This is a genomic window from Ramlibacter sp. AN1133, from assembly GCF_037890035.1.
Lineage (GTDB): Bacteria > Pseudomonadota > Gammaproteobacteria > Burkholderiales > Burkholderiaceae_C > Ramlibacter.
Genome location: NZ_JBBKTQ010000025.1, coordinates 1 through 57,671, shown reverse-complemented (window position 1 = coordinate 57,671; position 57,671 = coordinate 1). Strand labels below are relative to the sequence as shown.

The window sequence follows — 57,671 nt, the reverse complement described above, 5'->3', positions numbered from 1 at the left end:
AGCACGTCCGGATGGTCGATGCGCATCACGCCCATCTGCGCGCCGCGCCGCGCGCCCGCGCTTTCCACCGTGGAGCACGAGTGGTCGAACACGTCCATGTAGCTGCAGGGGCCGGAGGCGAGCGAGCCGGTGCCCTTGACCTCGGCACCGCGCGGGCGGATGCGCGAGAAGTCGTAGCCCACGCCGCCGCCGCGGCGCATCGTCTCCGCCGCTTCGCGCAGCGCTTCGTAGATGCCGGGGTTGCCTTCGTCGTCCACGCCCTGGATGGCGTCGCCCACGGGCTGCACGAAGCAGTTGATCAGGGTGGCCTGCAGGTCGGTGCCGGCGGCGCTCATGATGCGGCCGGCGCCGATCGCACCGGCCTGCATGTTCTCGAAGAAGCGCTGCTCCCATTGCGCGCGCAGGGGCTCGGCCTCGACGCTGGCCAGCGCCTTCGCCACGCGCTTGAGCAGGTCGGTTTCGCTGGTTTCGCCTTCTTTCAGGTACTTCTCCCGCACCACATCGACGCTGATGGGTTGCGGGGGCAATGCGGGGACTTCGTAGGGTGCGGGATCGCGCTTCATGCTTCCTGGAGTTCGGCGTTGTTCACGGCGAGGGTGGTGGGAGGGACCAGGTTGCCGACCAGGTGGTTCAGCAGGTCCTGGACCGGGCGGATCTGCGTGCCGAAGGGCAGCTTGCCCGCGCCCCGGAAGAATAGCCCTTTGCGAACGTCCCCGGCGAGCGCGTAGCCAAGCACCTTGTCGATGCAGAACTGGCCCCAGTTGGCATTGCCGTCGCGCAGGCCGCACTGGGCCAGGCAGTCGAACCACATCGTGCAGTGGGGCTTCTGGTGCGCGGCCTTCTGCATGCGTTCCTGGATGCGCAGGTACTTGTCGAGCCAGGGCGTGCGCACGGCGCGCGCGGGCAGGCCGGCCACGCTGGTGAACTCGACCAGGTCCTCGGGCTTCGCGCCGGCCAGCACCTGCTTGAAGGCCAGGCTGGCATCGCTTTCGCAGGTGACGGCAAAGGCGGTGCCGAGTTGCACCGCGGCGGCGCCCAGGCCCTGCAGGCGCTTGATGTCCTCGCGGCAGGAGATGCCGCCGGCGGCGATGAGGGGAATCTCCTTCTCGTAGCCGCTCTTCCTGAAGAATTCGCGGACTTCGGGCAGCACCACGTCGAATTCGAAGCGCCCGTCCTTCAGGTCGCTCACCCGGGCGGCGCCCAGGTGGCCGCCGGCCAGGCGCGGATGCTCGATCACGATCGCGTCCGGCAGGCGCCCCTTCTTCTCCCACTTGCGCACCAGCAGCTGCACGCCGCGGGCGTCCGACAGGATGGGGACCAGCGTCGCCTTGGGGAAGTCCTTGGCCAGGTCCGGCAGGTCCAGCGGCAGGCCCGCGCCCACCACCAGGGCGTCGGCGCCGCTTTCCAGCGCCTGCCGCACATAGGTTTCGTACTGGTCCAGCGCCCGCATCACGTTCACGGCGATCAGGCCGCGCCCGCGCGCGAGTTCGCGCGCGCGCTTGATTTCGCGGTGCAGGCCTTCCTTGTTGGCCGCATCGATCTGCGCCTTGGCTTCGGGGCCGGTGAGTTCGCCGGTCGCTTCCATCAGGTCGGGGTGCAGGCGGCGCAGGTCGACGGAGGAGATGGTGCCGACGGCATCGAACGATGCGACCGTGCCGGCGAGCTGCCCCGCCGAGATGCCGACGCCCATACCGCCCTGGACGACCGGCAGCAGCGGGCGGCCCCGGAAGGTCCAGAGATTCAGGCCGGCGGCGCGGGCCAGTTCAGTCGCAGAGGATTTGTCCATGTGTTCCACGTGTTTTCCGGTGAAAACCGGTACGGGAGCGGAGGCTACAGGGGTGAGCAGCCGCTCACATTGTGTTTTGTCAATTGGGGCCGATTCCGGGCGCGCTGGCTGGCAGCGGCAGGAAAACCGGACAGCCGGACGCAGAGGACGCAAAGGGTACGCAAAGGACGCGAAAAAGACATCAATCCTCTTCTTCTGTCTTCTTTTGCGTCCTCTGCGTACCCTTCGCGTCCTCTGCGTCCGGATGTCCGCCTTCCGGCTGTTCTTGCCTCCTACTGCACCAGCGGCGACTCGGCCGCCTCCAGCTCCACGCCCTCGATGCGGGCGCGGCCGGCCAGCACGCGGATGTACTGGTGCAGGGCCGTGCGGCGCGACTGCTGGGCCAGCAGGGCGGCGATGCGTTCGCGCGCCTGCTCGTACGGCACCGGCCGGCCCGGCTCGCGATCGACGATGTCCACGATGTGCAGGCCGAAACGGCTCTGGACCAGCCGCGGCTGCAGTCCCGCCAGCTTCTCGTCGAAGAACACCGCGCCCAGCTCCGGCGCGCAATCCGGCGGCGCCAGCCAGCCCAGGTCGCCGCCGTCCGCGCCGCTCGGGCAGTTGGAGAGTTCGCGCGCCCGCTGGGCGAAGCGCTCGGGAGGCGCCTCGCGGTGGGCCAGCTCCAGCAGCACCTCCTCGGCGCGCTGCGCCAGGGCGCGCACGTCCACGCCGGGTGTCACGGCGAACAGGATGTGGCGCACGTGCACCTTGCTGCCCAGGGCGAAGAGCTGCGGCTGCAGGCGGTGGAAGCGGGCGCATTCCTCCTCGTCCGGCGTGCGCAGGGGCACCTCCTGCTGCAGCATGCGGTGGATCGCCGCCTCGCCATCGGCGTCAAGCCGGGGCGCCTGCGTCACCTGCTGCGGCGGCAGCCATCCGCCGCGCACCGCTTCCTGCCGCAGCAGCTCGCTCCAGGCGCGCTCGCGCAGCTCCCCGGGCGAGACCTCCTCGCCGGGCTGCTGCAGCGCCACGCCGTTGACCGCTGCGAGGGCTGCGCTCATGCGGCCCTCCGCGGCTCGAAGTCGGGCACCGGTTGCGCCATCGGGCCGGCCGGTTCGCCGGCGCGCGCGGGCTGCGCCTTGACGATCCTGCGCTTCGTGCGCACCACCTGGTAGGGCCGCCACACGTAGGCCACGCTGGCGAAACCGCTCCACACGTGCACGAGCCGCGTGAACGGGAAGACGAGGAAGATCGTCATGCCCAGGAACATGTGCAGCTTGAACACGAGGCCCGCCTCGGCCAGCTGTTCGACCGCGCCGCCGCGGAAGGTGACGATGCGCTGCGCCCACTCGCCGAACCGCATCATCAGCCCGCCATCCAGGTGCTGCGCCGACGAATGGATGGTCACCAGGCCCAGCGCGAACTGCAGCCACAGCAGCACCAGCAGCGCGATGTCGGCCGCGCGCGAGTTGATGCGGATGCGCGGCTCGGTCAGGCGCCGGTGCAGCAGGATGGTGACGCCGGCGAACCCGAGCAGGCCCGCGATGCCGCCGCTCGCCATGGCCATGAGCTGCTTGGATCCGGGCGAAACGAAGGGCTCGTAGACGAAGTGCGGCGTGAGCAGCCCCACCGTGTGGCCGAAGAACAGGAACAGGATGCCGACGTGGAACAGGTTGCTGCCCCAGCGCAGCTGGCCGGCGCGCAGCAGCTGCGACGAGTCGCTCTTCCACGTGTACTGCTCGCGGTCGAAGCGCACCAGGCTGCCCAGGAAGAACACCACGAGGCAGATGTAGGGGTAGGTGCCGAAGAGGAAGGCGTCGAGGGCTTTCATGCGGGCTCTCCTTGCGGCGACTTGCGCCGCACGATCTGGATCGGTTGGGGCTGGCCCGGGGCGGCCTGGCCCTGCGTGCTGCAGCCGCCGAAGGCGACCGGCTCGGCCCAGGTGGCGTCGAGGCTCTCCTCGGGCGCCACGGGCACCGCCTCCACCTTCTGGCCGGCGAGTTCCAGCACCGCGGCGAGGAGCGTCGCGTAGGCGCTGTCACGCTGGCGCAGCGCGCTGAAGATCGCCTGCAGGATGTGCGTCATCTCGCCGAGGAAGGCCTTCGCCACCTTGGGCGGCTGGGTGGAGGCGAACTCCAGCACCACGCACAGGTGGTCCGGCAGCTCGCGGCCTTCCAGGTGCAGGCCGGCGGACTCGTAGGTCTTCACCAGGTCCACCATCGCCGGGCCGCGGTCGCGCGAGTCGCCGTGCACGTGCTCGAACAGGTGCAGCGAGGTGCTGCGGCCGCGGTCGAACAGTTCCACGTAGCGCGCTTCCGCCTCCAGCGGGTCGGCGCGCAGCAGCTCGGACGCCAGGGACTGGATCTCAGCCCGGCGCAGCCCGGGCAGCGCGCGCTCGACGTCGATGGCCGTGACCAGCTCCGGCAGGATCGCGCGCAACTGCTCGCCGGGATAGGACAGCAGGAGCGCCAGCGCCCGCAAGGTGTAGTGCATGGAGTGCGTCATACCTTCTCCACCGCGATCGGGATGGTGCGCTTCTTCCTGCCGCCGAACAGGCTGGCGTCGCTGGCGCCGTCGGAGCAGCCGTTGCCGAAGGAGAAGCCGCAGCCGCCCTTCATGTCGAACGTGTTCTCGGCGTACTCGCGGTGCGAGGACGGGATCACGAAGCGGTCCTCGTAGTTGGCGATGGCCATGGTGCGGTACATCTCCTCGACCTGGCGCTCCGTCAGGCCCGCTTGCTGCAGCACGCGGGTGTTGACCACGCCGTCGACATGCTTGCCGCGCTGGTACGCGCGCATGGCCAGCATGCGCTCGAGGGCGCGCACTACGGGACCGGTCTGGCCGGCAGTGAGCAGGTTCGCCAGGTACTGCAGCGGGATGCGCAGTTCCGACACATCCGGCAGCTCGCCGTTGATGCCGATCTCGCCGGCGTTGGCGGCGGAGGTGATCGGCGACAGCGGCGGCACGTACCACACCATGGGCAGCGTGCGGTACTCGGGGTGCAGCGGCAGGGCGACCTTCCAGTCCATCGCCATCTTCCACACCGGGCTCGCCTTGGCCGCTTCCAGCCACGCGTCAGGGATGCCGTCGCGCCGGGCCTGCTCGATGACGTACGGGTCGTTGGGATCGAGGAACAGGCTCAGTTGCGCCTCGTACAGGTCCTGCTCGTTGGCGGTGCTGGCCGCGTGCTCGATGCGGTCGGCGTCATAGAGCACCACGCCGAGGTAGCGGATGCGGCCCACGCAGGTTTCGGAGCAGACCGTGGGCTGGCCGGCCTCGATGCGCGGATAGCAGAACACGCACTTCTCGGCCTTGCCGCTTTGCCAGTTGTAGTAGATCTTCTTGTACGGGCAGCCGGAGACGCACATGCGCCAGCCGCGGCACTTGTCCTGGTCGATCAGGACGATGCCGTCCTCCTCGCGCTTGTAGATCGAGCCGGAGGGGCACGACGCCACGCAGGCCGGGTTGAGGCAGTGCTCGCACAGGCGCGGCAGGTACATCAGGAAGGTGTTCTCGAACTGGCCCACCATGTCCTTCTGCACCTGCTCGAAGCCGGCGAGGTTCTGGTCCTTGCTGCGCTTGGAGAATTCGCCGCCCAGGATCTCCTCCCAGTTCGGGCCCCACTCGATCTTCTCCATGCGCTGGCCGGTGATCAGGCTGCGCGGGCGCGCCGTGGGCGCGGCCTTCATCTCGGGCGCCGTCTGCAGGTGCTCGTAGTCGTAGGTGAAGGGTTCGTAGTAGTCGTCGATCTGCGGCAGGTTCGGGTTGGCGAAGATGCGCATCAGCAGCTTGAGCTTGCCGCCCTGGCGCGGCTCGATGGAGCCGTCGGCGTTGCGCGTCCAGCCGCCCTGCCACTTGCCCTGGTTCTCCCATTCCTTGGGGTAACCGATGCCGGGCTTGCTCTCGACGTTGTTGAACCAGGCGTACTCCATGCCCGGGCGGGAGGTCCAGACGTTCTTGCACGTGACCGAACAGGTGTGGCAGCCGATGCACTTGTCCAGGTTCAGGACCATCGCGATCTGTGCGCGGACTTTCATGCGTGCGCTCCTTCCTGCGTCGTGGCAGCGGCTTCGTCGTCCAGCCAGTCCACCTTGTTCATCTTGCGCACCACCACGAACTCGTCGCGGTTGGTGCCGATGGTCCCGTAGTAGTTGAAGCCGTAGCTGAACTGCGCGTAGCCGCCGATCATGTGCGTGGGCTTGACCACGATGCGGGTCACCGAGTTGTGGATGCCGCCGCGGGCACCGGTGATCTCCGAGCCGGGCGTGTTGATGATCTTTTCCTGCGCGTGGTACATCAGCACCATGCCGGGGTTCACGCGCTGGCTCACCACCGCGCGGGCCGTGATCGCGCCGTTCACGTTGAACAGCTCCACCCAGTCGTTGTCGACGATGCCGGCGCGTTTCGCGTCGTCCTCCGACAGCCACACCACCGGCCCGCCGCGATTGAGCGTGAGCATGATCAGGTTGTCGCTGTACGTGGAGTGGATGCCCCACTTCTGGTGCGGCGTGATGAAGTTCAGCTGGATCTCGGGGTTGCCGTTCGGCTGGATGCCCGCGATCTCGCCCGTGGTCTTCAGGTCCACCGGCGGCCGGTAGCTGGAGAACTGCTCGCCGAAGGCCGTCATCCACGGGTGGTCCAGGAAGAACTGCTGGCGCCCGGTGAGCGTGCGCCACGGGATCAGCTCGTGCACGTTGGTGTAGCCGGCGTTGTACGAGACCTTCTCGCTTTCCAGCCCGCTCCAGGTGGGCGAGGAGATGATCTTGCGCGGCTGCGCCTGCACGTCGCGGAAGCGGATCTTCTCGTCCTCGCGGTGCAGCGCCAGGTGCGTGTGCTCGCGGCCGGTCGCCTTGCCCAGCGCCTCCCAGGCCTTGACGGCGACGTGGCCGTTGGTCTCGGGCGCGAGCTGCAGGATCACCTCGCAGGCGTCGATGTCGGTCTGGATCTTCGGCAGGCCCTCGGTGGCGCCCGGCTCCTTGACCGTGCCATTGAGCTGCCCGAGCTGCTCCACCTCGTCCTGCGTGTTCCAGGTGATGCCCTTGCCGCCGTTGCCGGCCTTGGCCATCAGGGGGCCCAGCGCCGTGAAGCGCTTGTACACGTTGGGGTAGTCGCGCTCGACCACCGCGATGTTGGGCGCCGTCTTGCCGGGGATCAGCTCGCACTCGCCTCGCTTCCAGTCGGCCACGCCCAGCGGCTGGGCGAGTTCGGCCGGCGTGTCGTGCATCAGCGGCGACAGCACCACCTCCTTTTCCACGCCGAGGTGGCCGTCGGCCAGTTCGCTGAACTTCTTCGCGAAGCCCTTGTAGATCTCCCAGTCGCTGCGCGCTTCCCAGGCCGGATCCACCGCGGTGGACAGCGGGTGGATGAAGGGATGCATGTCGCTGGTGTTGAGGTCGTTCTTCTCGTACCAGGTGGCCGTGGGCAGCACGATGTCGGAGTACAGGCAGGTGGTGGACATGCGGAAGTCCAGCGTGACCACCAGGTCCAGCTTGCCTTCCGGCGCCTGCGCGTGCCACACCACTTCCTCGGGCTTCGCCTGGTCGCGCCCGAGGTCCTTGCCCTGCACGCCGTGCGAGGTGCCCAGCAGGTGCTTGAGGAAGTACTCGTGGCCCTTGCCCGAGGAGCCCAGGATGTTGGAGCGCCACACGAACAGGTTGCGCGGCCAGTTGGCGGGGTTGTCCGGGTCCTCGCAGGACATCTTCAGCGCCCCGGACTTCAGCGACTTGACGACGTACTCCTTGACGTCGCCGCCCGCGGCGTCCTTCACCACCTGCAGCGGGTTGGTCTGCAGTTGCGGCGCCGACGGCAGCCAGCCCATGCGCTCCGCGCGCACGTTGTAGTCGATCAGGCTGCCGCCGAACTTCGAGGCGTCGGCCAGCGGCGACAGCACTTCCTCCACGCCCAGCTTCTCGTAGCGCCACTGGTCGGTGTGGGCGTAGAAGAAGGAGGTGGAGTTCATCTGCCGCGGCGGGCGGATCCAGTCCAGCGCGAAGGCCAGCGCCGTCCAGCCGGTCTGCGGCCGCAGCTTCTCCTGGCCCACGTAGTGCGCCCAGCCGCCGCCGGACTGGCCGATGCAGCCGCACAGCATCAGCATGTTGATCACGCCGCGGTAGTTCATGTCGGCGTGGTACCAGTGGTTCATCGCCGCGCCGATGATCACCATCGAGCGGCCGTTGGTCTTGTCGGCGTTCTCGGCGAACTGGCGCGCCACGGTGATGACCTGCTGGCGCGGCACGCCGGTGATCTTCTCGGCCCACGCCGGCGTATACGGCGCGACCACGTCATACCCGCTTTCACTCCCTCCCCCTCCGGGGGAGGGCTGGGGTGGGGGCACTTCCCCGCGCAATGCCCTTGGTACGCCATACTGCGCCGCCTGCAAATCGAACACAGTCGCGACCGTCGCAAACCTCTCCTCCCCCGCCTTCCCCAACTTGATCCGCTGCACCGGCACATCGCGCACCAGCACATCCCCATGCTCGCTCGACGCGAAGTGCTCGTGCGCAATCCCACCGAAGTACGGGAACGCCACCTTCGCGTTGCCCGCCTCCGCTTTCTCCCCTTCCAGCACCGACAGCTTCAGCTTCACGTCGCCGTTGCCGCGCGCCTCCTTCGCCTCCAGGTTCCACTGGCCCGCATCCGGCCGCCCGTCCGGCCCCCAGCGGAAACCGATGGCGCCCTTGGGGCAAACCACCTTGCCCGCCTCGTCGAAGGCAAGGGTCTTCCATTCGGGGTTGTTCGCCTGCCCCAGCTTGCCGTTGAAGTCCGAGGCGCGGAGATACCGGTCCGGCACCAGCGCCGTCTCGCCGGAGGGCAGCTGCTGCTCCTTCATCAGCACCAGCATCGGCAGGTCCGTGTAGCGGCGCGCGTAGTCGTCGAAGTACGCGCTGCGCCTGTCGAAGTAGAACTCCTTGAGGATCACGTGGCCCATGGCCATCGCCAGCGCCGCGTCCGTGCCCTGCTTGGGATGCATCCACAGGTCGGCCAGCTTGGCGACCTCGGAGTAGTCCGGCGTGACGGCCACCGTCTTGGTGCCCTTGTAGCGGACCTCGGTGAAGAAATGGGCGTCCGGCGTGCGGGTCTGCGGGACGTTGGAGCCCCAGGCGATGATGTAGCTGCTGTTGTACCAGTCGGCCGATTCGGGCACGTCGGTCTGCTCGCCCCAGATCTGCGGCGAGGCGGGCGGCAGGTCGCAGTACCAGTCGTAGAACGACATGCACACGCCACCGATCAGCGACAGGTAGCGCGAACCGGCGGCGTAGCTGACCATCGACATGGCCGGGATCGGCGAGAAGCCGATCACGCGGTCGGGCCCGTGGCGGCGGATGGTGTGGATGTTGGCCGCCGCGACGATCTCGTTGACCTCGTCCCAGCTCGAACGCACGAAGCCGCCGAGGCCGCGCACCTGCTGCCAGCTGCGCCGGGTGGTCTCGTCACCGACGATGCGGGCCCAGGCCGCCACCGGCGGCAGCGTGCGGCGCGCCTCGCGCCACAGCTTGAGCAGCCGGCCGCGCACCAGAGGGTATTTCACGCGGTTGGCGGAATACAGGTACCAGCTGTAGCTGGCGCCGCGGGCGCAGCCGCGCGGCTCGTGGTTGGGCATGTCCCAGCGCGTGCGCGGGTAGTCCGTCTGCTGGGTTTCCCAGGTGACGATGCCGCCCTTGACGTAGATCTTCCACGAGCAGGAGCCCGTGCAGTTCACGCCGTGGGTGCTGCGCACGACCTTGTCGTGGGCCCACCGGTCGCGGTAGGCGTGCTCCCAGGAGCGGTCTTCGTTGGTGGTCTGGCCGTGGCCCTCCGAGAACGATTCGCGCGGCTGCGCGAACCAGGTGAGGCGGTCGAGGAAGTGACTCATTGTTCTCTCCGGTATTGCTCCCTCCCCCGCTGGGGGAGGCCTTCGGGGTCCCCGAGAAAAGTGCTTGCACTTTTCTTGGGGTGGAGGTGGGGATGGGGGCGCTCAGCAAGGCATCTCCGCGTTCTTGCGCGCGTAGAACCACCATGTCACTGCAATGCACAGCAGGTAGAAGGAAATGAAGATGTACAGCGCCGCTTCCGGGCCGCCCGTCATCGTGATCGACGTGCCGTAGCTCTTGGGAATGAAGAAGCCGCCGTAGGCCGCGAAGGCGGCGGTGAAGCCGAGCGTCGCCGCGCCTTCGGTGTTGCCTTCCTTGGTGGCGCGGGCCATCGCATCGGTGTCGAACTTGTTGACGCCCTGCAGCGCCTGGTTCAGGAAGATCACCGGGATCATGCGGAAGGTGGAGCCGTTGCCGATGCCCGTGGTGAGGAACAGCACCAGGAACATGAGGAAGAAGCCGGTGAAGTTGCCGCCCTGGCCGTGCAGGGGCAGGAAGTACAGCACGCCGGCCACGGCGCCGGCCATCACCACGAAGTTCCAGAAGGTGACGCGGGCACCACCGAGCTTGTCGGACAGCCAGCCGCCGAAGGGCCGGATCACGGCGCCGACCAGCGGGCCCATCCACGCGTAGGCGAGCGGGTTCACATTCGGGAACTGGCTCTTGATCAGGAGCGGGAAGCCCGCCGCGTAGCCGATGAAGGAGCCGAAGGTTCCAAGGTACAGCAGGCACATCAGCCACGTGTGCTTGCGGCCGAAGATGGTGGCCTGCGTGGCGAAGGAGGCCTTGGCGTCCGCGATGTCGTTCATGCCGAACCAGGCCGCGAAGGAGGCCAGCGCGATCCACGGCACCCAGATGAAGGCGGCGTTCTGCGTCCACACCTTGACGGCCTGGCCGTCCTTGATGATGGTCTGCGCGTCACCCCCGAGCACGCCGAACACGCCGGCGGTGATCACGAGCGGGCTGAGGAACTGCACCACCGAGACGCCCAGGTTGCCCAGGCCGGCATTCACGCCCAGCGCCGAGCCCTTGCGCTCCTTCGGGAAGAAGAAGCTGATGTTGGCCATGCTGGAGGAGAAGTTGCCGCCCCCCAGGCCGCACAGCAGCGCGAGCATCAGCATGGTCGGATAGCTGGTGGTGTTGTCCTGCACCGCCATGCCGATGCCGATGGCGGGCAACAGCAGCGAGGCGGTGGAGATCGCCGTCCAGCGCCGGCCGCCCACCAGCGGCACGATGAAGGAATAGAAGATGCGCAGCGTCGCACCCGAAAGCGCGGGCGCCGCGGCGAGCCAGAACAGCTGGTTGGTGGAGTACTTGAAGCCCAGGGCCGGCAGGCCCACGGCCACCACGCTCCACACCTGCCAGACCGCGAAGGCGAGGAACAGCGCCGGCACGCTGATCCAGAGGTTGATCTTGGCGATGGCCTCGCCTTCCCGTTCCCAGAAGGCCTTGTCCTCCGGCGTCCAGATGGTCAGCGTGCGTCCGGGCCTCGCGGCGGGGACATGGGTGGTGCTCAATGCCATGGCGAATCTCCTTGGCTCAATGCGAGAACGAGGGGGAAGCGGGGGCGTGCTCGCCCATCACCTCGGTGCGCCGCACCTCGGTGAAGTACATCCAGATCAGGGACACCCAGACCACGCCGTACATCAGCCAGAAGGCGCTGGAGCGCACGCCGGTGAGGTCCATCAGGATGCCGAACATGATCGGCAGGAAGAAGCCGCCGAGGCCGCCGGCCAGGCCGACGATGCCGGAGATGGTGCCGATGTTCTTCGGGTAGTCGTCGCTGATGTACTTGAAGACGCTCGCCTTGCCGAAGGCCCAGGCGATGCCCAGCACGAACATCAGCGCGGTGAACGCGTACACATTGAGCCCGATGTGGAAGCTCTGCGGCCCGTTGACGGTGGCGACCGTGAGGTCGGTCTGCGGGTACGAGAGCAGGAACAGGCAGATCCAGCTCACCCACATCACCCACCACGTCATCTGGTGTGCGCCGTACTTGTCGGAGAGCCAGCCGCCGATGGCGCGCAGCACGCCGCCGGGCAGCGAGAAGCAGGCGGCCAGCAGGGCGGCCACGCGGATGTCGAGGCCGAACTCGCCGACGTAGTACTGCACCATCCACAGCGACAGCGCCACGTAGCCGCCGAACACGATGCTGTAGTACTGGCAGTAGCGCAGCACCTTCGGGTCCTTCAGCGCCTTGAGCTGGTCGCGGAAGGTGACGGTGCTGGGCACCAGGTGGTGCGGGTTGCTGTGGCTGAAGAACAGGAACAGGATCACGGTGCCGAGCATCACGGCCGCATACACGTGCGGCACGGCCTGCCAGCCGAACGCCACCAGCAGCACGGGGGCGACGAACTTGTTGACGGCCGCGCCGGAGTTGCCCGCGCCGTACACGCCCATCGCGAAGCCCTGGCGGTTCTTCGGGAACCAGCGGGCGACGTAGGGCGTGCCGACGGAGAACGAGCCGCCGGCCAGGCCGACGAACAGGCCGATGACGAGGAAGTGCCAGTACTGCGTGGCGTAGGCCATGAGCCAGATGGCCGGCACCGTGATGGCCATCAGCGTCGCCAGCACGACGCGGCCGCCGAAGCGGTCCGTCCAGATGCCCAGGGGCACGCGGATCAGCGAGCCGGTGAGCACGGGCGTGGCGGTGAGCAGGCCGAACTCGGTGGCGTTGAGGTTCAGCGCCTTCTTGATCGGGATGCCGATCACGCCGAACATCATCCACACCATGAAGCACACCGTGAACGACAGGGTGCTGACGACGAGGACCGACCACGCGCGGCGCGCGGAGGACGGCGCGACGCCGGCCACGGAGGCGCGGCCGGCGGCGGGGAGGGTTGCGGTGGACACGATGGTTCGATTCCTTGTGCTGGGTCGACGCAAGGAACTGTGGGCGCGCGGGGCCGCCGCGAACATCCCTCCGTGGACGAGCCGGGCGCGGCGGAAGAACGAGGAGGGATAGTTCGGTGGGACTAGTCCCGGCGCGAAGTTGATCTGGGGCAAGGAATCCCGGCCGGGTCGCCTTAACCTGTCGTCACTCGCCGCTGGTTACGGCGAGCCTCCTGGCGCATAGAGCGCCACCCCCGCTGCAGGCGGGGCTGAGAGCGGCCTTGGGCCGCTCTCTTGTTTTGGGGAGCGAATTACCCGATCGGCTTGATCGCGTGCCATGGGGGATTTGTACTAGCCGCCGTCGCGTAGTGCCAACTACGGATTTGGCTTAGTGACTGAGCGCCCTTTGCAGCCGCAGCATAGCGGCCGGTATCAGGGAGGCATCGGGAGGCACCGTTGAAGCTCGCATTCGCGTGCGCGCCGGCATTGACCACGCCGTCCAGGTCAGCCTGTGATGGACACGACGACGTGACTTGACGCGATTCCGCGCCGTTGAACCCAACCCGTCTTTCGTCCTTTCCTTGAATCTACGAAGGGCCGCATCCGGTTGGCACTTCAGCACCCTGCGCCGGGTATTCATCCTTATCCAGATTGAATAGGTATAAATACGTGCACAAAAAGTTATTGGCGCGTCGTGGATCGCGCGTCTGGCAAGTCTTGGTTACGGTTCTGATTGCGGCCAGCATGCCCGTTTGGGCCGCGTTTCCAGCTACACAGTCGGGTGGAAGCGGGTTTGAGTTCCGTCCGACTGAATTCACGAATCCTGAAGCGCCGTGGAGTGCATCGGCCGCAGCGGCTTGCCAGTACGCCGCGACGCGGACGACTACCTCGAACAACAACGGTATCACTTACGTGAGCATCCTGTCTGGAACGCAGACAAACACCGCCCCGGTAAGCTACGCGGCAGGCGATGCCTCTGGCTACTCGTGCTCGATTTACAACCCCACATACCCGCCTGGCTGCTCGGGCACGGGATGTTTCAGGGTCGGCGTATACACGATCAACTATCGGACGCCTCCCATTACGTCCAGTTGCCCCTCGAATTCGACGGCCGCAGTTAACAGCACATGCGCCTGCAACGCAGGCTATGACCTGAACCCGACCACCCGGAACAGCTGCTCCAAGCTCGATGAGGAAAACCAGACTCAGGCTCCCGTGTGCATCCGCTGTCTGTTCGGCAAGCCGATCGATCCCGTGCTGGGATCCGAAATCTGGTTTGAGCAGACCGGGGTGAAACTGCGCGGCGGCGCCTTGATGCTGACGTATGACTCCGTGCCAGGCCAGCGACCTGCGTCGGCTGACAACATCACCTCCCTGACCGAGCCAAACGGATTCGGCCCGCTTTGGCACTCCAGTTTTCATCACAAGTTGCAAGTGTCTCCCAGCAAGAAGACAGCGCTCGTCTCCAGGGGGGATGGCCGGGTCCTCTCCTTCACGGGCGACGGTGCAGGGAACTTCGCTGCATCGGGCTACAACAATGCCAGCCTGGCGTCGATTTCCGGTGGCTACAGGTTCACGGACATCAACTCCGGGAAGATCGAGACGTTCGATGCGAAAGGGCAACTGCAGTCGATTGCAGGCATCGACGGATCGGTACTGACGTTCATGTATGCCAATGGCAACCTGGTCAGCGTCACAGACGGCGACGGCCGGAGCGTGCAGTTCGCCTACGCCAACAATGTCGTTTCCAAGATCATCGCGCCCGATTGGCAGGTCATTCTGCCTGCGTATGACGCGAACAGGAATCTCGTGTCCTTGGCGTGGCCGGACGGCAAGACGGCAAGGTTTGCCTATGAGAACGCAGCGCTGCCCTGGGCGCTGACCAGAGTGGTGGACGAGAACGGTACGCGCCACGCCTCGATCGCATACGACGCCGAGGGGCGCGCGGTGAGCGAGGAGCTGGGCGACGGCGTCAACAAGTACGCGGTGAGCCATACCAGCGGACCGAGGTGGGTGGTGTCGGACACCTACGATGCGCAGACGGACACCATCCATCGCGTGCACTCCTGGGACGCGCCCACCGGCACGGTCGTCACCACACCGAATGCCCAGACGCTGGGAATCGACGTGCAGAGCGTCTTCGGCATGCCGGTGCCGGCGTCGGTGAGTCAGCCTGCCGGATCCGGCAGCCTGGCGGCTGCCACAGCGACCACATTCGACGCGGCAGGCAATGTCAGCTCGCATGACGATGCGGCGGCTACGAGGACCTGCAGCGTGTATGACAGCCGAAATCGCGAGACGGTACGGGTAGAGGGCCTGTCGAACGCCGTGGCTTGCGGCACGGTGACGGACACCACGGCGTCGCTTCCGGGTGGTGCGCGTCGGATCGTGACTACGTGGCATCCTGACTGGAAGCTGCCGACGCAAGTCGCGGAGCCGCTGCGCAGGACGACATACGTGTACCACGGACAGCCGGACGCATTCAACGGGAACGCGACGGCGAATTGCACGGCAGCCGCCCCCATGCCATCTGGCCGGGTGCTTCCGCTGCTTTGCAGGAAAGTTGTCCAGTCCACTCTCCCCGATGGCACGGTCGACACTTCAGTCCCGTCCAACTCGACCTCGTACACGTACGATGCTGGCGGGGGCATGCTGACTGAGAAGGATGTTCTCGGCCACGAGACGACCTACGCCCGCTATGCCGATGGCACTTTTGCCGACGATGCGTATGTGGGACAGGTCCTGCTGTTGCTTCACGGCGACGGCATCGATGGGTCCAGCGTTATGCAGGACAGCAGTCTCTCGCCGAAGACGGTCAATGTGGCGGGAGGTGTCTCGATCAGTACAGCCGAAAGCAAGTTCGGCGGTTCATCCCTGTACTTTGACGGAAACGATGCCTCCAATACCACGTTGGTGTTGCCGGTGGCAAGCGAGTTCCACTTCGCCGGTGCGTTCACCATCGAGTTCTGGATCCGGCCGTTGACCCTCAAGGGAAGCTGGCTGTACGTGCAATCCGACCGTTTCGGAAAGCCTGCGCCGGTTCGAATCGACCTGACGGCGTCCGGACAGGTGAACGTGCTCGGGTCCTCGGACAACGCGAATTGGCTGTTTAGCAGCGGCTTGACATCCACATCCGCTTTGCAGCTCGGCTCCTGGTCGCATGTCGCCGTCAGTGACGACGGGACAACCGTGCGATTGTTCGTCAACGGTGTGCTCCAGGGATCACGGCCTACGTGGTCGCGAACTGCGTCGTCCGATCCAGTTCGCATTGGTGGCGCCTACGCCGCAGGGGATCGCGAGTTCCACGGGTTCATCGACGATCTGCGCATCACGAAGGCAGTCGGCCGCTACACGACGGCATTCACGCCTCCAACGCGGGCTTTCCCACCTTCGGGATCCGGAGACGCGGTGGGCCACAGAATCGGAGATGTGCGAACAGTCACGAACGCTGCTGGCCAGACCACCCAATTCACCCAATACGACTCAGTCGGTCGCGTACGGCAGATGATCGACCCGAAGGGCATCACGACGGACATCACGTATACGCCGCGCGGATGGGTGGACACCGTTACCGTAACGCCGCCGGGGGGAGGCGCCCGCACGACCACCTACACCTACGACGGCGTGGGCCAGATCACAAGCGTGGCCCTGCCTGACGGCACGAGCCTGGGCTACAGCTACGACGCTGCGCACCGGCTGACAGGGATCACGGACGCGCGGGGTAACAGCGTCAGCTACACGCTGGATGCCAGTGGCAACCGCACGCAGGAGGAGGTCACGGACCCCGGCGGCGCACTGCGACGCAGCATCACGCGCTCTTTCGACACCTTGAATCGCTTGCAGCAGGTCACGGGAGGCACGCAATGAAGCGCATTGCGAAGTTGATGGCGACGTGCGTTTCGGCCGCCTCGATGTTCCTGGGCCTCTCCGCACCTGCGCAGGTTGCTCCGCCCGCACGTCCGCCGATGACCTGGCAGTACGGCTACGACCCCACGGGGCTGCTGACCACCGTCATCGACCCCAACGCGCAGACCACGTACTTCCATTACGACCAGCTCGGGCGCCGCATCCAGAGCGAGCAGCCGGCCAACACCGGATCGAGCTCGCCCACCTGGACGGACTACGGCTACGACTTGGCCGATGGCCTGACCAGCGTGACGGATCCGCGCAGCCTGACCACGACGTACACCCTGAATGGCCTGGGCCGCGTCACGGCCCAGAGCAGTCCCGACAGCGGCAGCGCGACGTTCACGCACGACGCCAAGGGCAACGTCCTGACCAGCACGGACGCCCGCGGCAAGACGACCACCTTCACCTACGACGCGCTGGATCGGGTGACGCGCATCGGCTATGCGACCGGCACGCCGACGACCTTCGAATACGACGGGGGAGCCACTCCCACGCCGGCCGCTGCCGGCGAGCTGACGCGCATGACCGACGAGTCGGGGCAGACCGCCTACTCATACGACGCGCTGGGCCGCCTCACAGCCAAGTCGGTCACGATCGGCAGCAGGACCTTCACCGTCCGTTACGCCTGGGGCGACAGCGGCGCTGGCCTGGACAAGCTGGTGGCGATCACCTATCCGAGCGGCACGCGCGTGGACTACAGCTACGACAGCGCCGGCAGTGTCAGTGCCATTGCCGTCACGCCCGTAAGCTCCGACGGCCAGGGCTTCAGCGGCACCGCGCTGCCGCTGCTGGCCGGCATCACCTACAACGCCGACAACCAGGTCGCAGGCTGGCTGTGGTCCGACGGCAAGCCGCGCAGCATCGGGTATGACGGCTTCGGACTCATCTCCAGCTACACGCTGGGCGACCCTGCCGGCAGCGGCAGTGCCGCCGGCGTCTTGCGCACGCTGCAGCGCGATGCAGCCGGCCGCATCACTGGGTTCGTCCACACGAACAACGGCAACCCGCTCACCGCCTTCGACCAGCGCTTCGGCTACGACAACCTCGACCGGCTGGTGGCCGTGACGCAGGCCACGAGCGCGGCCCAATACGGCTACGACGACACCGGCAACCGCACCGTGCGGGGCCTGACGGCGGCGAGCTACACCAACACGGTGAGCGCCACGAGCAACCGGCTCACGACCGTGCAGGACGGCAGCGGCACGGCGAGCATCGCCTACGATGCGGCAGGCCATATCGTGGCGGATGGCCGCAACACGTACAGCTACAGCGACCGCGGGCGCATGGCCAGTGCGGTGACCGCGGGGGGCACGGTGGCCTACGTGTACAACGGGCTGGGCCAGCGGGCCAGGAAGAGCGGGCCCACCGCGGTGGTGCCGACCGGGGCGAGCCACTTCGTGTACGACGAGGGCGGGCAGTTGCTGGGGGAGTACGACGCCAACGGCTACCCGGTGTACGAGACCGTGTACCTGGCCAGCACGCCGGTCGGTGTCGTGAGACACACGGGCAGTGCGGCCACGAACAATCTCGCGGCGGTGGTGTACAACGCGTACGCGGACCACATCGACACGCCGAGGATGATCACGGCGCAGGATCACTCCATCGTGTGGCGCTGGGACACGGCGGAAGCCTTCGGGGCGACGGGGCCGGAGGAAAACCCGAACGGGGCGGGCAGGTTCGTGTACAACCAGCGGTTTCCAGGGCAGGTGTTCGATGCGGAGACGGGGCTGTTCCAGAACTGGAACCGGGAGTACGAGCCGAGGACGGGGCGGTATGCGCAGAGTGATCCGATTGGGCTGGCGGGGGGGATCAATACATTTGCCTATGTCGGGGCGAGCCCGCTGAGCTTTGTCGATCCAAGCGGGCTAACGAGAGCCGACATCCAGAATGCTTTCGCGGCCGCGAAGGCTATGACGCCCGGTTGGAAGCACCCCACAGAGGTTGCGACGTGGAGTCAGAACGGGAAAGCAGGCAGATACAGCTACGGCGACACACGCATTTATGCGGACGCGAAGTACCTGGGGTGCCTGGATGACGGGGAGGCTACGGCGCTGCTGGTCACGATCCTTCATGAGATGGCGCACATGAACCAAGGCTGGTTCACGTTCCAAGCCGACAAGCTTCAAGAAGCGCTAACGCGCGGCAGCTGGTCTTTCGCGCAAGACACAGCCGACGATGTGGCCTTCAAGAACATGGATCGGATTCCCGAGTATCTGAAGCGTCGACATACGACGAACAACTCATGCGAGTGCCGGAGATGAGCATGCAAGCTACAAACTTGTTGCGCGCCGCCTTTGTGCTGGGTGCGATCGCCTTCTACTACTTGGTGTTCTTCACATCGACAGGCAACTTCTTCCACGGCGGGACGGTCGCGGAATCCATGCTGCTGCAGGCGATTACCGTAGCGACAATTGCCATCGCAATCGCATTGGTGCGTCGGGTGCGAATTCCCGAACGCATCTTCATTTTGCTGGTGGCTGCAGTACCCGCCGTGGGGGTTGTGCTCTCCATTGCTTCTATGATCTCGAGATAGCTGCGTCGGCGCGGGGCGCGCACGACGCGTGCGCGCAAACGTATTCAGCTATGTCCACAACTCACCGTTGAGCCTTGCAGACCCGACGGGGCTGTGCCCGATTTGCCCCTTTATTCCGTGGATAGTCGGCGGCATAGGCGTGGGCTGGGGCGTCAAATCATGCAGTGATGCGTCGGATGCAGCCGACGCACGTGCTCGGGCGCTGGAGGCGGCTGAAAAGGCTAAGTTCCACGATGCTCGTTTGGTCGAGTGCGCAATGTCTGGACGGTGTAGCTCCCAAACGCAGGACTTCTTCAAGTCCGAAAAGCAGAAGGCGATGGAGCAGTTCGCCAAGGAGGCTCAAGCTGCTGGCGCAGGCTTCGCGGGGTCAGTGCCTGGCATGTCGACAACGGGGCCGCTTCCGGCCAGTAGGGGCGACATCGTGGGCAATGGCGTGACCACCGTCATTACGAATCTTCCGTCCGTACCGCAGCGGAAGTAAGTCATTTCGGGTTCATATGAAGAAATCGCGCCTCGCCTCTCTGCTGGCATTGATCGTCGGCGTTGCAGGGATCTTGCTAGGGCTCTTTGCCTCGAATGCGGAGAAGACGTTTTACTACTACGACCGCTGGTCAAAGGGCCATTCGGTTCTGCTTGGGAGTCAGTGCTACGAACTTCCCGGTGACTGGCTTCCGACTCAAGAGAATGCAACGGGGAGGGATGTCCAAGTCAGGTTGCATTTTTCGGCTCCTCCAGTCTTCGCAATGATCCGGCAGGCGGAGACAGTTGCGCCGCTGTTGGCTAAAGCCCAGAAAATCCGATCGGTGCAGACTGGCGTAGATGCTCTTCGCTTTGATACTCCGCAAGGGGAACGTCTATTTATCGTGCATAACTCCCTGCTCGGTCTAGCGGTAACCGGCGACAGCGAAGAGGCTCTTGAAAGACTTGCATCTGCTATCCGTCCGTGCAAGTAGCGGCGCAGGAGTCTATTCAGCTATGTGCAGGGGAACCCCTCAGATCAACCGACCGCCCGATCCTGAGGTCCCGCCGCGATCAGGAAGTGGTTTGATTGGGGTGAATCTTCTCCGCGCCGCGCAAAGAGGCCAGAAAGGAAGGACCTTCCGAAGAAGGCCCTCCATCCGCGACACGCCCTCTACTTCGCCGGCGTCCCCGCCGTCGCGACGATCCCCCCCGTCGTCGCCGCCGCCTGCGCCGTCTTCACCACCGGCACCGCCCCACGCCGCACCGCGGCCAGTTCAGCCTGCCGCGCGAAGTCGATCGCCTCGCCCAGCACGCGCGCTGCCTCCTGCGGCGCATGGAATCCCATCGAATTCTCCGCCGCGATGAAGTCCAGCCGCCACTGCGCCTTGCGCTGCAGCTCCAGCGCCGCGGCCAGTTCCTGCTCGGTGGCGCCGTCCTTCTTCGCCTGCACGATCGCGTCCATCATGGCGTTGATCGCCACGCCGCCGCGCTGCATCAGGTCGAAGTTGCGCTGCTGGATCTGGTCGACGCGCGCCTGGATCTCCTTCTCGGACATCTTGTGGCACGCCTGGCAGGCACGGTTGATGTTCAGCAGCGGGCTGCGCACCCAGTGGTCGGAGACCTTGGTGGCGCCGTCGCGCGCATACGGCATGTGGCAGTCGGCGCAGGCGACGCCGCTGCGCGCATGCACGCCCTGGCTCCACAGCTCGAACTCGGGGTGCTGCGCCTTCAGGATGGGCGCGCCGGTTTCCGCGTGCTTGTAGTCGAAGAAGCGGCCGCCATCGGGCATCTTCGTCTCGTTCCAGAACACCTCGATCTGGTCGACATTCGTGCCCTTGCCCCAGGGCGCCGTGAGCTTCATCGCCGAGGAGCAGTAGTACTCGATGTGGCACTGCGCGCACACGAAGGTGCGCATCTCGTTGCGCGTGGCCTCCTTGTTCGGGTCGTACGGCTGCGCCTTGCCGGCCGCGCGCCAGCGCTCGATCGAGGGCGCGAAGGGCGTCGCCGCGTCGGAATTCGCCAGCCGCTCGATGCCCTGCAGGAACGCGGGCCGCGTGACGATCAGCTTCATCGTCTTGGCGTCGTGGCAATCCGGGCAGCTCACGGTCTGCGCATGGCCCATGTCGTGCAGCTTCCTGTTCAATTCCTTGTACGGGATCTTGTAGGTGGCCTCGAAGCCCTTGATCACGTCACCGCCGCCCAGCTCCCTGTACAGCGGGATCACGGAGCCGTGGCAGTGCAGGCAGGAGCCGGTCTGCGGCTTGGTCTGCCGCTGCGTGTTCTCCTGGTCCTGCAGCATGTAGGCGTGGCCGCGCCGGTCGCGGTAGTCGATCGAGAAGGCGTAGCCCAGGAACATGCGCTTGAGCCACGGGTCGCGGTCGATCTTCTCCTGCGGCAGGGCCTCGCTGCCGCCGTGGCCACCGAAGCGCGTGCGGGTGGTCTGCGCCGTGAGCTTGTACGCGTCGTACTGCTTGGGCCAGTTCACGCCCCACTTGGCCGGATCGGTCGTGTCCTGCGTCACTTCGACCAGGCGCGTGGTGGTGACCTTGCCCTCCTGCTTGCGCTCGTAGATGTTGACCAGCAGCGCCGACACGGCCACCGCGGCCAGCGCGGCGACGGCTGTGATCGACAGCAGCGCCGGCGTGGAGATGCCACGCGCGGGGGCTGCGACGGGTCGGGATCCAGTTTTCATGAAAAGCCCTCCGGTATCCGGTTCAGGTGCGCGGCCCGCCGAGGCCGGCGCGCTCGCCGTGGCCCGCGCCCGCGTGGCAGTGCACGCAGCTCGCTTCCTGCGCGGGTCCGCGCGCCTGGACGGCGTCGTGCACCAGGTCGCGGTGGCAGGCGAGGCAGTTGTCCTGGACGATGTCGCTGTTGAACGCCTTGATGGCGATCGGCTCGTCGAAGTCCTGCAGCGTGTAGGCCTTGGCGTGGTTGAAGCCGTTGCGCGCCTTGGCGTAGTACTGGCCGACGAAGCCGCGCGGCAGGTGGCAGTCGTTGCACACGGCCACGTGGTGGTGGCTGGCCTTCTGCCAGGAGTCGTACTGCGCCTGCATGATGTGGCAGTTCGCGCACACCTTCGGCTCGGCGCTCAGGTAGGAGAAGCCCTCGGCGTAGACCATGGCGTAGCCGGCGATGCCCAGGGCCGCCCCCGCGAAGACTCCCAGTGCCACCAGCCAGGGCGTGCTGCCCGCGATGCCGCGTTGCGGCGCTGCTTGTGCCGTGACCACATGCGCTCCCCACGCCCGCGCGCCGGTCGGCGACACGTAGCCGCGGGCTCGATTCATCCTTGATAGTCGGGGGTGGCGGGTTTTCCTTGATGGCTGTCAAGAGTGGGGTGGCAGGGCTGGGGTTTCGCCTTGGGGCCGTGTTCGGTGGGCGTCGCGCCGCTCGGGCCGGACCAGCCCGTGGCTGTCCGTCTCAGCGACTGTCCCCCGGCGCGGATGGGAACCGTTGCTCGTGCTGGCACTGCGCCCGCGCCTCCTCCTTGATGTCGCTGAGCCGGACAGCCACGGACTGGTCCTGCAGCGCGCGGACCGAAAGGGTGTGGCTTCGGTTGGCGCCGTCGCCGACGCTCGAAGCTCGCTCACGGATGGACGCTGCGCTCGCACCCGCGCGGGGGAGGACCAGGGCGTGACCGTCCGACTCGGCGACATCAAGGAGGAGGCGCGGGCGCGGCGCCAGCACGGGCAACGGTTCTCATCCGCGCCGGGGGACAGTCGCCGAGGCGGACGGTCACGTCCTGGTCCGGGTCGAAGGCAACCGGCGAACCGTGATCACCACCGGCCGCCCTTCCTTTGGTCTGCGGGGAAATCGGTGAAGAGCCAAAAAAAATCCCGCAGGGCGAACCATGCGGGCAAGGGCTTGGAAAACGGAATTCAACGCATGCGCATCACCCCGGCTGGCCGTCCAGCCGCGGGCGCGTGAGCACGTTCCAGTAGCTCACGAAGTACAGCGCGAAGCCGGCCGACCACAGGACGGCGGAACACAGCACCGCCTCCATCAGGTGCGCGGGCACCACGAGCGGCGCCAGCACCCGCACGAAGGCGGCGGCGGCCACCAGCACGTAGCAGGTGACGTCGCGCCAGTCGGCACGCAGCGGCCGGGCGGTGTGGCCGCGCGCGGTGCGCGTCACCATGCCGATGATCAGTCCGCCGACGGCGCCGACCGTGAGGGCGTGCACGGCGGCCGAAGGCGCGATCCAGCCGAAGGCGTTGAGCGCGCGGAACGCGAGGTGCACGGGAATCCAGGCGTAGGCGAGGTGCAGCACCCACACGATGGGCGTGCGCAGCGTGACCCACGGCTGCCACAGGATCCAGCGCGCCAGGTGCGCGACGCCGGCGAAGGCCGCGATCGCGCCCACCAGCCACAGCGGGGCATGCAGCGCATCCGCCGCCAGCAGCGCCACGATGGAGCCCAGCGCCACCGGCTCGAGGCGCGGGTGCCGCAGCGAGCGCGCCCCCGGCACGCCGTTGATGGTGAACATGGGGATCACGCGACCGCCCATCACGCACAGGATGAACAGCACCGCATCGAGCCCGATCTGGATGCCGGCCCAGGCGGGCAGGGCGACCACCCCGAGCTGGTTCAGGTGCACGCACAGCGTGGCCGCGGACAGGAGCAGCAGCAGGCCGACGAAGAAGTAGTTGCGGCGGTTCCTGGCCCGGTAGAAGGGGATTCCCAGCGCGATCGCCGCGACCAGCGGGAAGGCGGTGTTGGCCAGCGCCGCCAGCCAGCCATAGGGCGTGAGGACCAGCACGCGCCCTGCGAGCCACAGCAGCGCGATCGCCGCGAGCGTGCGCCCCGTGGGGGTCGGCCGGCCGCTCCAGTTGCGTCCCGCCGTGAACAGGAAGCCGACGATCACCGCCAGCGCGAAGCCGAACAGCATCTCGTGCGCATGCCACAGCGCACCGGGCAGGTAGGGCGCCGACAGGTGGCCCGTGAACTGCAGGGCCCACAGCAGGATGGAGACCGCCGCGAACGCGCTGGCCAGCAGGTAGAAGGGGCGGAAGCCCAGTTGCCAGAGGGCGAAGCCGCGCGGCGCAGCGTGCGCGGGCGGTTCCTCGATGCGGAAGATGGTGCTCATGGTCTTTCGTCGGAAATGCGGCGCGGCCCGTGCCGCTGCCGCCAGGCCAGCGCTGCGCCCACCGCGGTGGCGGCGAACAGCGCGATGGCAAGTGCGTTGAAGAGGGCGCCCTGCGCGCGCCACTGGAAACTCATGGCGCCCGCGCCCAGCCGCACGGCGAGCGACAGGTGCAGCAGCACGAGCGGCAGGTAGAAGAAGTTGCCGAACTGCAGCTTCACGCGGGCCACGGCTGGCAGGATCACCGGGGCGTGGCCCATGATCATGCTGACGATGAAGCCCAGCCCCAGCGCATGCAGCGCGCTGTCGCGGGCCGGCAGGCCGAGCGCCGACGCGCCCCAGGCCACGCCGCCGATGGCCAGCCACACGTAGCCGCTCAGGAGGCACACCGCCATGTAGCGCGAAAGCCCTTCGGCCTTCACCGTGCGGCGCGCGATGTCGAAGGTGAGCAGCCAGGCGGCCAGCCCGCACAGCGCGGCGCCGAACAGCACGCCGCCGACGCGCGGCATCAGCGCCGACATGGCGGCGCCCCAGGCCAGCGCGGCCAGCACCAGGTGCAGCGTGAGCTGCGCGCCCGGGCGGCGGCGCATCAGGCGCGTCATCTCCAGGCGTTCCGCCGCGATGGTCACGACGAGGAAGGCGAACCACCAGGGCAGCACGGTGCTGCTGTTGGCGCCCACGGCCAGCAGCACGTTGCCGGTCAACCAGGCCACGGCGCTGGCCACCAGCAGCGCGGTGTGCGCGGCGGGCTGGCGCCGCAGCAGCAGCACGTTGACGATCACGAAGGCGCCCGCGGCGAGCACGAAGAGGAGCGCGGCGAGCGTGCTCGCGTCGGCCAGCACGGCGAGGCCGCCCGCGCCGGCCGCGAAGGGGGTGATCCAGGCGGCCGGATGCTTGAAGGCCACGGCCCGTTCGATCGAGATGACCGTGCCCAGGAAGCCGCACATCATGAGCGCCGCATGCGAGAGCGCGGCGCGGGTCAGCCAGGGCGCGTCCGCCGCGATGGGGAGGGCGATGCCCACGCGCAGCAGGCCGCCGGCGATGCCGGCGAGCAGGGATGCGGCGACGCAGGCGAGCAGCGTGCCGCCGATGGCGACGCGCGGGTTCACCAGCCCATGAAGCCGCGGGCCTGGTCGCTCATGCGTTCGGGCGTCCATGGCGGTTCCCAGACGAGCTCCACGTGGATCAGCATGTCGGGCGGCAGGGCCCGATCGAGCTGGGTTTCGATGTCGTCGACGATCACGTCCGTGACCGGGCAGGCCGCCGAGGTCATGGTGACGTTCACGTCGATGCGGTTGTCCTTGACGACGACGCCGTACACGAGGCCGACGTCGACGATGTTGAGCGCCACTTCCGGGTCGACCACGCGCTCCAGCGCATCGACCAGGGTGGGCAGCAGTTCCTGCGGGCCGCTGTACAGGAAGCGCGTCTCGTCGGGGGTGTCGCTCATGACACGGCCCTCGCGCGGCGCGCCTTGGCGCCCGCATCGGCCGCCGGATGGAACAGGATCTGCGCGAGCTGCTGGCGGTTGTTCACCAGGTCGGCCAGGGTGTAGTGGTCCAGCACCCCGTAGAAGGCCTTGATCGCCTCGCCCAGCACGCCGCGCAGGCGGCAGTTCGGGGCGATGGCGCAGTCGCCGTCGGTGTCGCCGAAGCATTCGGCCAGCTGCGACAGGCCCTCCGTTTCGCGGACCACGCGGCCGACGATGATCGCCTCGGGCGGCATGCCCAGTTCGAGGCCGCCGCCCTTGCCGCGCACGTTGGTCAGCCAGCCCTGCTTGCCGAGGAAGTGCACCACCTTGACCAGGTGGTTCTCCGAGACCTGGAAGGAGGCGGCCACCTGTGCGATGGTGGCGCGCTCGGCGGGCTGCGCCGCCAGGTAGATCAGCACGCGCAGGCTGTAGTCGGTGAAGGTGGTGAGCCGCATGCGTTCCCCAGAAAGGTCGAAGGCCGGCTTGCGCCGGCCCTTCACAGCTTACCTCGCGGCGGCCGCGATGTCGCCAGCCGGCGCCATCTGCGGTGAATGTCCGCGTCGCAGCAGCTTGACGGCATAGACCGCCAGCAGCACGGCACCGACGGAGAACACGATGTCACCCGGCACGCGCAGCCACACCAGGGTTTCCATCACCGGGGAGTGGATCACTTCCGCGGAGCGGGCGAACCACAGGCCCTTGGTGATCGCGGCGTACGCCTGGTAGATGCCGGCGGGCAGCAGCGACAGGAACACCATCATGGCCAGGCCGATGTTCAGGCCCCAGTAGGCGGGCTTGAGCAGGCCGTCGGCGTGCAGGTTGCGGGCATACAGGCCGCGCAGGCAGAACAGCATCAGGCCGATGCCCAGCATGCCGTACACACCGAAGAGGGCGGCGTGGCCGTGGGCGGCGGTCATGTTCAGGCCCTGCACGTAGTACAGCGAGGCCGGCGGGTTGATCGCGAAGCCCAGGAGGCCGGCGCCGACGGTGTTCCAGAAGCCCACCGCGACGAAGCACAGCACGGGCCACTTGTAGGCGGCCAGCCAGGGCGTGCCTTGCGAACGCCTCCAGGTCTGCAGGGCTTCCAGGCCGATCAGCGTGAGCGGCACCACTTCCAGCGCGGAGAACACCGAGCCGACGGCGATCACGGACACCGGCGTGCCGGTCCAGTACAGGTGGTGCAGGGTGCCCAGGATGCCGCCGAACAGGAAGACGATGGTCTCGGCGACGATGGCACGGTTGGCGCTGGAAGCGCGCACCAGGCCCAGCTTGGTGAAGATCAGCGCGATGACCGCGGTGGCGAACACTTCGAAGAAGCCTTCCACCCACAGGTGCACCAGCCACCACCTCCAGTACTCCACCATCGAGTAGTGGGTGGTCTGGCCCCAGGTGAGGGAGGTCGCGTAGAAGCCGCCGATGCAGGTGGCCGACAGGAACACCATGGCGATCAGGCCGCGGCTTTCGGAAGGCGTCTTCAGGGCGGGCCACAGGGCGCGGCCCAGGAGCACGGCCCACAGGATCAGGCCGATGAACAGCAGGTACTGCCACACCCGGCCCATGGAGGTGAACTCCAGGCCCTGGTTGCCGATCCAGAAGGAGAAGTCGGTGCCGGCGCGCTGCAGGCTGCCCAGCCACCCGAAGGCGGTGGAACCCACCACGATCAGGAGCAGTGCGTAGAACAGGAAGTCGACGCCCAGCTTCTGGAACTTCGGCTCCTTGCCTCCCAGCAGCGGTGCGATGTACAGGCCGGTGGCGAGCCACGCGGTGGCGATCCAGAAGATGCCGACCTGGGTGTGGATCGTGCGGCTGGTCACGTACGGCAGCACTTCGGACAGCGGCAGCCCGAAGAACGCGGTGCCTTCGACGGCGTAGTGCGCGGTGATGGCGCCCATGGCGATCTGCAGCAGCAGCAGGCCGACGACGACGAAGAAGTACTTGCGGGTGGCCTTCATGGAAGCCGTGGCCTTGGCGCCCAGCAGGGGGTCGGCCTTGGGCGGGACGGCTTCTTCCTCGTGCTTGCCGGCGCCGTGCAGCCACAGCATGGCGGCGATGCCGGCCAGCAGCAGGATGATCGAGACCATCGACCACATCGCGGCGGAAGTCGTCATCGTGTTGCCCACCAGCGGCTCGTGCGGCCAGTTGCTGGTGTACGAGATGCCGGGATCGTTCGGGCGGTCGGTGGCGGCGGCCCAGGCGCTCCAGAAGAAGAACGCGGTCAGCGCCTGGCGGTCGGCCTTGGCGGGAACGTTGTTCTCCACCATGGCGTACTGCTCGCGCAGCTTGGCGAAGGACTGGTCGTTGCCGAACAGCGAGGAGTAGTGGTCCGCGACCTGGCGGATCGCCTGGGCGCGCTGCGGCGACACGGTGACGGTGCCGGTGGCGGCGTCATACGTGTTCTTGCGCATTTCCTCCTTCAGGGCGCCTGCGACGGCACCGCGCTCGGCGGCGGTCAGGGCGGAGGCGTCGCCGGCGATCGCCTTGGTGCGCAGGGTCTGCAGCGCCACGGCCTCGCGGTGCAGCCAGTCGGCCGACCAGTCGGGCGCGACGTAGGCGCCGTGGCCCCAGACGGAGCCTTGCTGCTGGCCGCCGGCGGCGAGCCAGACCTGCTGGCCGCGCTGGACCTGTTCACCGGTGAACAGGACCTGGCCGTCGGTGCTGACGACGGACTTGGGGATGGGGGGCGCCGTCAGGTAGATCTGGTAGCCCAGGTAGCCGAGCGCGCCGAAGGACAGCACGAAAATCAGTGCCAGCCAGCGCCACAGGGTGGTGGTGTGTTTCATGGGTTGTTCCTCTCCTCTTCGTGGTCGTGGGTTCAGCCGCCGCAGCCGCCGCCGCAGCAGCTGCTGCCGCCGTCATAGGCACTGCCGGCCTGGGTGCGCCTGATGGCGACGCGCCAGGTTTCCGGGCCCTGCTCGAGGTAGCTCCAGTCGAACTGGCCGGGGACGAAGTTCTGGAACTGGAAGAACAGCGGGCGCGGATCGTGGTTGTTCACCAGCTCCATCGCCTGGCCGGGGGCCAGTTCGGCGAAGGTGGCGAAGATCGTGGCGTGCCGCGAATGCGGCGGGATGGCCTGGGCGTCGATGCGGACTGCGGTCTGGGTCATGGCGGCTCCTTGCGAGATAAGGTGCATTTGGGATGCACCTAATATCGCGGAGCTCGATCCCCGGGGAATTGATCTGAGTCAAAGGTGCTTTTCAAATACACCTTTGAGTCCTGCTCCCATCCCCCTCCCGGGGAGGGAGGAAATCCTCAGAACCGGCTGTTGCCGCCGCCCGTGGCCATCACCGCCGCCTGCACCCGCGAGCTCACCCCCAGCTTGCGCAGGATGTGCTGCACGTGGATCTTCACCGTGGTTTCGGCGATCTGCAGGGTGCGGGCGATCTCCTTGTTGCTCGCGCCGCGGGCGATCTGCTGCAGCACCTCCTGCTCGCGCGGGGACAGCTGCGCGGCGCCTTCCGGATGCGGCTCCGCCGGCAGGGCGGCCAGCGCATGGCCGCCGGACGCCTGCAGCGCGGCCACCAGCCGCGTCATCAGCTCGGGGCTGATCACCGGCTCGCCCCGCATGACGCGGTGGATGGCCTGCACCAGCACGTCGCCCTCGATGGTCTTGAGGAGGTAGCCGTTGGCCCCGGCGCGCAGCGCCGCCTGCAGGTCCTGGTCGTCCTCGCTCACCGTCAGCAGCACGATCTTGGCCAGCGGCGCGGCGTCGCGCAGCTCCGCGAGCGCCTGGATGCCGGTGGCGCCGGGCAGGTGGTTGTCCAGCAGCACCAGGTCCGGCTGCAGGGCGCGCGCCCGGCGCACCGCCTCCACCCCGTCCGCTGCCTCCCCGACGACCTCCAGCGTGGAATCGGCCGCGAGCAGGGCGACGAGGCCGCGGCGGAACAGGGTGTGGTCGTCGACGACGAGGAGGCGAACGGGTGCCATCTCATACTCCTTTTCAGGCCAGCGCCGCCGCGGCCGGCGCCGCGACGGCGGCCGGCCCGGTGGCGGGCAACTCCAGGATCACGGTGCAGCCCGCGCCGGGGGCGCTGCACACCTGCACGCGCGCGCCGATGCGCAGGGCCCGCTCCTGCATGATCCGCAAGCCCACGTGCGTGGCGTCCGAGCCGGGGCGCTGCGGGTCGAAGCCGGCGCCGTCGTCGTGCACCTCGAAGCGCCAGTGCGGCGCCGGCTGCACGCGCAGCTCCACGTGGCGCGCGCGGGCGTGCTTGCGCACGTTGGACAAGGCTTCCTGCAGGATGTGCAGCACCTGCACCTGCACGTCGGGCGCCAGCGGCACGCCGTGGCCCTGCATGGCGAGCTGCGCCGGCAGGCCGGTCTGGTGTTCGAACTTCTGCAGCGTGGTGCGCAGCGCCGGCTCGATGTCCTGCTCGCTCGTGCGGGTGCGGAAGTGCAGCAGCAGCTCGCGCACGTCGGCGTAGCAGTCGCGCACGCCGGTCTCCAGCTCCGCGATGCCGCGCTCCACGGCCGCGTGGTCGCCGCGCTGGGACGCCTGGCGCGCCAGGCCCACCTGCATCTTCATGAACAGCAGCGCCTGCGCGATCGAGTCGTGCAGCTCGCGGGCGAGCAGGCCGCGCTCCTCGGCGACCGCCGCCTCGCGTTCGAGGGCCGCAGCGCGCTGGCTTTCCAGCGCGCTGGCGAAGTGGCTGGCCAGGGCGTCGAGCAGCTCGCGGTCTTCCGTGGACAGGTCGACCGGCCCGCGGTAGAACAGGTTGACCTCGCCCAGCAGGCGCTCGTGCAGGCGCACCGGCACCGAGATGACGGTGGTGAAGCCGGCGCGCGCGCAGTAGCCCAGCGTGGGGCGCTGCGTGGTGGCGATGGGGATCACGCGGGTCTGCGACTGCACCGTCACCTCGCCGCAGTGGCAGGCCCCGGATTCGATGCAGGAGTTCGCGGCGGCGAGGTCCTCGGGCAGCAACTCGTGCGCGACCAGCACGAAGCGCCCCGGATCCTGCGCGCACAGGCGCACCGCGGAGGCGTCGGCGCGCGCGATGCGCCGCACGTGCCCGGCGAAACCCCGGGCCAGCGCATCGAGCGTGGGCGCCTCGGCCACGAAGGCGCTGACCTCGTACAGGTCGGCCAGCCGCTGCCGTTCGTGCTCCACGCGGCGCGTCTTCTCGCGCACCTTCTCCTCCAGGTCCAGGTACAGCGACTGCAGGGTGCCGGTCATGTCGTTGAAGCCGGCCGCGAGCTCGCCGAACTCGTCGCCGCTGTCCACCTCGACGCGGGTGCGCAGCTCGCCCGCCTGCACCGCGGCCAGGCCCTTCTTCAGGCGCGCGAGCGGCCGCAGTACGAAGACGTAGCCGGAATAGAACATCAGCACCGCGCTGCCGATGGCCAGGCCCACCAGGGCGAGCTGGAACATCTGCAGCACGGTGGTCCAGCGGGAGATCTGCGTCTCGATGGCGGCGACGAAGCCGTCCACCAGGACGACGAAGCCGGCGCTCTCCTGCACCAGGTCCGGGTCGGGCGTGTCGTCCAGCCAGCGTGCGCGCAGCGCCTGCCAGCGGCTGCGCACCTCGGCGAAGCGCGCGCGCGATTCCGGCGACCAGGGCACGAACAGGGGCCGCGACGGGTCGCCTGCCTGCAGCAGCGCGAGGCTCTCGTCGAAGCCGCGGGCCAGCGCGCGCGCCTCCTCGCCGCTGCCGCCGGTGTGCAGCACCAGCGCGAGCCGGTAGGTCTGCATGCGCATGCGGCCGGCCTCGTTCACGGCCGCGGCGCCGCCCTGCATGTTCCAGGTGACCCACAGCGTCAGGCTGATGGACACCAGCGCCAGCAGCAGCAGCGCCGTCCCGGTGGCGACCAGCCTGGCGGTGAGGGTCGGAGGCAGCTTCACGCTGCCAGCTTAGGTGTCGCCGGCACCCGCGCCTTGACGGTGGTCAAGGCACGGCAGGGGCCCTCACTTCACGAGCAGGACCGGGATCTCGATCTGGGTGAGCACGTTCTGGGCGACGCTGCCCAGGATGGCGCGCCCCAGGATGCCGTGGCCGTGGGTGCCCATCACGATCATCTGCGCCTTTTCCTTGTTGGCGGCCTTGACGATCTCGATGCCGGGGTTGCCGACGGCCCACCGCGTGGTGTAGGCGATCCCATGCCGCTGCAGGAACTTCTCGATCGGCTTGAGGACCTTCTCGGCCTCTTCGCGGTGGTAGTCCTGCACGGCGGAGGCGCCGACCATGCTCTTGACGCGCGGCGGCATCGCCGGCTGCACGTTCACCACGACCACCTGGCCGTCGCCGCCGGCGAACTCCTGGTTGGTCACCAGGAAGGCCAGCGCCTTCTTCGTATAGCTGCTGCCGTCGGCAGCGAGGAGGATCTTCATGCTTCGTTCTCTTGCGTCTTGTTCTTCGCCCGGATGGGTGCCGGTCAGCGCAGGACCAGCACCGGTATGTTGCCATGGGTCAGGACGTGCTGCGTCTCGCTGCCCAGCAGCAGGCGCTTGATGCCCTTGCGGCCGTGCGAGGCCATCACCACCAGGTCGCACCTGTTCTTGCGCGCCGCGGCGAGGATCGCCTCGGCGACGAGGTCGGAGCGCACGGTGATCGCGCGGGCCTTCACGCCGGCCTTTTCGGCCGCCTTGCCCACTTCTTCCGCGAGCGCCTGGCCGTGCTCGGTCCATTGCTTTTCCACCCGGGCGACTTCCGCGGTGCTGACCGCCAGGCCGCCTTCGAAGTAGGAGCGCGGGTAGCGCGGCACGACGTTCAGGGCGATGACTTCGGCGCCGACGGAGGCGGCGAGCTCCACGGCACTTTTCACGGCCTTCTTCGACAGCGCGGAGCCGTCGGTGGGTACGAGGATGCGTTGGTACATGCGCTGCTCCCGTTCTCCTGGTTCTGGTGAGGTTCAGCTTAGGCGGCGGGGGCCGGTGCCGCTTGACGTGCGTCAACCGGCGGGCGACCCCGCAACCTTAGTCTTGTCGCATGCAAGCTGCCGCCCTCCCGCCTCCGATGCCCGTCGCCGCGCCCGCGGGCGGCGCGCGGCCGGGCGCCGGCGAGGCGGCCCCGGCGATCGACGACCGGGCCGAGTGGGAATCGTTCAGCCGCCCGCTGAAGGGCCGCGAGGACGCCTGGGAGTCCTACCTCGCCGTCGAAGGCATGTATTGCCCCGGCTGCTCGCTCACGATCGAGAACGCCCTGAAGCCCCTGCCGGGCGTGGAGGACGTGCAGGTGAACGGCGCCACGGCCACCGCGCGCATCGTGTGGGCGGCCGGCCAGGGCCGCCCGTCGCAATGGCTGCAGGCGCTGCAGCTCGCCGGCTACCGCGGCCTGCCGGCGTCCGACCAGCTCGCCGCGGTGCCCCGCCGGCACGCGCAGCGCATGATGCTGTGGCGCTGGCTCGTGGCCGGCTTCTGCATGATGCAGGTGATGATGTACGCGGTGCCGGCGTACGTCGCGGGGCCCGGGGACATCACGCCCGACGTCGCCGCGCTGCTGCGGTGGGCGGCCTGGCTGCTCACGCTGCCCGTGCTGCTGTTTTCCTGCCGCCCCTTCTTTTCTTCCGCCTGGCGCGATGTGCGCCACGGCCGCGCGGGCATGGACGTGCCCGTGTCCATCGGCATCCTGATCGCCTTCGGCGCCAGCACCGCGGCCACCTTCGACCCGCGCGGCCCCATGGGCGGCGAGGTCTGGTACGACTCGGTCACGATGTTCGTCTTCTTCCTGCTGTCCGGCCGCCTGCTGGAACAGCGGCTGCGCGATCGCACGGCCGGCGCGCTGGAGGCGCTGGCGCGCCGCCTGCCCGAGACGGTGGAGCGGGTGGCGGCCGACGGCAGCACCGGGCGCATTCCCGTGCGGCGGCTGCAGGCCGGCGACCGCATCCGCCTGCAGGCCGGGGAGGTGTTTCCCGCCGACGGCCGCATCGTCGACGGCGAGACGCAGGTCGACGAAGCGCTGCTCACCGGCGAATCGACGCCCGTCCCGCGCCACGCCGGCCAAGCCGTGATCGCGGGGAGTGCGAACCTCAGCGGCACCGTCGTGGTCCTCGTGGAGCGCACCGGCGATGCCACGCGCTACGGCCAGATCGTCGCGCTGATGGAGCGGGCCTCGGTGGACAAGCCCGCCATCGCCCGCCTGGCGGACCGCTTCGCCTCGCCCTTCCTCGTCGCCGTGCTGTTCGGCGCCGCGGCCGCCGCCTGGTGGTGGTGGCCGCAGGGGCCCGGGCATGCCCTGGGCGTCGCGGTCGCCGTGCTGATCGTCACCTGCCCGTGTGCCCTGTCGCTCGCCACGCCGGCCGCCACCCTGGCCGCCGCCGGCGCGCTGGCCCGGCGCGGCATCCTGGTGCAGCGGCTCGACGCGCTGGAATCGGGGGCCACCATCGACACGGTGGTGTTCGACAAGACCGGCACGCTGACCGTCGACCGCATGTCGGTGCGCGCGGTGCGCACCCGCCCCGGCGTGACGGAACAGCAAGCGCTGGCGCTCGCCGGCGCGCTGGCGCGGCATTCGCTGCATCCGGCTTCGCGCGCGCTCGTGGCTGCCGCGCCGCAGGCGGGCCTGCAGCTGCGCGCCGTGCAGGAACACGGAGGCCGCGGCGTGGAGGGCAGGGCGGACGAGCCCGCGGGTCCCCGCTGGCTGCGCCTGGGTTCCGCGGCCTTCTGCGGCGTCGCCGGCGACGAACATGCCGGCATGGCGCAGGTCCACCTGGCCGACGAGGGCGGCTGGCTCGCGAGCTTCGACCTCGAGGAAACGCTGCGACCGGGCGCGCTGCGCGCGGTGACCGACCTCAAGCGGCTGGGCCTGCAGTCGGAAGTGCTCTCGGGGGACCAGCCGGCTGCCGTGCAGCGCCTGGCCGCACGCGCCGGCATGCTGAAGGCGCTCGGTGGCCAGTCACCGCAGGACAAGCTCGATCGCGTCGCGGCGCTGCAGGCGGCGGGACGGCGCGTGGCCATGGTGGGCGACGGCATGAACGACGGCCCGGTGCTCGCGCGTGCCGACCTGTCCATCGCGCTCGGGGAGGCCGTGCCGGTGGCACAGGCCCGCGCGGACTTCATCATCCAGGGCGGCCAGCTCGAAGGCGTGGCCGCCATCCTGCGGCAGGCGCGGCGCACGCGCTCGGTGGTGCGGCAGAACCTGTTCTGGGCCGCGCTGTACAACGCGGTGTCGGTGCCGCTGGCGATTGCGGGGCAGATGCCGCCGTGGCTCGCCGGGCTCGGGATGGCGGCGAGTTCGCTGTTCGTCGTGTTGAACGCCGCGCGGCTCGCGCGGATCCGCTCGTGAAAGCGCTGGGGTTACGCTTCGCTCCACCACCAGCCTACGAACAGCCGACGAAAATACGCACATGGACGTTCTCTTCATCCTCATCCCGCTGTCCGTCGTGCTCGCCCTCGCCATCCTCGGCGCGCTCGGGTGGGCCGTGTGGCGCGGGCAGTTCGACGGCATCGAGGCCGAGGGCGAGCGCATCCTGCGGGATTGATCCTCGTCAAGTTTTGGCCCGCTTGATTTTCGTCAAGCGCGCGGGTTTACCCCGACCAGACACTCTGGGGCATCTGAAAAAGGTGCTTCATGACACAAGCTTCCATCGCCCCTGCCACGTACAGCGACACCGTCGTGCGGCAGTTCTCGCTGATGGCCGTCGTCTGGGGCGTGGTGGGCATGCTGGTCGGCGTGTTCATTGCGGCCCAACTGGCCTGGCCTGAACTCAATCTCGGCATTCCCTGGCTCTCTTACGGGCGCCTGCGCCCCCTGCACACCAACGCGGTGATCTTCGCGTTCGGCGGCTGCGCGCTGTTCGCCACCAGCTACTGGGTGGTGCAGCGCACCTCGCAGGTGCCGCTGTTCGCGCCCAGGCTCGCCTCCTTCACCTTCTGGGGCTGGCAGGCCGTGATCGTGGCCGCCGCCATCAGCCTGCCCCTGGGCTACACCCAGGGCAAGGAATACGCGGAACTGGAGTGGCCGATCGACATCCTGATCACCTTCGTGTGGGTGTCGTACGCCATCGTGTTCTTCGGCACCATCGGCGTGCGCAAGGTGCGCCACATCTACGTGGCCAACTGGTTCTACGGCGCCTTCATCATCGCCGTGGCGCTGCTGCACCTGGTGAACAGCGCCGCCATCCCGGCCGGCGCCATGAAGTCCTATTCCGCCTACGCCGGCGTGCAGGACGCGATGGTGCAGTGGTGGTACGGCCACAACGCGGTGGGCTTCTTCCTCACCGCCGGCTTCCTGGGGATGATGTACTACTTCATCCCGAAGCAGGCCGAGCGCCCGGTGTACAGCTATCGCCTGTCGATCGTGCACTTCTGGGCCCTGATCTTCACGTACATGTGGGCGGGCCCGCACCACCTGCACTACACCGCGCTGCCGGACTGGACGCAGTCGGTCGGCATGATCTTCTCGCTGATCCTGCTGGCCCCCAGCTGGGGCGGCATGATCAACGGGATCATGACCCTCTCGGGTGCCTGGCACAAGCTGCGCGACGACCCGGTGCTGCGCTTCCTGATCGTGTCCCTGTCCTTCTACGGCATGAGCACCTTCGAGGGCCCGATGATGTCCATCAAGACGGTCAACGCGCTGTCGCACTACACCGACTGGACGATCGGCCACGTGCACTCCGGCGCGCTGGGCTGGGTGGGCCTGATCTCCATGGGCTCGCTGTACTACCTGATCCCGCGCCTGTTCGGGCAGAAGAAGATGTATTCGGTCAAGGCGATCGAGCTGCACTTCTGGACGGCCACCATCGGCATCGTGCTGTACATCGCCGCCATGTGGATCGCCGGCGTGATGCAGGGCCTGATGTGGCGCGCCATCAATGCCGACGGCACGCTCACCTACACCTTCGTCGAGAGCGTGAAGGCGACCTATCCCTTCTACGTGATCCGCGTGACCGGCGGCCTGCTGTACCTCACCGGCATGCTGGTGATGGCCTGGAACACCTGGATGACGGTGGCCAACGGCCGCGCCGTGCGCCTGAACGTCCCGGCCGTCGCCGCCCACGCCTGACACGAGAAAGACTGCGAACCATGAGCGACAACGCAACTCCCGCGGCCGGCTTCTCGCACGAGAAGATCGAGACCAGCAACTTCCTGATGATCGTGCTGATCCTGCTGGTGGTCGCCGTCGGCGGCCTGGTGGAGATCGTGCCCCTGTTCTTCCAGAAGTCCACGACCGAGCCGGTGGCGGGGCTGAAGCCCCTCACCGCGCTGCAGGTCGCCGGCCGCGACATCTACGTGCGCGAAGGCTGCTACAACTGCCACTCGCAGATGATCCGGCCCTTCCGCGCCGAGACGCTGCGCTACGGCCACTACTCGGTGGCGGGCGAGTTCGTGTGGGACCACCCGTTCCAGTGGGGCTCCAAGCGCACCGGCCCGGACCTGCACCGCGTGGGCGGCAAGTACTCGGACGAGTGGCACCGCATCCACCTGAACAACCCGCGCGACGTCGTGCCGGAATCGAACATGCCGGCCTATTCGTGGCTGGAGAAGAACGCGGCGGACGCCTCGTCGATCGCCACCCACATGAAGGCGCTGCGCACCGTCGGCGTGCCGTACACCGACGATGAGATCGCCAAGGCCGCGGGCGAGCTCAAGGGCAAGACCGAGATGGACGCCGTGGTGTCCTACCTGCAGTCGATGGGTCGATCCCTCAAGTAAGGAGCAGCACGATGGACATCAACATCCTGCGCGAGCTGGTCACCGTGGCCTCGTTCGCCACCTTCATCGGCATCATCGGCTGGGCCTGGTCGGGCCGCAACCGCGCCGTCTTCGAGGAAGCCGGCCGGATCCCCTTCGAACAAGACTGAGAGAACAAGACCATGAGCGATTTCACCAACGGCTTCTGGTCCGTCTACGTCGCCGGCATCACGCTGGCCGGCATCTTCGGCTGCCTGCTGCTGCTGTGGTTCACCTCCCGCAAGAAGGTGGCCCCCGGCACCGACAACACGACCGGCCACGTCTGGGACGAGGACCTGACGGAAATGAACAACCCGCTGCCGCTGTGGTGGGTGGGCCTGTTCATCCTCACCATCGTGTTCTCGCTGCTGTACCTGGTGGCCTACCCGGGCCTGGGCTCCTACGAGGGCAACCTGAAGTGGAGCACCGCCGGCGAGTACCGCAAGGAAGTGGACACGGCGACCAAGGAACTCGAGCCGCTGTACGCCAAGTTCGCCGCCAGGCCGGTGGAGGAACTGGCGGGCGACCCGAATGCCATGGCCATCGGCGAGCGCCTGTTCATGAACAACTGCGCCCAGTGCCACGGCTCCGACGCCCGCGGCAGCAAGGGCTTCCCGAACCTGGCCGACAGCGACTGGCTGCACGGCGGCACGCCCGCGAAGATCAAGGAAACGATCACCAAGGGCCGCATCGGCATGATGCCCCCGATGGCCGCCGCCGTCGGCACGCCGGAGGACGTGAAGAACGTCGCGCACTACGTGCTCAGCCTGTCGAAGGCGCCGCACGACTCCGTGCGCGCCCAGCTCGGAAAGGCCAAGTTCGCCGCCTGCGGCGCCTGCCACGGGGCGGACGGCAAGGGCAGCCAGGCGGTCGGCGCGCCGAACCTCACCGACGACATCTGGCTGCACGGCTGGGGCGAGCAGGCCATCGTCAACATGGTCAACGGCGGCAAGACCAACCAGATGCCGGCCCAGGAAGGCAAGCTGACCGAAGCCCAGATCCACGTGCTGGCCAGCTACGTCTGGGGCCTGTCGAACAAGGGAACGGCCGGCGCCGTCGCGAAGCAGTAGGCCGCGCGCTTAGCACTTTTTTCTGTCGAGGAACCTTCGGGGGCCCCCTGGGGCCCCTTTTTCTTTGCGTCTGATCAAGGTCAAGTGAGGCCGGCGGAGCGACAAGCATCATCGTCGCCATGAAAGTCATCCCCATCACCCCGGTACAGGCCGCTGAAGACGGCCAAGCCCAGGGGCTCTACGCGTCGGAAGGCAAGCTCTACCCGCGCTCGGTGACCGGCCTGTTCGCGCGCTGGCGCTGGGCCTTCGTGTGGCTGACGCAGATCATCTTCTACGGGCTGCCGTGGCTGCAGTGGGGCGAGCGCCAGGCGGTGCTGTTCGACCTCGGGGCGCGCCGCTTCTACATCTTCGGCTTCGTCCTCTACCCGCAGGACTTCATCTACCTCACCGGGCTGCTGGTGGCCAGCGCGCTGTCGCTGTTCCTGTTCACCGCCGTCGCCGGCCGCCTGTGGTGCGGCTTCTCGTGTCCGCAGACCGTCTATACCGAGATGTTCCTGTGGATCGAGCGCAAGGTGGAGGGCGACCGCGGCGCCCGCATGAGGCTCGACGCGGCGGGCATGGACCTCGAGAAGTTCGTCAAGAAGTCCTTCAAGCACCTGCTGTGGGGCATGGTGGCGATGTGGACCGGCTTCACCTTCGTGGGCTACTTCACGCCGATCACCGAACTCGGCATGGAATTCCTGCAGACCCGCATGGGCTCGTGGGAGGTGTTCTGGGTCTTCTTCTACGCCTTCGCGACCTACGGCAACGCCGGCTTCATGCGCGAGCAGGTGTGCAAGTACATGTGCCCGTACGCGCGCTTCCAGAGCGCGATGTTCGACAAGGACACGCTGATCGTCAGCTACGACGCCGGCCGCGGCGAGCCGCGCGGCTCGCGCACGCGCAAGGCGGACCCGAAGGCGCTGAACCTCGGCTCCTGCGTGGACTGCACGCTGTGCGTGCAGGTCTGCCCCACCGGCATCGACATCCGCAACGGCCTGCAGTACGAGTGCATCGGCTGCGGCGCCTGCATCGACGTGTGCGACGGCGTGATGGACAAGATGAACTACCCGCGCGGGCTCATCCGGTTCTCCACCGAGAACGCGATGGCCAGCGGCGGCGGCCGCGACGCGATCCTGCATCGCATCCTGCGTCCGCGCGTGCTGGTGTACGCCTCGATCCTGCTGGTGCTGACCTGCGCCGTGATGGTGAGCCTCGCCATGCGCACGCCCCTGAAGGTGGACGTGGTGCGCGACCGCGCCGCGCTCTCGCGCATCGTCGCCGGCGGCATGCTGGAGAACGTGTACCGGCTGCAGATCATGAACGCCAGCGAGGAAAAGCAGCAGTACCGCCTCGACGCCACCGGCCTGCCGGGCCTCTCGGTCGCTTCCGAGCGCGTGTTCGAGGTCGGGCCGGCAGAGTCGCGCTGGGTGGCCGTGCGGCTGCAGATCCCGTACGGCTCGGCCGCTTCCGGTTCGCACCCGATCCACTTCGAGATCGACAACGGCGCCGATGCCCGCGTGCGCGAGAAGTCGGTCTTCCTCGTCCCCCGATGAAAGCCCCGAAAGGCAGCACCCCGATGACGAACGAACCCCAGATGCAGGACAGCGCCCCGTGGTGGAAGCACGGCCACGTGTGGCTGCTGATTTCCGGCCCGGCCACCGTGGTGGTGGCGGGCTTCGCGACCGCCTGGATCGCGATCAAGAGTCCGGACCCCGTGGTCGAGGCAGACTATTATCGGCGTGGGATCGAGATCAATCGCACCCTGGCCGCGCGCGACAAGGCCAACCTGCCGGCGCTGCAGGGGCGCAACCACGCCGCGACGCCGGCGCAGCCCTGACGTTGGCGCGACGGCAGGGCGAGGAGGGAGAAACAGGAATGGCAACCCGCGTGATGTGGATCGCATGGCCCGCCTTCATGGCCGCGTGCGTGCTGGAACTGATGGTGTTCGCCGTGGTGGACCCCCTCGAACTGCAATGGTCCGGGCACAGCCTGGGCTGGTCGCGACAGGCCGTGTACACCGTGGCCTTCTTCGGCTTCTGGCTGGTCTCCATGGGCGCGTGCGCGCTGACCACGCTGCTGCGGATGGACCCCGCCGAACTCAATCGCTGCCCGTATCCCCGCGACCAGCGCCCGGCCGCGTGCCCGGGCGAGAGCGGCATCATGCCGCTCTGATCGCGCGTCATCCCCGCGCAGGCGGGGGCCAGAGCAAGAGCGGCCAAGGGCCGCTCTTTTGCGTTGCGGGCCGCGCCCTGGCGCCCCCGCTGCGCCAGCGTCATTCCCTTTACACGACTCACTCTGCAGTAGGCACCGTCCTACCCACGAATGCGGGTGGCACTGTCGAAGCCGCTGACCTTACAAACCCAACATCCCGTTCGAGTTTGAAACACACGGGCTGAAACATTACAGGTCCACGCGAGGCTTCCACAACGGGAACTCGCCTCGCAGGTCGAGCAGGGACTGCAGCCGAGCGCCATGCGCAGTGTGTAAACAGACGTGCAGGCGGGCCGTGGATCCAGTTACGTCCGCCGCTTCGAAGTAACAGCCGGGTCGTTTCCGGCAGGCAGGGAGGCGTCGTTGGACCAGAAGAAAGTCGTCGCGATCGTGTGCGGCACGCGGCCGGAGATCATCAAGCTGGCTCCCGTGTACCACGCCCTTCGTGCGCAGCCGGAGCTGGATGTGCGGTGGGTGCACACCGGCCAGCACGGCGAGATGGCGGCCGACATGCTGCGCTGCTTCGGCATCGTGCCGGACGTGCAGCTCGAGCGCAGCGGCTCCTCGCTCGAATCCTTCAGCGTCGAGTGCCGCGGGCAGCTCGATGCGCTGCTCGCCAGGCAGCGCTGGGACCTGTGCATCGTGCAGGGCGACACCGAGAGCGCCTTCCTCGGTGCCCTGGCAGCCTTCTACCGCCGCGTGCCGGTCGCGCACGTCGAGGCCGGCCTGCGCACCTACAACCTCGAGCGTCCCTTCCCCGAGGAAGGCCTGCGCCAGATGATCAGCCGCATCGCCGCGATGCACTGGGCGCCCACCGACCGCGCCCGCCTGGCGCTGCTGCGCGAAGGCATCTCCTCCGATGCGATCCTGCTGACCGGCAACACGGTGGTGGACGCGCAGCAGTGGATCTGCTCGCGCCACGGCATCGTGCGCCAGGGCAGGCCCGCCGACGGCCACATCCTCGTCACCGCGCACCGGCGCGAGAACTGGGGCGAGGAGATGGAGCAGACCTTCCACGCCGTCGCCGACCTCGCACGCCTGCACAACGACAAGCGCGTGCTGTTCCCGGTGCACCTGAACCCCGTGGTGCAAAAGCCCGCCCACGAGATCCTGCAGGGACTGCACAACGTGACGCTCACCGCGCCGCTGGACTACCTGGGCATGCAGCAGGCGCTGGTCAATGCCTGCCTGCTGCTCACCGACTCCGGCGGCCTGCAGGAAGAGGCGCCCACCTTCGGCGTGCCGACGCTGGTGCTGCGGCACGAGACCGAGCGGCCCGAAGCGGTGGAAGCCGGCTGCGCGCGCCTGGTCGGCCCCAACCGCGACGCGATCGTGCGCGAGGCCTCCCGCCTGCTGGACGACCCGCTGGCCGCGGAGCTGATGCGCAAGGTGGTGAATCCCTTCGGCGACGGGCAGGCTGCCCGCCGCATCGCCCAGGCCGTCATGGCGCGCCTGGCCCATTCGCAAGAAGCGGCCGCCGTGGCGGCCTGACCACCGAGGAGAGTCCCCCATGAAGACCCCCCGCATCCGGCTCGCCATCATGGCCGCCGCCTGCCTCGCCGGGGCCGTTCACGCGCAGACGAGGGTGGCTCCGCCGCCGCTGCCGATCGGCTCGCAGATGGCCCGTCCCGAACCGGGCATGAGCGAGCCCGAACGCAAGCGCGCCGTGCGCGCCCACCACCACAAGATGCACAACAAGAAGGACTACACGCGCGACGACAGCGTGCCGGCTGCCGCCGCCGCGGTGCAGCCCGCGCTCACGCGCCCGGGTGCGGCCGCGGGCATGGGCTCCGGCGCCGCCGGCGCCGCCGGCGCCGTGCAGGGCGGCGCGGGCACCGGCCCGGGCCGCGAGAAGACCGACCGGGGCGCGAGCTCCTTCTTCTTCGGCCAGGACCAGAAGAAAGACAAGAAGTGAGGAGTCGACCATGAAGTACCTGCGCCGATTCTTCCTGGGGCTGGTCGCCTGCGCGGCCCTGGCCGGGATGCTGGGCCTGGTGGGCGCGCCCGCCGCCCAGGCCCAGACCACCACCACGACCACGCCGCCGCCGAAGGCGCTGGTGCTGTACGACCTGACCAGCGGCACGCCCTGGGACAAGCTGGGCTTCGCCTACGCCATCATGCTGCGCAACCTGCTCGGGCACTTCCAGGCGCAGGTGGACGTGGTGCCGGTTCAGCAGTACACCGCCGGTTCCGTCGAGAACTACACCGCCACCTTCTACATGGGCTCGGCGTACGACAACCCGCTGCCCGCCGCCTTCCTCGCCGACGCGGCGAGCACGGCCAAGACGGTGGTCTGGTTCAAGTACAACATCTGGCAGCTGGCCTGGGATCCCGCCTACAACTTCACCGCGAAAACGGGTATCCAGTACGTCGACCTGCTCGGCATGAACGCCCAGCCCACGTCGGCGAATCCGAATCCCGGCTTCTACGACACGGTGAAGTACAAGGGCCTGGACTTCGTCAAGTTCTACCAGTACGACGCCGGCCGCAACGTGATCAATGCGGATCCGGACATCGGCCACATCGCCATCGCCGATGCGACCAAGGCGACCAGGCTGGTGAACATCGTCAACCCGAAGCAGGCGAAGACGGTGCCGTACATCACGCGCGCCGGCAACTTCTGGTACGTGGCGGACCTGCCCTTCAGCTTCATCGGCCCGCGCGACCGCTACCTGGTGTTCTGCGACCTGCTGCACGACATGATGGGCAGCAACCACGCGTTCTATCACAAGGCCATGGTGCGGCTCGAGGACGTCGGCGCGCTGGTCTCGGTGCAGTCCATGAAGAGCCTGAGCGACTACCTCTCGTCCAAGGCGATTCCCTTCTCGGTCGCCGTGATCCCGCGCTACGAGGATCCGCTGGGCGCCTACAACGGCGGGGTCCCGCAGACGGTGCTCCTGAACCAGGCCACCAACCTGCGCACGGCGGTGAACTACGCCCGCCAGCGGGGCGGCGAGCTGGTGATGCACGGCTACACGCACCAGTACAGCAACATGCGCAACCCGCACACCGGCGTGAGCGGCGACGACTTCGAGTTCTGGAACATCGTGGACAACAAGCCGGTGCAGGAGGACTCCGTCGCCTGGGCGCTGGGCCGCCTGAACAGCGGCCTGCAGGACATGGCTGCCATCGGCTGGAAGCCGATCGCCTGGGAGACGCCGCACTACGAGGCATCGCCGCTGTCCTCGCGCGCCGCGCCGCAGGTGTTCCCCAGGACCTACCAGCGCGTCGTGTACTTCACCTCGGACCACCCGGACCTGTTCGCCGCCCAGAACAAGGACTTCGCCGTCGGCCAGATCTTCCCGTACCCGATCGCCAGCGACCACTACGGGCAGTACGTGATCCCGGAGAGCCTGGGGAACATCGAGTACGACATCCGCACGATCGACCCGACCTCCAACTTCAACTACACGGCCGACGACATCATCCTCAACGCCAAGTACGTGAAGACGATCCGCGACGGCGCCGCCTCCTTCTTCTTCCACCCCTTCTGGCTGGAGCCGGAGCTGGGCGTGCCGGGCATGGCGGACTTCCAGAAGACCATCGACGGCATCACCGCGCTGGGCTTCACCTGGATCGCCCCGAGCAGGCTGCGCGGCCCCGCGCCCTGAACGTCCACCCCAAGAAACCGCACAAGAACAAGCCATGAGAACGCTCCGCCGCTTCTTCCTCGCGCTGCTCGCCGGCGCCGCCTTCCTCGGTGCCGCCGCCGTGCAGGCGCAGGTGCCCCTGGACCGCGCCGCGCTCCAGCGCCTGGTGAACCAGGTGCCCGATGCCGCGCGCCGCGCGCAGCTGCAGCACGTCCTCGACCAGCTGCCCGCCACGATCGACAAGGCCGCGCTGCAGTCGCTGGCCGTGCAGGTCACCCAGGTGTTGCAGGGCAGGAAGACGTCGCCCGCCACCACGTCGCCCGCCGCCGCGCCCAAGGTGCTGGCCCTGTACGACAACCCCGCCGGCACGCCGTGGGACAAGCTGGGCTTCGCCTACACGATCATGCTGCGCAACCTGCTGGGGCACTTCGACGCCCAGGTGGACCTGGTGCCGGTGCAGCAGTACGCGGCCGGGCAGATGGAGGGTTACACCGCCACCTTCTACCTCGGCGCGATCTACGACAACCCGCTGCCGCCGGCCTTCCTCGCGGATGCGGCGACGACCGCCTCGCCCCTGGTCTGGTTCAAGTACAACATCTGGCAGCTCGCCTGGAACCCGCAGTACAACTTCACCGCCACGCGCGGCATCGAGTACAAGGGCCTGCGCGGCATGAACGCGCTGCCCACCGCGGCCGCGCCCGCGCCCGGCTTCTTCGACACCGTGAAGTACAAGGGCCTGGACTTCGTCAAGTACTACCAGTACGACGCGGGGCGCAACCAGATCAACGGCGACCCCGACATGGGCTGGGCCGCCATCGCCGACGCGGCCAAGGCCACGCAGGTGGTGCCGGTGGTGAACTCCGCCACGCAGGAGGCGCTGCCCTACGTGCTGCGCTCGGGCAACTTCTGGTACGTGGCCGACCTGCCTTTCAGCTTCATCGGCCCGCGCGACCGCTACCTGGTGCTGGCCGACCTGCTGCACGACATGCTGGGCATCGAGCACGCCGAAAGCCACAAGGCGATGGTGCGGCTGGAGGACGTCGGCGCGATGGTGTCGGTGACGGCGATGAAGACGCTCAGCGACTACATGGGCGCCAGGCGCATCCCGTTCTCGGTGGCCGTGATCCCGCGCTACGTCGACGCGCTGGGCGTCTACAACGGCGGCGTGCCGCAGGAAGTGCCGCTGTCGCAGGCCACCAACCTGCAAAAGGCGCTGAACCATGCGCGGGCCAAGGGCGGCGAGATGGTGATGCACGGCTTCACGCACCAGTACGGCAAGATGCGCAACCCCCACACCGGCGTGAGCGGCGACGACTACGAGTTCTGGAACATCGTCGACAACGCCCCGGTGCAGGAGGACTCCGCCGCCTGGGCGTACGGCCGCCTGAGCAACGGCCTCACGGACATGAAGGCGCTCGGGCTCAACCCGATCGCCTGGGAGGCGCCGCACTACCACACGTCCGGCACCACCGCGCGCACCGCCCCGCAGCTGTTCTCCACCACCTACCAGCGGGCCGTGTACTTCACCGCCGACAAGCCGGACTTCTTCGCGCCCGTGTCCAAGGACTTCTCCGTGGGCCAGTACTACCCGTACGCCATCGGCAAGGACTTCTACGGCCAGCGCGTGCTGCCCGAGAACCTGGGCAACATCGAATACGACATCTCCTCGATCGATCCGACGTCGAACTACAACTACACGGCGGACGACATCGTGACCAACGCGAAGTATGCGAAGGCCGTGCGCGACGGCTTCGCATCCTTCTTCTTCCATCCCTTCTGGCTCGAACCCACCCTCGGCGTGCCCGGCTTCGAGGATTTCAAGAAGACGCTCGAAGGGATCACTGCGCTGGGCTTTACCTGGGTTGCGCCCAGCAGTGTTCGCTGAGCTCGGCCGGCCATGCTTTTGACAATGAGGTGCTGCATGAAACTCCACCGTGTCCTGCCCGCCGCCGCGCTGGCGGCCGTGTGCCTGCTCCCCGGCTGGGGCGCTGCACAACAACCTAACGCTCCGCAGAATACGCAGGCCACCCTGCGGCCCACGCAGCAGGCCACGCCTGCGAACGTGCCGCCGCAGACCTCCGTGTTCCAGCCGGCGGAGAACGCCGGCGTGTGGGTCCCCCGCACGGTGACCTTCCAGGACCTGGGCTTCACCGAGCCGGTGGTCCTGGGCTACCCGGACACGATCAAGGAGATCTATCTCCCCGTGCCCCCGGGCGTGAACCTCTCCGGCGCGGTGCTGCAGCTCGATGCGAGCTACGTGCGCGCCGACGGCGGCCGCACGACCCTGGTGTACGCCATCGACGGCGCGCCCGTGGTCGCCAACGGCTTCACGGCCGACCGCGGCGACGCCAGCGCGCAGATCCCGGTGGACGGCAAGCCGCGTCCGAGCGGCTTCGTGCGCCTGAACGTCGACTGGCGCACCGCCGTCGCGCGGGAGAACACCTGCGCCGACGCCCGCACGCCGGGCAACATCCTGCGCATCGAGCCCACCAGCAGGTTCGTGTTCCGCTACGACGGCTCCGGGATCCGCGACCTGACCACGGCCTGGGCCGCGCTGCCGAGCAAGCCGACGATCCTGATCCAGTCGAACAAGCTCTCGCCCGAGATGTACGACGCCGCCTGGCGCGTGGGCGTGGCGCTCGAACGTGCCGGCAAGCGGCCGATCATCCGCACCGCGGACGGCACCGGCTCCACCGCCACCATGGGTGCGGCGCCCGCGCCCGGTGCGCCGGCCGCCCCCGCCGGCCCGGCCGAACCCGACATCATCATCGGCAATGCCGGTGGCCAGCAGGTCGGCTCCAAGCAGATCACCCTGAGCAACCAGAACGGCCGCCCGGTGATCCTGGTCGCGCCCGACGCCGGCGCGCAGGCCGCGGGCCTGTTCACGCAGATCTGGCAGCAGGCCGCCGCGGGCACCAACCTGACGGTCAGCGCGGTCGACACGCCGAAGAACAACGACTCCAACGCGGTGTCGCTGCAGTACCTGGGCGCCAAGCCGGCGAGCTTCGACGTGCTGGCCCATGCGGACTGGAACGCCACCTTCGACATCGGCTCCGTCGCCGCCGACGGCAAGGGCCCCGGCACGCTGGTGATCGACGTCGCCGCCTCGCCGAGCGCCGCCCGCACCCCGCCCGTCGTCTCGGTGTTCATGAACGACGTGCTGCTGGGCGCCAAGGAGATGGAAGCCACCGGCAAGCGCGAGCGCATCATCGCGCCGGTGCCGCGCTACGCACTGCAGACGCGCAACGTGATCCGCGTGTCCTTCGTGCGCCAGCTCGCCTCCGACCGCTGCCGCGAGACGCCCGAGCCGTACCCGGTGTCCGTGCTGCCCTCCAGCCACATGCTGCTGGACAAGATCGAGCCCTCCAGCGACTTCACCGGCCTGATGGCGAAGTTCGCCTCCGGCGGCACGCTGCTGGTTCCCCAGTCGCACCTGAGTGACGCCACCGGCACGCTACCGCGCGTGATCCGCCTGGCCGCCAGCACGGGCCTGTCGCCGGCCAAGGCGAAGTTCGAGCCGGTCGCCGACGGTTCGCATCCGAAGGTGAGCGGGCCGTACCTGGCCGTGGACGTGCTGCCCGACGGCGTCGCCGAAGGCGTGAAGGGCGAGAACGACCGCCTGTTCCTGGCCGGCACCAAGGACCGCCCGCTGCTCGACGTCCGGGGCCTGAATCGCGTGGGCATCCTGGAAGTGAACGGCAAGGGCGACGACATCGGCGCCGTGTACCGCACGATGGGCGCGACGCCCCCGTCCATGGAGAAGCCGATCCAGCTGTCCAGCGGCAACCTGGCCATCATGGGCAACAACGGCCTGCGCACCGAAGTCAACACCCGCGACCCGTCGGGGCAGGGGATCATGAAGGAGACGGCCCCCGGCCTGTTCGAGCGCGGCTACTGGTGGCTGCTGCCGATCATCCTGGTGGCGCTCTTCGTCGGCCTGCTGGTGTTCGCCAGCCGCATGCGCCGCCGCAAGGCCATGGCGGGTGACAGGTAAGGGGTGACGGGAGCGCGCGGCAAGCCAGCCGCGCGCTCCCGCGACAGGAAAGCAGGCAGCCGCAAGCAGCGAGGAAGGAAAGCAGTATGAATTGGGACTTGTTGGTAGCGGAGTACAACTCCGGGCTCGAGGTGCTCGCCGCCATCCTCGCGCTGGTCATCTTCGTGTCCTCGCTGGACGACCTGTTCATCGATTGCTGGTACTGGGTGCGGCGGCTGATCCGCCGCGCCAAGGTGGAGAGCAGCGCGCAGTACCGGCGCCTGAGCGTCGACCAGCTGCGCGACCGCGAGGAGCAGCCGATGGCCATCATGGTCCCGGCCTGGCAGGAAAGCGACGTGATCGCCGCCATGGTCCAGAACATGATCGAGGTGATGGAGTACCGCAACTACCGCGTCTTCGTCGGCACCTATCCCAACGACCAGCCGACCATCGACGAAGTGGAGCGCATGGCCAAGCGCTACCCGCAGCTGCAGCGCGTGCAGGTGCCGCACCCCGGGCCCACCAGCAAGGCGGACTGCCTGAATGCGGTGGTGGCCGCGATCTTCGACCACGAGCGCGAGAGCGGCACCGAATACGCCGGCGTCGTGCTGCACGACAGCGAGGACGTGCTGCATCCGCTGGAACTGAAGTTCTTCAACTACCTGCTGCCGCGCAAGGACATGATCCAGCTGCCGGTGGCTTCGCTCGAACGCGAGTGGTACGAGCTGGTGGCCGGCACCTACATGGACGAGTTCGCCGAGAGCCACGCCAAGGAAATGGTGGTGCGCGAGAGCGTCTCGGGCATGGTGCCTTCCGCGGGCGTCGGCACCTGCTTCTCGCGCAAGGCGCTGCTGGGCCTGGTGGGCGCCACGCGCAACAAGCCGTTCAACGTGGACAGCCTCACCGAGGATTACGACGTCGGCATGCGCCTGTCGCAGATGGGCATGCAGTCGATCTTCGGCGTGTTCCCGGTCACCTTCCACATCAACCGCACGGCCTGGGGCAGCAAGAAGCGCCGCGAGGTGCTGATGCAGATGCCGCTGTGCGTGCGCGAGTACTTCCCCGACAACTTCCGCGCGGCCTACCGGCAGAAGGCGCGCTGGGTGCTGGGCATCGGGCTGCAGAGCTGGGAGCAGATCAAGTGGCGGGGCCGCACGACGGCGGCGCGCTACCTGCTGCTGCACGACCGCAAGGGCGTGCTCACCTCCTTCGTGAGCATCCTGGCGTACATCCTGGTCGCCCACTTCATCATTTTCCACGTCGGACTCGCCACGGGATGGTGGCATGCGTACTATCCTTCGCTGTTCCAGGAAGGGAGCATCTGGCGCAAGATGATCTACATCAACGCGTTCTTCCTCGCGATCCGCGCGGCGCACCGGGTGTACTTCACGTCGCAGCTCTATGGCTGGGAGCACGGGCTGATGGCGCTGCCGCGCATGGTGGTGGGCAACTTCGTCAACTGCATGGCGGTGGCCCGCGCCTGGAAGATGTACCTGTCCTACCTGTTCAAGGGCACGCGCCTGGCATGGGACAAGACCGCGCACGAATTCCCCAGCAGCGCGCAACTCGCGCGCCGGCGCCAGCGCCTGGGCGAGCTGCTCACGTCCTGGAACGCGGTGGAGCACGGTGCGCTGGAACGGGCGCTGGAAAAGCAGGCGCAGGGCCAGGTGCCGCTGGGCCGCGTGCTGGTCTCCAACGGCTGGCTCGATGAGGAGACGCTGGCCGAAGCCATCGCCTACCAGGCCGACCTGCCGCGCGCGCACCTCACCGCCGAACTGGTGCGCAAGCATGCCTCCGACATGCCGGCCGAACTGGCGATCCGCCACCGCGCGATCCACATGGGGCGCAACAAGAACAACCGCGCGGTCCTCGCCGTGGCCAGCCCGCTATCGGAGCAGTCGCTGCAGGACATCACCGCGGCGATCGGCGAGGAGCCGGTGCAGCGCATCGCCCGCGAAGGCGAAGTGTCGGTGGCATTGCGCATGCTGCGCGAGGGCAGGCACGACGGCAAGGCGCCCGCCATCCCGCAGGGACCGCTGCTGGGCGACCTGCTGATCGAGCGCGGCGTGCTGCGCCGCGAGACATTCGAGGCCGCGATGGCCGACTACAAGCCCGACCAGCACGGGCGCATCGGCGACTACCTGGTCGAACGCCGCGTGATCCAGCGCGAGATGCTGGAGCAGGTGGCCCAGGAACAAAGGAGCTACTTCGCGCGAGCCGCGGCTCAACCGGAACAACAGAGGGGATTCTTCGGCAAGCCCACCATGCAACCAACCTAGTTCCACCACAACGTCCATGTCACAACAACAACGAAAGGCGCTGGCACTCGTCGCCGTGCTGGCGCTGGCCTCCTTCTCCGCGACAGGGCAGCCCGCTTCGGCGGGCGCCACCCGTGGGCCCCAGGCGGCCCATGCCGCCGCGGATGCCGGCTACAAGGCGTACGCACGGCGCGACTACCAGGCCGCCGCGGAAATGGCGCGGCGCGCCACGCAGCTCGCGCCCGACCGGCGCGACTACTGGCTGCTGCTCGCAGAGGCGCTGCTGGGCGCGGGCGATGCCGCCGGCGCCGACGAAGCGCTGACCCGCGCGGGCCAGGCCGCCGGGGACGACGCCGCGCTGGCGCGCGCGCGTGCCGACCTCGCGCGCACCCGCGCGCAGGCGGCCGGCGAAGCGATGTACAAGGCGCTCCAGGCCGGGGACGTGAAGGGCGCGATCGCGAACGGCACCGACGCCGTGCGCTGGGCGCCGGAGAACGCGGGCTACCGGCTGGTGCTGGTGCATGCCTTGCTGCGCGACGGCCGCTTCCCCGAGGCCGAACGCGTGGCCAGCGAGGCGATCGCGCTGTTGCCCGACAGTGCCGCGCCGCTCGCCTTGCGCGCGTATGCGCGCCAGGGCCTGAACCGGCCCGCCGAAGCCACCGCCGACGTCGACCGCGCGCTGCAGCAGCGCGGCCTGCAGCCCGCCACGCAGCGGCAGCTGCGCCTGCTCGCCGCCGATCTCGCGCTGGCGCAGGGCGACGGCCAGCGCGCCATGCAGTTGCTGGCGGCCTTGCCGGCCGGCGATGCCGAGGCGGATGCGCGGCGCGAATTCGCGCGCCAGCGCATCGCGAACGCCACGGCCGCCGCGGCCTACGTGCTGCGGGCGCCCGGCATCGACTGCAGCAACGTCGATACCTCGCAGACCTGCACCCTGCAAGCCGCGGCCGCGCCACCCGCGCCGGGATTCGCCAACGCCACCGCCGCCTACCGGGCCCTGGAGCAGAAGGACGTCCAGCGCGCGCTGGACCAGGCCCGGCTCGCCACCGCGGCCGCGCCGGCGCAGCGCGATTGGCAATTGATGCACATGAACGCGGCGCTCGCGGCCAACGAGTGGGCGGAGGCCGAACGCGCCGCCACCGCGGCGCTGGACCTGCGGCCGGATGCGCAGACACTGGCGCAGCGCTCCATGGTTCGCCGCAAGCTCGGCAACATCGCAGGGGCGAACGCGGATGCCGAGGCGGCGCTGCAGGCGGGCCAGTTGCCGCCGCAGACCGAAGCGGCGCTGCTGGCCGACCTGGGCCGCACGCGCGAGGCCCGCGAGCGGCTCGCCGCGCTGCCGGCCGGTTCGGTCACGCCGCAGAACCGCCTCGACATGGCGTATCTCTCCACCCGCATCGGCGACACCGAAGCCGCGCGCCAGGCCTTCGCGCAGGCGGACGGGGCGGGCGGCCTGCCGCCCACCTCGCTGCTCGACGCGGGCTATGCCGCGATGAAGAGCCGCCACGACGACGAGGCGGTGGGCTACTTCCGGCGGGCGATCGATGCGACCAACGCGCTGCAGCTGCGCATGGAACCGCAGATGGTGTACGACACCCGCCGCACCGTGGCGGACCTCACGCGCAAGTGGGGCGTGCTGGCGTCCGTCACGCTGCGCAACGGCGGCGGCGTGCAGCCGGGCTTCGGCGTCACCGGCGGCACGGGCGGGCGGCGCACCACGCAGGCCGGCATCGAGGGCTACTACCGCCCCTGGGGCTGGCGCAACGGCGAGTTCGTCGAGCTGTTCGCGCGCGGTTTCATGACGCTGGACGACCGCGCCGGCGGCTTCACCGGCGGCGACAGCTTCCAGGGCGGCGTCGGCGCGCGCTGGAAGCCCTTCACCTCGCAGAACCTGCTGCTGTCCCTGAGCCGCACCTTCGGCCCCAACGTCAACGACGACTGGCTGGCGCAGATCGGCTACTCCTACGACATCGGCAACGACCTGCGGGTGGACCGCCGCAACTGGACCACCATGCGCTTCTACGCGGAAGTCGGCCGCTACCTGGAGAACGACATCAACTACGGCATCGGTTCGCTGATGGTGGGGCGCAGCTACCTCGTGGGAGGCGACGGCCGCACCGTGCTGTTCCCGCACCTGTTCGCGGGCGTGGAGTACGACTCCAGCCTGGCCGCCGAGAAGACGGCCGCCGGCGCCGGCCCGGGCGTGAGCCTGCGGCGCTGGTTCCGCGAGGACGTGTACACCGCGCCGCGCTCCTACTGGGACGTGACGATGCAGTACCGCTTCAAGCTCAATGGCGACGACCGCATGAAGGGCCTGTTCATCAACGGCCTGCTCAATTACTGACACGATGCGCATCCTCTTCTGCGGCCTCGTCGCGGCCGCCGCATTGGTGGCCGGCTGCGCCTCGAAGGTGGTGCCTCCCATCGAGGGCGTGGTCTGGCAGATCGACAACGAGCACACCCAGCCGCGCGGCGACTGGGAGCGCCTGGGCGTGCAGCGGCTGCTGGTGCAGTGGACGGTGGTGGACAACTTCGCCTTCGTGCCCGGCACCGACCTGCCCGCGGGCAAGAACATGCCGGACTGGCAGCGCATTGCCGGCCAGCCGTGGGCGCGTGAAGTGATCCTGGGGCTGGCGGGCCGCTTCGACGAGCGCAACGCGCGCGCGAGCCTCGAGGAACTCGCGCAGCTCTCGGCCCGCATCGCCAGGACCCCGCCGCCGGTCAACGTCACCGGCTGGTACTTCCCGGTGGAGATCGATCCCACGTGGATGGAAGCGTTCCGCCTGAAGGCGCTGCTCGCGCCGCTGCCCAGGCCCCTGTGGATCAGCGTCTACGACAGCGCCAACGTCGGCCCGGAAGAACTCGCGCAGAGCCTCGTGGAGTGGCTGCCGCCCGACGTGGGGGTGTTCTTCCAGGATGGCGTGGGCGTGCATGCGCGCGAGGCCTATGTGGCGCGGCACTACGCCAACGTGCTGGCGCGCCGCCTCGGGCGCGAGCGCGTGCGGCTGATCGCGGAGGCCTTCCGGCCCAACCCGGGCGGCGGCTTCCGCCCCGCGACGCTGCAGGAGCTGCAACCGCAGCTCGCCACCTACGAGGGCTTCCCGATCTACCTGTTCGAAGGCCCGCGCTACGTTGGTTCCTCGCTGGTGCAAGGCCTCGCTGCGGGCCAGAAACCGAGGTAGTCGGCGTCCTACAAGGCAAACGCTGCGCATCCTACCCGCGGCCTTCTGCCGAGCTTCGTACAGTGCGTCAGCCATGAAAAACTTGCTTACGCACGGTCGCAAACTGGCAGTCGCCGTAGTGCTTGCGTGCTCGTGGCCGGCGTGGGCGCAATCGCTGGGCCAGGCCGCGGGCGAGCTCTGGATCGGGCGCCCGCTGGAGCTCACCGTCCCGGCCCGTTTCCGTTCCGCCGACAGCAGCGATGCCTGCGTCCATGCCGAGGTCGCCTATGGCGATGCGCGCCTGGCGGCCGCCAAGGTGAACACCACGGTGATCGGGGAGGGCGAACACCGGAGCGTGCGCATCACGTCCGACCAGGTCGTGGACGAACCGCTGGTCACCGTCACGCTGCGCGCGGGCTGCGGCAGCACGTTGACACGCAGTTACGCGCTGTTGCCGGACATGCCTTCCGAGGCGGTGCTCGCGCGGCTGATGCAGCCCGCGCCGAGGGCGGTGGCGGCGGCGATGCCGCTGCGTCCCGCGGCGAACAGGATGGCCGTGCGCGCGGACGCTCGCCCCGCCGGCCTGCACCTCACGCCCGCGATGGCGCGCATGGGCGCTGCCCCCGCGCACCTGCGCACCGCCAGGGCCTATCGCGCGCAGCGCCCCGCAGCGGCCGGGCCGCGGCTGCGGCTCGATGCGATCGAGGCCGATGCCTCTTCGCTGTTGCGCGTCAGCGCCCATCTCTCGCCGCCGGGCGATGCCGCCTTGCGCGCCCGGGCCGCGATGCTGTGGCAGGCGATCAGCGCGGATCCGCAGGACCTGGTGCGCGGCGACGCCGCCCTGCAGAAGCTGGAAAACGAACTGGCGCAGTTGCGGTCCGCGGCGGGCAGCACGCGCACCGAGATGGCGAGCCTGCGCCGGCGCTTCGACGAGGCGCAGCCCTGGTACCTGTCGCCGCGCATGGTGCAGGGGCTGGCGCTGATCGTGCTCGCCACGGCCGGGGCGGTGGCCCTGTTCGCATGGCGCACGCGGCGAGCCGCCGGCGGCCTGCCCTGGTACACGCCGAGCGAACGCGCGCCGCTTCTGCCGCAGTCCGCCGGCGCGCCGCAAGCGGGCGACTCCTCGTTCGCACCGCTGGTGGCGCAGCGCGGCGCCGAGGGCATCGTCGCGGCGGACACGACGTCTTCGGATCGGCCCCTGTCGGCTTCCTTGCCGCAGGCCGCGAACACCGCCAGCGCCTTCGAGCCCCTGGAGTTCGATCTCGCGCCGGCCGGGGGCGGGCAGCCGCCAGCCTCACCCCGGCCCGCCAGCAGCGGACTGCTGCGCGTCGAGACGCTCGCCGCGATCTTCGAGGAGGTCGAGTTCCTGTCCTCGCTGGGGCTGCATTCCGATGCGATGGACGTGCTCAAGGGCTACCTGGAAGACAGCGGCAACCCTGCGCCCGTGGCGTTCTTCGAGCTGATGCGCATCTGCAGCCTGGCGGACGACCCGCAGGCGGTGCAGGCCGTGCAGCGCCGCTACACCAAGGTGCATGGCGTGCCGGCGCCGACGCTGGCGCAGGTGAGCGCCGCCACCGGCCTGGAGCAGCAGCGCGCGCTGGCCGAACGCGTGACGCGCGCCTGGGGCACCCCCGACGTGCTGCCCGTCATCGAGCACGCCCTGTTCGACGTCCTTGCGCCCGGTGCGGCGTTGACGGTGCAGGCCGCGCGCGACCTGATCTGCCTCCACGACGTCGCGATGCTGCTTGCCACCGACGCGAGCATCGCCCCGCGCGGGGCGCAGGACGAGCCGCTGGCCCCGTGGGCCCATGCGGAACACCTGGGCGAGGCCCACGCTTTCACGCAGGCCGTCGCCGAGGACGTGGGCGGCGACCGCTTCGCGCTGGACGTCGACCTGTCCGTCGTGCCCGTGACCCTGCCCGAGAAGGCGCACGAGCCCGATCCGCAGGAGCTTGCCGCGCTGCTGCTGGCGCAGAAGGAAGCCGCGCGCCAGGCGGCCGAGCGGGCGGCGCGCGAGGCTGAAGATGCCTTCAGTGCGGCCGTCGCTTCCGAGCGCGCCCCCATCAGCCGCTACTAACGAGGATCTCCCCCATGGCCGTGGTGCAGCAACGACCCTTTTCCGTCGAGGCCTCGACGCTGATGCTCGATCCGCCCATCCAGCGCGGCGAGCGACCGGCACGTGCGGCCTGGCTGTACACGGCCGCCCTGCAGCCGGCCGACGAGCCGCAGCGCCTGGCCGAACTCCGCGGCTTCGGCATCCTGGACACCGAACCCGACGACGACTACGACCGGCTCCTGCAGCTGGCCACCGTGCTGTGTGGCGCGCCGATGGGCGCGCTGACGCTCGTCGACAGCCAGCGCCAGTGGTACAAGTCGCGCGTCGGGGTGCCGGTGCAGCAGGTCGCGCGCGAGAAGTCGTTCTGCGCCCACGCCATCCTGGAGCCCGACCGCGTGCTGGAGATTCCCGACGTGGCGCGTCTCGGCTGGGCCGACCCGCAGCCGTGGGGCCCGCAGGGGCCGACGCTGGGCTTCTACGCCGGCGTGCCGCTGCGCACCCGCGACGGCAGCGCGATCGGCACGCTGTGCGTGATGGACTCCGTGCCGCGCCGCCTGACGGAACTGCAGCGCGACGGCCTGGTGAAGATCGCCAAGTCGGTGGCCAGCCTGCTGAACCTGCGCCGCCAGCTGCGCATCGCCACGGAGACCGACCGGCTCACGGGCCTGCCGAACTGGTTCCATTTCGAAGCGGAGTTCGACCACTCCAAGCCCGCGTGCGGCATGGTCTGCTTCCTGCGCCTGAAGACCATCAACCAGATCAACTCGGCGCACGGCTTCCGCGTGGCCGATGCGCTGATCAAGCAGACGGCGGACCGCCTGCGCGTGTTCGGCGACCGTGGCGCCTTCATCGGCCGCATCAAGCGCGGCCTGTTCGTGCTGTTCTTCCCCGACAGCCGGCCCGCGGAATTCGCGCAGAAGGTCGCGCCGGAGCTGGCGACCCTGCTGAACAAGCCGTACGACGTGAACAACCTGTCGCTGGTGTGCCCGGTGAACCTCGGATTCGCCGCCTACCCCGACAACGGCAAGACGCTCGACGAAGTCGTGAACGCGGCCGACACGGCGCTGCAGGTGGCGATCGAGCGCGAGCAGCCGATGGCCTTCTTCGACCGCTCGGTGGACAACGTGCGCAGCATGCACTTCCGCCTGGAGCCGCAGTTGCGCCGCGCGCTGGAGAAGCGCGAGTTCGTCAACTACTACCAGCCCAAGGTGGAACTCGCCACCGGCCGCATCGCGGGGGTCGAGGCCCTGGTGCGCTGGATGGACCCGGGCCGCGGGCTCGTGCCGCCGGGCGAATTCGTGCCCGCGCTGGAGACCATCGGCCTGATCGGCGAGGTCGCGCAGACCATCATGGAGCGCGCGATCGACGACTGGCGCGGCTGGCGCGATGCCGGCCTGCCCGCCCCGCGCATCGCCGTCAACGTCGCCGCCGCGCAGTTGCGCAACGACGACTTCGTGCCCGCGCTGCAGCGGGCGCTGCAGGGGCTGCAGGGCGATTCCTCCGCGCTGGGCATCGAGATCACGGAGAGCATCCTGATCTCGAACATGGAGCGTGCCATCGAGGTGCTGCAGCAGGTGAGGGCGCTCGGCGTGCCGGTGGCGATCGACGACTTCGGCACGGGCTATTCGTCGCTCGCCTACATCGTCACCTTGCCGATCGACGAACTGAAGATCGACCGCGCCTTCGTCAAGAAGATCACGGCCGATCCGGCGTACGAGGGGATCGTGCGGACCTGCGTTTCGCTGGCGCGCGGCCTGAACCTGAAGGTCGTGGCGGAAGGCGTGGAGACCGAGGCGCAGGCGATGAAGCTGCGGGACCTGAATTGCGACCAGGCGCAGGGCTTTTTCTATAGTCCGCCGGTGCCGGCGGAGCAGTTGGTGCGGATGTTGAAGGCGGGGGCGTTGACGCCGGTGGGGCGGGCGTGATTTCGTCGTTTGTGCGTCTTGAGTTCTTCCGGGGGTGTCGCGGCAGGTGGTGCGCGGTGCGTGCCCGCGAAGGTGCTGGCCCGGCGGCTTCGCGCGCCGGGCTTCCCCGAAAAATCGGGCCCGCCGCCGCGGCGCCATAACTCACTGCGCGTTTGCCGCTCGCGGCAAACGCTCCGTTCAAACAGAAGTCGCCAGTCAGAAACGTACGGAGGCTCACATCGCTGACGCTGTGTAGCCTCCTGCGGCGGCGGGCCCGATTTTTCGGGCAGCACCAACGCGGTCCCGCACCGCGCACCACCTGCCGCGACGTTGGGCCGTGCAGGGGCCATCCGCTCCTCTCCGTCGTTCCGCGCAGGCGGGAACCCAAAGAGCGCGAAGCGCTGGACGGCCGGCCACCGCACGGTGATCGTCGCGCCAAGGAAGATACTGCCCATCGTCGCGCCGG

Annotated in this window: 44 protein-coding genes (1 of these 44 running past the window's edge); 23 read left to right on the top strand and 21 right to left on the bottom strand. The window is 68.5% G+C overall.

The features are described from left to right. The 9 genes from WG923_RS25075 to WG923_RS25035 all read right to left on the bottom strand — a co-directional run. Nucleotides 1-563 carry the 5' portion of an LAGLIDADG family homing endonuclease gene (locus tag WG923_RS25075; RefSeq protein ID WP_340353743.1) on the bottom strand. 2,968 nt of this gene lie to the left of the window's left edge, so 563 of the gene's 3,531 nt are visible here — the first part of the coding sequence; its start codon is at nucleotides 561-563; its stop codon lies beyond the left edge, outside the window. Continuing rightward, the gene (locus tag WG923_RS25070; RefSeq protein WP_340353742.1) at nucleotides 560-1,786 is read right to left on the bottom strand and encodes an NAD(P)H-dependent flavin oxidoreductase; all 1,227 of its coding nucleotides are present in this window, start codon (nucleotides 1,784-1,786) and stop codon (nucleotides 560-562) included. The genes WG923_RS25075 and WG923_RS25070 overlap by 4 nt, the downstream gene beginning before the upstream one ends. Nucleotides 1,787-2,058: 272 nt before the next feature. After that, on the bottom strand, nucleotides 2,059-2,823 hold the full coding sequence (locus tag WG923_RS25065; RefSeq protein ID WP_340353741.1) for a peptidylprolyl isomerase: 765 nt from the start codon (nucleotides 2,821-2,823) through the stop codon (nucleotides 2,059-2,061). Continuing rightward, the gene (narI, locus tag WG923_RS25060) at nucleotides 2,820-3,593 is read right to left on the bottom strand and encodes a respiratory nitrate reductase subunit gamma (protein WP_340353740.1); all 774 of its coding nucleotides are present in this window, start codon (nucleotides 3,591-3,593) and stop codon (nucleotides 2,820-2,822) included. The genes WG923_RS25065 and narI overlap by 4 nt, the downstream gene beginning before the upstream one ends. Beyond that, complete coding sequence (narJ, locus tag WG923_RS25055) at nucleotides 3,590-4,267, bottom strand: nitrate reductase molybdenum cofactor assembly chaperone (protein WP_340353739.1); 678 nt, start codon at nucleotides 4,265-4,267, stop codon at nucleotides 3,590-3,592. The genes narI and narJ overlap by 4 nt, the downstream gene beginning before the upstream one ends. Further along, a complete protein-coding gene (gene narH / locus WG923_RS25050) occupies nucleotides 4,264-5,799 on the bottom strand; it encodes a nitrate reductase subunit beta (protein ID WP_340353738.1) in 1,536 nt (511 codons plus the stop codon). Before narH ends, narJ begins: the two co-directional genes overlap by 4 nt. Beyond that, nucleotides 5,796-9,614 carry a nitrate reductase subunit alpha gene (locus WG923_RS25045; protein ID WP_340353737.1) on the bottom strand — a complete coding sequence of 1,273 codons (3,819 nt, stop codon included), beginning with the start codon at nucleotides 9,612-9,614 and terminating at the stop codon, nucleotides 5,796-5,798. The genes narH and WG923_RS25045 overlap by 4 nt, the downstream gene beginning before the upstream one ends. 102 nt (nucleotides 9,615-9,716) lie before the next feature. Then, nucleotides 9,717-11,135, bottom strand: a complete 1,419-nt coding sequence (locus tag WG923_RS25040) for an MFS transporter (protein ID WP_340353736.1) — start codon at nucleotides 11,133-11,135, stop codon at nucleotides 9,717-9,719. Nucleotides 11,136-11,151: 16 nt separating this feature from the next. Beyond that, nucleotides 11,152-12,426: an MFS transporter gene (locus WG923_RS25035; protein ID WP_340353762.1), complete on the bottom strand. Its 1,275-nt coding sequence runs from the start codon at nucleotides 12,424-12,426 to the stop codon at nucleotides 11,152-11,154. 1,233 nt (nucleotides 12,427-13,659) lie between these two features. Here WG923_RS25035 and WG923_RS25030 point away from each other — a divergent pair. The 4 genes from WG923_RS25030 (at nucleotide 13,660) to WG923_RS25015 (ending at nucleotide 19,839) form a co-directional block, all read left to right on the top strand. Further along, nucleotides 13,660-16,311, top strand: coding sequence for a LamG-like jellyroll fold domain-containing protein (locus tag WG923_RS25030; RefSeq protein ID WP_340353735.1), 2,652 nt, complete (start codon nucleotides 13,660-13,662; stop codon nucleotides 16,309-16,311). Continuing rightward, the gene (locus WG923_RS25025) at nucleotides 16,308-18,614 is read left to right on the top strand and encodes an RHS repeat-associated core domain-containing protein (RefSeq protein WP_340353734.1); all 2,307 of its coding nucleotides are present in this window, start codon (nucleotides 16,308-16,310) and stop codon (nucleotides 18,612-18,614) included. The genes WG923_RS25030 and WG923_RS25025 overlap by 4 nt, the downstream gene beginning before the upstream one ends. Nucleotides 18,615-18,616: 2 nt before the next feature. Beyond that, nucleotides 18,617-18,886: a hypothetical protein gene (locus tag WG923_RS25020; protein ID WP_340353733.1), complete on the top strand. Its 270-nt coding sequence runs from the start codon at nucleotides 18,617-18,619 to the stop codon at nucleotides 18,884-18,886. A gap of 497 nt (nucleotides 18,887-19,383) precedes the next feature. After that, a complete protein-coding gene (locus tag WG923_RS25015; protein ID WP_340353732.1) occupies nucleotides 19,384-19,839 on the top strand; it encodes a hypothetical protein in 456 nt (151 codons plus the stop codon). Nucleotides 19,840-20,018: 179 nt separating this feature from the next. Here WG923_RS25015 and WG923_RS25010 read toward each other — a convergent pair whose 3' ends face one another. The 12 genes from WG923_RS25010 to WG923_RS24955 form a co-directional block, all read right to left on the bottom strand. Continuing rightward, entirely contained in the window at nucleotides 20,019-21,539 is a 1,521-nt protein-coding gene (locus WG923_RS25010) for an ammonia-forming cytochrome c nitrite reductase subunit c552 (RefSeq protein WP_340353731.1), read from the bottom strand. A 22-nt stretch (nucleotides 21,540-21,561) separates the two neighbouring features. Beyond that, the gene (gene nrfH, locus WG923_RS25005; protein WP_340353730.1) at nucleotides 21,562-22,131 is read right to left on the bottom strand and encodes a cytochrome c nitrite reductase small subunit; all 570 of its coding nucleotides are present in this window, start codon (nucleotides 22,129-22,131) and stop codon (nucleotides 21,562-21,564) included. Between the two features lie 605 nt (nucleotides 22,132-22,736). Next, entirely contained in the window at nucleotides 22,737-23,930 is a 1,194-nt protein-coding gene (locus WG923_RS25000; protein WP_340353729.1) for an NnrS family protein, read from the bottom strand. Then, on the bottom strand, nucleotides 23,927-25,036 hold the full coding sequence (locus tag WG923_RS24995; protein WP_340353728.1) for a hypothetical protein: 1,110 nt from the start codon (nucleotides 25,034-25,036) through the stop codon (nucleotides 23,927-23,929). Before WG923_RS24995 ends, WG923_RS25000 begins: the two co-directional genes overlap by 4 nt. After that, nucleotides 25,033-25,377: a metal-sulfur cluster assembly factor gene (locus WG923_RS24990; protein WP_340353727.1), complete on the bottom strand. Its 345-nt coding sequence runs from the start codon at nucleotides 25,375-25,377 to the stop codon at nucleotides 25,033-25,035. The genes WG923_RS24995 and WG923_RS24990 overlap by 4 nt, the downstream gene beginning before the upstream one ends. Beyond that, nucleotides 25,374-25,853: an Rrf2 family transcriptional regulator gene (locus WG923_RS24985; RefSeq protein ID WP_340353726.1), complete on the bottom strand. Its 480-nt coding sequence runs from the start codon at nucleotides 25,851-25,853 to the stop codon at nucleotides 25,374-25,376. Before WG923_RS24985 ends, WG923_RS24990 begins: the two co-directional genes overlap by 4 nt. Before the next feature lie 48 nt (nucleotides 25,854-25,901). Further along, nucleotides 25,902-28,178: a nitric-oxide reductase large subunit gene (locus WG923_RS24980; protein WP_340353725.1), complete on the bottom strand. Its 2,277-nt coding sequence runs from the start codon at nucleotides 28,176-28,178 to the stop codon at nucleotides 25,902-25,904. A 32-nt stretch (nucleotides 28,179-28,210) separates the two neighbouring features. Then, nucleotides 28,211-28,501 (bottom strand): DUF2249 domain-containing protein, encoded by a 291-nt coding sequence (locus tag WG923_RS24975; RefSeq protein WP_340353724.1) that lies wholly within the window; start codon nucleotides 28,499-28,501, stop codon nucleotides 28,211-28,213. Between the two features lie 146 nt (nucleotides 28,502-28,647). Further along, the gene (locus tag WG923_RS24970; protein WP_340353723.1) at nucleotides 28,648-29,322 is read right to left on the bottom strand and encodes a response regulator transcription factor; all 675 of its coding nucleotides are present in this window, start codon (nucleotides 29,320-29,322) and stop codon (nucleotides 28,648-28,650) included. A 13-nt stretch (nucleotides 29,323-29,335) separates the two neighbouring features. After that, the gene (locus tag WG923_RS24965) at nucleotides 29,336-31,234 is read right to left on the bottom strand and encodes a type IV pili methyl-accepting chemotaxis transducer N-terminal domain-containing protein (protein WP_340353722.1); all 1,899 of its coding nucleotides are present in this window, start codon (nucleotides 31,232-31,234) and stop codon (nucleotides 29,336-29,338) included. Between the two features lie 63 nt (nucleotides 31,235-31,297). Further along, the gene (locus tag WG923_RS24960) at nucleotides 31,298-31,720 is read right to left on the bottom strand and encodes a universal stress protein (protein ID WP_340353721.1); all 423 of its coding nucleotides are present in this window, start codon (nucleotides 31,718-31,720) and stop codon (nucleotides 31,298-31,300) included. Between the two features lie 44 nt (nucleotides 31,721-31,764). Further along, a complete protein-coding gene (locus WG923_RS24955) occupies nucleotides 31,765-32,208 on the bottom strand; it encodes a universal stress protein (RefSeq protein ID WP_340353720.1) in 444 nt (147 codons plus the stop codon). A gap of 110 nt (nucleotides 32,209-32,318) precedes the next feature. Here WG923_RS24955 and WG923_RS24950 point away from each other — a divergent pair, with 110 nt between their 5' ends. From WG923_RS24950 to WG923_RS24860, 19 genes are all read left to right on the top strand, one after another. After that, entirely contained in the window at nucleotides 32,319-34,613 is a 2,295-nt protein-coding gene (locus tag WG923_RS24950; protein WP_340353719.1) for a heavy metal translocating P-type ATPase, read from the top strand. Between the two features lie 61 nt (nucleotides 34,614-34,674). Further along, nucleotides 34,675-34,809: a cbb3-type cytochrome oxidase assembly protein CcoS gene (gene ccoS / locus WG923_RS24945; protein WP_340353718.1), complete on the top strand. Its 135-nt coding sequence runs from the start codon at nucleotides 34,675-34,677 to the stop codon at nucleotides 34,807-34,809. Nucleotides 34,810-34,898: 89 nt separating this feature from the next. After that, nucleotides 34,899-36,335, top strand: a complete 1,437-nt coding sequence (ccoN, locus tag WG923_RS24940) for a cytochrome-c oxidase, cbb3-type subunit I (protein ID WP_340353717.1) — start codon at nucleotides 34,899-34,901, stop codon at nucleotides 36,333-36,335. A 20-nt stretch (nucleotides 36,336-36,355) separates the two neighbouring features. Then, nucleotides 36,356-36,985 (top strand): cytochrome-c oxidase, cbb3-type subunit II, encoded by a 630-nt coding sequence (gene ccoO / locus WG923_RS24935; protein WP_340353716.1) that lies wholly within the window; start codon nucleotides 36,356-36,358, stop codon nucleotides 36,983-36,985. 11 nt (nucleotides 36,986-36,996) lie between these two features. Then, nucleotides 36,997-37,134: a cbb3-type cytochrome oxidase subunit 3 gene (locus WG923_RS24930; RefSeq protein WP_340353715.1), complete on the top strand. Its 138-nt coding sequence runs from the start codon at nucleotides 36,997-36,999 to the stop codon at nucleotides 37,132-37,134. A gap of 12 nt (nucleotides 37,135-37,146) precedes the next feature. Beyond that, complete coding sequence (gene ccoP / locus WG923_RS24925) at nucleotides 37,147-38,073, top strand: cytochrome-c oxidase, cbb3-type subunit III (protein ID WP_340353714.1); 927 nt, start codon at nucleotides 37,147-37,149, stop codon at nucleotides 38,071-38,073. A gap of 119 nt (nucleotides 38,074-38,192) precedes the next feature. Then, nucleotides 38,193-39,608 (top strand): cytochrome c oxidase accessory protein CcoG, encoded by a 1,416-nt coding sequence (gene ccoG, locus WG923_RS24920; RefSeq protein WP_340353713.1) that lies wholly within the window; start codon nucleotides 38,193-38,195, stop codon nucleotides 39,606-39,608. Nucleotides 39,609-39,631: 23 nt separating this feature from the next. Continuing rightward, nucleotides 39,632-39,892 (top strand): FixH family protein, encoded by a 261-nt coding sequence (locus tag WG923_RS24915; RefSeq protein WP_340353712.1) that lies wholly within the window; start codon nucleotides 39,632-39,634, stop codon nucleotides 39,890-39,892. A 38-nt stretch (nucleotides 39,893-39,930) separates the two neighbouring features. Further along, nucleotides 39,931-40,227: a hypothetical protein gene (locus WG923_RS24910; protein ID WP_340353711.1), complete on the top strand. Its 297-nt coding sequence runs from the start codon at nucleotides 39,931-39,933 to the stop codon at nucleotides 40,225-40,227. 402 nt (nucleotides 40,228-40,629) lie between these two features. Next, the gene (wecB, locus tag WG923_RS24905) at nucleotides 40,630-41,757 is read left to right on the top strand and encodes a non-hydrolyzing UDP-N-acetylglucosamine 2-epimerase (RefSeq protein WP_340353710.1); all 1,128 of its coding nucleotides are present in this window, start codon (nucleotides 40,630-40,632) and stop codon (nucleotides 41,755-41,757) included. Between the two features lie 19 nt (nucleotides 41,758-41,776). Continuing rightward, complete coding sequence (locus WG923_RS24900) at nucleotides 41,777-42,181, top strand: hypothetical protein (RefSeq protein ID WP_340353709.1); 405 nt, start codon at nucleotides 41,777-41,779, stop codon at nucleotides 42,179-42,181. Nucleotides 42,182-42,191: 10 nt separating this feature from the next. Further along, nucleotides 42,192-43,877, top strand: coding sequence for a DUF2334 domain-containing protein (locus tag WG923_RS24895; RefSeq protein WP_340353708.1), 1,686 nt, complete (start codon nucleotides 42,192-42,194; stop codon nucleotides 43,875-43,877). 34 nt (nucleotides 43,878-43,911) lie between these two features. Further along, complete coding sequence (locus WG923_RS24890) at nucleotides 43,912-45,741, top strand: DUF2334 domain-containing protein (protein ID WP_340353707.1); 1,830 nt, start codon at nucleotides 43,912-43,914, stop codon at nucleotides 45,739-45,741. A gap of 36 nt (nucleotides 45,742-45,777) precedes the next feature. After that, nucleotides 45,778-47,850, top strand: a complete 2,073-nt coding sequence (locus WG923_RS24885) for a hypothetical protein (protein ID WP_340353706.1) — start codon at nucleotides 45,778-45,780, stop codon at nucleotides 47,848-47,850. 86 nt (nucleotides 47,851-47,936) lie between these two features. Then, nucleotides 47,937-50,108 (top strand): glycosyl transferase family protein, encoded by a 2,172-nt coding sequence (locus tag WG923_RS24880; protein WP_340353705.1) that lies wholly within the window; start codon nucleotides 47,937-47,939, stop codon nucleotides 50,106-50,108. A gap of 16 nt (nucleotides 50,109-50,124) precedes the next feature. Then, nucleotides 50,125-52,428, top strand: coding sequence for an NfrA family protein (locus tag WG923_RS24875; protein WP_340353704.1), 2,304 nt, complete (start codon nucleotides 50,125-50,127; stop codon nucleotides 52,426-52,428). Nucleotides 52,429-52,432: 4 nt separating this feature from the next. After that, on the top strand, nucleotides 52,433-53,266 hold the full coding sequence (locus WG923_RS24870; RefSeq protein ID WP_340353703.1) for a hypothetical protein: 834 nt from the start codon (nucleotides 52,433-52,435) through the stop codon (nucleotides 53,264-53,266). A 73-nt stretch (nucleotides 53,267-53,339) separates the two neighbouring features. Beyond that, nucleotides 53,340-55,322: a hypothetical protein gene (locus WG923_RS24865; protein WP_340353702.1), complete on the top strand. Its 1,983-nt coding sequence runs from the start codon at nucleotides 53,340-53,342 to the stop codon at nucleotides 55,320-55,322. Between the two features lie 14 nt (nucleotides 55,323-55,336). Next, nucleotides 55,337-57,226 (top strand): putative bifunctional diguanylate cyclase/phosphodiesterase, encoded by a 1,890-nt coding sequence (locus WG923_RS24860; protein WP_340353701.1) that lies wholly within the window; start codon nucleotides 55,337-55,339, stop codon nucleotides 57,224-57,226. Nucleotides 57,227-57,671: the final 445 nt, after the last annotated feature.

Coding starts and splice junctions, on each gene's coding strand:
- WG923_RS25070 (WP_340353742.1), bottom strand. CDS start 1,786: ATGGACAAATCCTCTGCGACTGAACTGGCCCGCGCCGCCGGCCTGAAT.
- WG923_RS25065 (WP_340353741.1), bottom strand. CDS start 2,823: ATGAGCGCAGCCCTCGCAGCGGTCAACGGCGTGGCGCTGCAGCAGCCC.
- narI (WP_340353740.1), bottom strand. CDS start 3,593: ATGAAAGCCCTCGACGCCTTCCTCTTCGGCACCTACCCCTACATCTGC.
- narJ (WP_340353739.1), bottom strand. CDS start 4,267: ATGACGCACTCCATGCACTACACCTTGCGGGCGCTGGCGCTCCTGCTG.
- narH (WP_340353738.1), bottom strand. CDS start 5,799: ATGAAAGTCCGCGCACAGATCGCGATGGTCCTGAACCTGGACAAGTGC.
- WG923_RS25045 (WP_340353737.1), bottom strand. CDS start 9,614: ATGAGTCACTTCCTCGACCGCCTCACCTGGTTCGCGCAGCCGCGCGAA.
- WG923_RS25040 (WP_340353736.1), bottom strand. CDS start 11,135: ATGGCATTGAGCACCACCCATGTCCCCGCCGCGAGGCCCGGACGCACG.
- WG923_RS25025 (WP_340353734.1), top strand. CDS start 16,308: ATGAAGCGCATTGCGAAGTTGATGGCGACGTGCGTTTCGGCCGCCTCG.
- WG923_RS25020 (WP_340353733.1), top strand. CDS start 18,617: ATGCAAGCTACAAACTTGTTGCGCGCCGCCTTTGTGCTGGGTGCGATC.
- WG923_RS25015 (WP_340353732.1), top strand. CDS start 19,384: ATGAAGAAATCGCGCCTCGCCTCTCTGCTGGCATTGATCGTCGGCGTT.
- WG923_RS25010 (WP_340353731.1), bottom strand. CDS start 21,539: ATGAAAACTGGATCCCGACCCGTCGCAGCCCCCGCGCGTGGCATCTCC.
- nrfH (WP_340353730.1), bottom strand. CDS start 22,131: ATGAATCGAGCCCGCGGCTACGTGTCGCCGACCGGCGCGCGGGCGTGG.
- WG923_RS25000 (WP_340353729.1), bottom strand. CDS start 23,930: ATGAGCACCATCTTCCGCATCGAGGAACCGCCCGCGCACGCTGCGCCG.
- WG923_RS24990 (WP_340353727.1), bottom strand. CDS start 25,377: ATGAGCGACACCCCCGACGAGACGCGCTTCCTGTACAGCGGCCCGCAG.
- WG923_RS24985 (WP_340353726.1), bottom strand. CDS start 25,853: ATGCGGCTCACCACCTTCACCGACTACAGCCTGCGCGTGCTGATCTAC.
- WG923_RS24980 (WP_340353725.1), bottom strand. CDS start 28,178: ATGAAACACACCACCACCCTGTGGCGCTGGCTGGCACTGATTTTCGTG.
- WG923_RS24975 (WP_340353724.1), bottom strand. CDS start 28,501: ATGACCCAGACCGCAGTCCGCATCGACGCCCAGGCCATCCCGCCGCAT.
- WG923_RS24970 (WP_340353723.1), bottom strand. CDS start 29,322: ATGGCACCCGTTCGCCTCCTCGTCGTCGACGACCACACCCTGTTCCGC.
- WG923_RS24960 (WP_340353721.1), bottom strand. CDS start 31,720: ATGAAGATCCTCCTCGCTGCCGACGGCAGCAGCTATACGAAGAAGGCG.
- WG923_RS24955 (WP_340353720.1), bottom strand. CDS start 32,208: ATGTACCAACGCATCCTCGTACCCACCGACGGCTCCGCGCTGTCGAAG.
- WG923_RS24950 (WP_340353719.1), top strand. CDS start 32,319: ATGCAAGCTGCCGCCCTCCCGCCTCCGATGCCCGTCGCCGCGCCCGCG.
- ccoS (WP_340353718.1), top strand. CDS start 34,675: ATGGACGTTCTCTTCATCCTCATCCCGCTGTCCGTCGTGCTCGCCCTC.
- ccoN (WP_340353717.1), top strand. CDS start 34,899: ATGACACAAGCTTCCATCGCCCCTGCCACGTACAGCGACACCGTCGTG.
- ccoO (WP_340353716.1), top strand. CDS start 36,356: ATGAGCGACAACGCAACTCCCGCGGCCGGCTTCTCGCACGAGAAGATC.
- WG923_RS24930 (WP_340353715.1), top strand. CDS start 36,997: ATGGACATCAACATCCTGCGCGAGCTGGTCACCGTGGCCTCGTTCGCC.
- ccoP (WP_340353714.1), top strand. CDS start 37,147: ATGAGCGATTTCACCAACGGCTTCTGGTCCGTCTACGTCGCCGGCATC.
- ccoG (WP_340353713.1), top strand. CDS start 38,193: ATGAAAGTCATCCCCATCACCCCGGTACAGGCCGCTGAAGACGGCCAA.
- WG923_RS24915 (WP_340353712.1), top strand. CDS start 39,632: ATGACGAACGAACCCCAGATGCAGGACAGCGCCCCGTGGTGGAAGCAC.
- WG923_RS24910 (WP_340353711.1), top strand. CDS start 39,931: ATGGCAACCCGCGTGATGTGGATCGCATGGCCCGCCTTCATGGCCGCG.
- WG923_RS24900 (WP_340353709.1), top strand. CDS start 41,777: ATGAAGACCCCCCGCATCCGGCTCGCCATCATGGCCGCCGCCTGCCTC.
- WG923_RS24895 (WP_340353708.1), top strand. CDS start 42,192: ATGAAGTACCTGCGCCGATTCTTCCTGGGGCTGGTCGCCTGCGCGGCC.
- WG923_RS24890 (WP_340353707.1), top strand. CDS start 43,912: ATGAGAACGCTCCGCCGCTTCTTCCTCGCGCTGCTCGCCGGCGCCGCC.
- WG923_RS24885 (WP_340353706.1), top strand. CDS start 45,778: ATGAAACTCCACCGTGTCCTGCCCGCCGCCGCGCTGGCGGCCGTGTGC.
- WG923_RS24880 (WP_340353705.1), top strand. CDS start 47,937: ATGAATTGGGACTTGTTGGTAGCGGAGTACAACTCCGGGCTCGAGGTG.
- WG923_RS24875 (WP_340353704.1), top strand. CDS start 50,125: ATGTCACAACAACAACGAAAGGCGCTGGCACTCGTCGCCGTGCTGGCG.
- WG923_RS24870 (WP_340353703.1), top strand. CDS start 52,433: ATGCGCATCCTCTTCTGCGGCCTCGTCGCGGCCGCCGCATTGGTGGCC.
- WG923_RS24865 (WP_340353702.1), top strand. CDS start 53,340: ATGAAAAACTTGCTTACGCACGGTCGCAAACTGGCAGTCGCCGTAGTG.
- WG923_RS24860 (WP_340353701.1), top strand. CDS start 55,337: ATGGCCGTGGTGCAGCAACGACCCTTTTCCGTCGAGGCCTCGACGCTG.